A 56,749-nucleotide genomic window follows, 5' to 3' on the forward strand; every position below is an offset into this window, starting at 1 on the left:
AGGCCGACCGCGACATTGTGGGCGACATAGGCGGTGAGCTCGTGCTCCTTGCCTGTCACGACGACCCGGTGCCCGTCTTCGGCCAGCTCCCGGACCGCTTGCCGAGCCGTTCGGCAGGCCAGGTCCTGGCGGGTGCTGACGTCCCCGTGCGCACCACTACATATGCGCCTTCGCCGGCGCCTGTGCCGGTATCTATAGGGTTCCCGATAACGTGCCCGATATCCGGGAGGGGGCGCCGGACAGCGAGTTTTCCCTGATCATCGGGCGATAATTCGTACCCGGTCGCCCGCGTGGGCGCGAACATCCGTCCGCGCCGCGCCACCTACGGTCCAGAGCCTCGACCGGCGGGAGAAGGCTCATCTCGTTCCTCCCCTGGGCATAGAGAGGCTGGCTACCGAGAGAAGCGGCTCTCAAACCTGATTCAGCCCTCTGCACTGCGGCAACAGGCGGTCGGTTTTCGAAGTCGAGTGCACGGATACGCGAAGTGGTCCGCACGCCCGCGCGGGGCGGCGACGGTTCACGGCCCCACTCAGACCGACCGGAAGGACTGCGTCGGCTGAGGCCCGCCATCCACTCGGCGGTCAACCTCTGCGGCCCAGGACATGCGTGTACGCGACTTCGAAAACCGACACTCATCTCGTTCCTCCGCCTGGACGTAGAGGGCGGCTACCGAGAGAAGCGGCCCTCACACCTGATTCAGCCCCCTGCACTGCGGAAACAAGCCGAACGTCTGGTGGTTTGTCACGCTATGTAGTTGTTTGTGGAGAAGGTCCTCGGGTAGCTGAGGGGACAGCGCGACAGAGCTTTGTGACGGAGCTTTGCGACGGAGGTGAAGGGTGTTCGAACCACGACGTCCCGGAGCCGTGCTCTTCGACCGGGACGGGACCCTGATCAAGGACGTCCCCTACAACGGCGACCCGGCCAGGGTCGAGCCGATGCCGGGCGCGCTGGAGGCGCTGGCGCGGCTGCGCCGGGCCGACGTGCCGGTGGCGGTCGTCACCAACCAGTCCGGCGTGGCCAAAGGACTGCTCACGCCGGACGAGATGGATCAGGTGAACGCCAGGGTCGAGGAGCTCCTCGGCCCGTTCGACGCGTGGGCCATCTGCGTGCACGACGACTCCGACGGCTGCACCTGCCGCAAGCCCGCGCCGGGCCTGGTGATCAGGGCGGCGGCCGTCCTCGACGTCAGCCCGCGCGACTGCGTCGTGGTGGGTGACATCGGCAGGGTCATGGAGGCGGCCAGGGCGGCGGGGGCCAGGGGCATCCTGGTGCCGACCGGCGAGACCCGCACGGAGGAGATCCAGCAGGCCGCCGAGGTGGCCGAGGACCTGTCCGACGTGGCGGACCGGGTGCTGAGCGCCGTCGCCCAGGCCGGCCAGGCGGCTCGCGTGAGCACGAGCGCGGCGGTCTGGTCGCCGCTGGTGGGCTGGAGCCGTTGGTGAGGACCCGCACCGGAACGTGCGCGGCTCCTTCACATGTGACGTACGTGCTTGCGCGGTTCCTGGCCGGCTGGGATCGCTTTCTTGAGGATGTATGACCGGAAAAGTGGTGGGTAGGGCCATTTGGCATGATGCCAATAGATTGGTCGCACATGGCCGCCTGCCTGGTCGAAGACCCGGAATTGTTCTTCCCGATCTCGCCTGAGGGGCCGGGCCACGCGGAAGCCGAGCGCGCGAAAGTCATCTGCCGCGACTGCCCGGTACGTGAGCCCTGCCTCGACTACGCGCTCAGCACCGGACAGGCCTACGGCGTCTGGGGCGGCACCGACCCGTCGCAACGACGGGAGATCATCCTGGCATCACCTCGGCGAGAAAGCGTTGGCGCTCGCCGTCCTCGAGGTGGTCGCTGAACAGTACGCCGTCGAGGTGGTCGACCTCGTGCTGCAGCACTCTGGCCAGCACACCCAGCGCCCGCACGGTCACGCCCTTGCCGAAGGCGTCGCGGCCCCGAGCCGTCACCATGTACGAACGTTCCAGCGGCCACCACAGGCCCGGCGCCGACAGACACGCCTCGTCGGCCGTGACACGCCGCTCCGACAGCTCCAGCCGCGGATTGACCAGGCATCCCGACTTGTCGTCGTAGGAGTAGACGACCACGCGTAGCGGCACCCCGATCTGGGGCGCGGCCAGCCCGGCGCGGCCGGCTCCCGCGCGCATCGTCGCGGTCAGGGACTTCACCAGCCCCCGGAGCTCGCGGTCGAAGTCGTGAACCGGCGCCGCCACCGAGCGGAGCACCGGATCGCTGAACATGCGAATAGGGCGGACTGTCACCGCAACTCCCCGATAGGCCGCGTGGTCTGGGGTGGTGCTTCCCACGCGCCTTCGGGATCAACCTCCAGGGTTCTGGGTTGTAGCACCGCGGTAACGGTTCTGGGGTCCAGCTGAGCGGCGACGGTTCTGGGTTGCGGCAGAGCGGCAACCGTTCTGGGTTGCGGCAGAGCGGCAACCGTTCTGGGTTGTAGCACAGCGGTAACAAAGGAGACCCAGCGGCGAAACCGCCCGAAAGCACTATCTAATCTGTGATCTCACTTCCGGCTCATGGACCTGTGATGTTTGGCCGGGCGCTCGGGGCCCGGCCAAGCCCACCACCACGGGGGGTGTTCGCGTGAACGCGCTTCCCCTCGACGACCCGGCGCGTGAGCTGGAGACGGCGCCGGACGCGCTGTCCGGCTTCACCGTCGGCGTGACCGCCACCCGGCGGCGCGAAGAGTTCGGCGCGCTGCTCGAACGGCGCGGCGCACGGGTGGTGAGCGCGCCCGCCATCAGGCTGGTGCCGCTCTCCGAGGACTCCGACCTGCTGGCCGCCACCCGGCTCAGCCTGGCCGGCCCGGTGGACGACGTGGTGATCACCACCGGCGTCGGCTTCCGCGGCTGGATGGCGGCGGCCGAGGGCTGGGGCCTTTCGGCCGACCTGGCCGACCACCTGACCAGGGCCCGCCTGCTCACCCGCGGCCCCAAAGCCAGGGGAGCGGTGCGCGCCGCCGGGCTGAACGACCACTGGACCCCCGCCACCGAGTCCTGCGAGGAGGTCAAGCAGTACCTCCTGGCCCAGGATCTGCGTGGCCGCCGCATCGCGGTGCAGCAGCACGGCGAGCCGCTGACGGAGTTCGTCGAGGCGCTGCGGGAGGCCGGGGCCGAGGTGATCGAGATCCCGGTCTACCGGTGGCTGCCGTACCGCGATCCCTCGCCGCTGCGCCGCCTCATCACCCAGACGCTCTCCGGCGCCGTGGACGCGGTGGCGTTCACCAGCGCGCCCGCCGTACACGCCATGCTGGGCGCCGCCCGCGCCGAAGGGCTGGAGGATCAGTTGCTGGCGGCGTTCGGCGACCGCGTCGTGGCGGCCTGCGTCGGGCCGGTCACCGCCGGGCCGCTGGTCACACGTGGCGTACCGACCCTGCAGCCTGAAAGGTCCCGCCTCGGCGCCCTGGCCAGGGCACTGGCCAGGCACCTGCCCGAACACGGCGTCACCCGGCTGGTGGCGGGCGGGCACCGGCTGGAGATCCGCGGGCACGCGGTGGTCGTCGACGGCGAGCTCAGGCCGCTGCCGCCCGCGCCGATGGCCGTGCTCAAGCGCCTGGCCGACAAGCCCGGCAATGTGGTCTCCCGCACCGACCTGCGTATCGTGCTGCCGGGCAGCCTGTCACGCGACTCGGCGGAGCACGCGGTCGAGATGGCGATCACGCGGCTGCGGCGCGCCCTGGGGCCCGCCGGGATCGTCGAGACAGTGGTCAAACGGGGCTACCGGCTCGCCTGCAGCCACGAGACGGCGCCCCTGTGACGTCGTCGCCGCGGGCCACTCCCGCTTCTGGCACGCCGATTCCGGGCGTGTCCACATCGGGCGGTTCGGGCGCGTTGGTGCCGGCTGCGTCTGTGCGGGCTGGTTCGTTGGTGACGGTTGAGGTTGTGAGGGCTGGTTCAGGCGCTTCGGTGCCGGTTGAATGCGGGAAGGTTGGTTCGAGCGCTTTGGTGCCGGTCGTGTCCGGGCGGGCCGGTTCGGCCGCGCCCACGTTGGTTCTTGCCGCGCACGGGACACGGAGTGCGGCGGGGGAGCGGTCTCTGGCCGACCTGGCGGTGGCGGTCAGGCGGGCGCGGCCCCGGCAGCGCGTCGAGCTGAGTTACCTGGAGATCAGCTCGCCCTTGCTGGCAGACGTGCTGCCCGCCGTCCCCGGGCCCGTGGTCGTGGTCCCGCTGCTGCTCGCCGGCGGCTACCACGTGCACATCGACCTGCCGAACGTCGTCGCCGAGCACCGCCCTGACGCGCTCGTCGCGCCGCCGCTCGGCCCGCACCGGCTGCTCACCACCGCCCTCGCCCGCAAGCTGGCCCGCGCGGGACTGGGTCCCGCCGACACGGTCATCCTGGGCGCGGCGGGCTCCTCCGACCCGGCCGGACTCGCCGACGTCCGTGCCGCCGCCCATCTGCTGGCGGTACGGCTGGGCCGCCCGGTCACGGCCGCGTTCACCTCGGCGGGCAGCCCGTCGCTCGGCGAGGCCGTGGAACGTCTCAGGTCGGGTCCGTTGCCAGGCGAGGCTGTGGAACGTCTCAGGTCGGGTCCGTTGCCAGGCGAGGCTGTGGAACGCCTCAGATCGGGCCCGGCGTCGCGCCTGGCGGTCGCCTCGTACCTGCTGGCGCCCGGCTTTTTCCACGGCCGCCTGGCGGAGGCGGGCGCGGACCTGGTCAGCGAACCCCTGGGAGCCGATCCGGCCGTGGTGGAGCTGATCTGGCACCGCTTCGACCAGGCGACCACCCGGACCGCCGTACAGGCCGGTGTACGGACCGCTTAGCGCGTCGGTCATGTAACTCTGCTGGTGTCTGTGCGCCGCTCTAGCCGAATGGGTCGTGCCGTTCTGCACGTGGATGGTGAACGGCTGGACATCGATGCCGGCGGCGGGCGGATCGACTTCGGGTTCATGCGCTACACCGTGCGGCTGACCGGCCTGGACCCGCAGGCGCTGTACGAGCTGGAGGCGGACGGCTCCCGCTGGTACGGCGCCACGCTCATGGCCAGTGGCATCCGGCCCGCCGCGTGGGAGCCGATCGGCGCTGACCATCGCAGCGAGATGGTGGTGCTCAGGAAGGTCAAGATCGGTGGCGCGTGGCCTCCTCGACAGGGCCCGCAGCCGTCCAGGGTGCTCCTCGCCCTGGTCGGCGCGTCGCTACGTGTCGCGATCTTCGGGAGGTTAGCCTGCTGGCGAAGGGGGATCAAGCATGACTGAAGACTTCGCCCAGCTACCACAGGCCGCATCCGTGCGGCTGATCGACTTCGAGGAGGCGCGGGTCGTCCCGGGCATCGTGCCCATGACATTCATCCTGATCGTCAGCGGCACCAAGCCGTATCTCACCATGAAGGTCTCGCTCTCCCCGCTGGTCTACATCCGGCAGCCGGAATACTGGGGGATCGAGGTCGTCGGCTCGATGATCGGCATCGGGCTCCCGGCCACGGCTCATTACACGGTGTCGCTGCCGCTCGACGGCGTTCTCGGCACCAGGGGGATCGAGGTCATCGGGGCCACCAACCGCAAGACGTTCAACGTTCCGTAGGCGGGAGTCGCGCGTGACGCGGGCCGGGGAGCCGTCAGGTGGGCACGGGTTCCAGGCGGAGTTCGCGGACGATCTCCTGGGCGCCGGCGTCCCGGGACGGTCCCGCGTCGGCGCCCACGAACATCTCGATGTAGGCGTGATGGAAGCACCCCGCCAGCAGCAGCCGGGCGGTGCCCTCCGGGTCGATGCCGGCGGCCACCCGTCCCAGACGCTGCTCGCCCTCCAGGTAGGCGGCCAGCGGGAGGATCTCCGCCATCGGCCCGAGCCCGTGATCGCGTACGGCCTGCCGGAAGCGGACGGTGACGGACGGTGAGGTGAACGCGGGCAGCGCCACGGCCTGCACATCCGTGTAGTAGTCGATGCCCGCCCGCACGATGGGCAGCAGGTTGTCGGTGACGCTGCCCCTGCCGACGCGGTGGGACAGTCCGTGCAGGATGCTGAGCCAGAGCGGGAGCCGGTCCTGCAGCAGGGCGAGGAAATGGTCCACGGAGCCGCCGGGGCGGTCATCCCTGAGAGAGAGCGCCATCTCCAGGATGCGTCGCCGGGTGTCCTGACTCCTCTGGTGCGGGTCTACGTGGGAAGTCGCCATGGTTGGCCTAACGTGCGCAGTCACATGGATAGGTTCACGTGCGTAGGTTCAACGCGGCATCGCGGCCGGGGTCCTCGTGACGAGCCGGTCCTGGGGTTCCAACTTGGTGCAAAGTTGTATGGCTACCGATTATTACCTGAAACTTCCAGAAAGTTCGGTAAACAAAGGCTGCGAGTCAGCTGTCAGTGTCGCGGTCCCGGCGCCGCAGGTAGCGCTCGAACTCGGCGGCGATCGCGTCGCCGCTGGCCTCGGGCAGCTCGGCGGCGTCCTTGCGCTCCTCGAGCTCCTTGACGTATTCGGCCACCTCGCTGTCCTGGGAGGCGAGCTCGTCCACGCCGTTCTCCCAGGCGCGGGCCTCCTCGTCGAGATCGCCGAGCGGCATCGGGATCTCCAGCAGGTCTTCGAGGCGGCGCAGCAGCGCCAGCGTGGCCTTGGGGTTGGGCGGCTGGGCCACGTAGTGCGGCACCGACGCCCACAGCGAGACGGCGTCGAGACCGGCGTCGCCGAACGACTGCTGGAGCACGCCCACGATGCCCGTGGGGCCCTCATAGCGGCTCAGCTCCAGGTTGGTCGAGCGGGCCAGGTTTTCGTCCGTGGCGCCGCCCAGGATCGGCACGGGGCGGGTGTGCGGTGAGTCGTTGAGCAGCGCGCCGAGCATCACGGCCAGCTCGACGCCGAGCTCGCGGCAGACCTCGATGATGTCGGCGCAGAACGACCGCCACCGCATGTTGGGCTCGATGCCGCGCAGCAGCACCACGTCACGCTCGACGCCCGGCGGCCGGGCACGCAGCAGCCGCGTCGTCGGCCAGATGATGGAGCGGGTCAGGCCGTCGCCCATCTCCACGACGGGCCGGGTGACCTGGAAGTCGTAGTAGTCGTCGGGATCCAGCTCGACCAGCGGCTCCGCCTTCCAGGCGGACTCGAGGTGGGCGATCACACCACTGGATGCCTCGCCGGCGTCGTTCCACCCTTCGAACGCGGCTATGAGCACCGGGTCGACGAGCTCGGGGAGCCTTTCGAACTCGATCACGTGTCGCCTCCTCTCTCCGCTGTCCAGCTAAGCCTATGCGGTGAGGAGGCGGTCATGTCACGGAGTAACGATGATCAGTCATCGTCGCGGAGCGACCAGTCAGACGGCGCCACGCGGCGACGGCCCGGGCGCCCTCAGGTCAGGCGCTCTCACCCGGTACGGGGCGAGGGCCGGGCGCGGAGACGGCCGGACGCTCTCACCCGGTATGGGGAGCGGAGACGGCCGGACCCTCTCACTCAGTACGGGGTCAGGCGCGGCCGCCGGAGGTGGTGTGGACGATCAGCACGTCGCAGGAGGCGCGGTGGGCCACGTGCGACGGCACCGAGCCGAGCAGCCGCCCCGCCAGGCTGTTGAGCCCGCGGTTGCCGACGACCAGCAGATCCGCCTGGTGCGCGGCGGCCAGTGTGATGAGTACGTCGACCGCGTCGCCCTCCTCCGCCGCCAGGACGACCTCGGTCGCGCCCGCGGCGACGGCGTGCTCACGGGCGGCTCTCAGGGCGTCGTCGGCGGGGGTGGAGCCGCTCACCTTGTAGGCCAGGTCGCCGAGCCGGTCCGCGGCGGCGGCCCGCTCGCCGGCCCGCATGGGCAGGTACGCGCACGCCAGGACGAGGGTGGCGCCGGTCGCCCCGGCCAGGGACGCCGCCGCGGAGACGGCGCGGAAGGAAGAGGCGGAGCCGTCGGTGCCGGCCAGCACGGTGCGGTAGGCCATCGGGAACCCCTATTAGACATCTGGTCGAATTGTCTTCTTGGCAGAATAGCCGTCCGCTCAAGCCTTTCTGCACAGCCGATAAGCTCTAGCCCATGAGCAGCTCCCCGTCCTTCCGTGAAGTGTTGTCCCAGCGAGTGATCGTCGCCGACGGGGCGATGGGGACGATGTTGCAGGCCCAGGACCCCACCCTCGACGACTTCGAGGGTCATGAGGGCTGCAATGAGGTGCTGAACGTCACCCGTCCCGACATCGTGAGCGGCGTCCACGACGCCTACTTCGCCGTAGGCGTCGACTGCGTGGAGACCAACACTTTCGGCGCCAACCTGGCGGCCCTGGGCGAGTACGACATCCCTGAGCGGGTCTTCGAATACTCCGAGGCGGGCGCCAGGATCGCGCGCGAGCGGGCCGACCACTGGTCGACGCCCGAGCAGCCGCGCTTCGTGCTCGGCTCGATGGGCCCCGGCACCAAGCTGCCGACCCTGGGGCACCTGCCCTACCACAAGCTGCGCGAGTCCTACCGTGACAACGCGGCGGGCCTGATCGCGGGCGGCGCCGACGCGTTGATCATCGAGACCTGCCAGGACCTGCTCCAGGTCAAGGCCGCCGTGATCGGCGCCAAGCGGGCCGCCGAGGAGTCCGGGCGCGACGTGCCGATCATCGCCCAGGTGACGATCGAGACCAACGGCGCCATGCTGCTGGGCTCCGAGATCGGCGCCGCGCTGACCGCGATCGAGCCGCTCGGCGTCGACCTGATCGGCCTCAACTGCGCCACCGGCCCGGCCGAGATGAGCGAGCACCTGCGCTACCTGGCCAGGCACTCCCGGCTGAAGCTCTCCTGCATGCCCAACGCCGGCCTGCCGGTGCTGACCTCCGACGGCGCCTACTATCCGCTCGGCGCCGACGAGCTCGCCGACGCGCACGAGACCTTCACCCGCGACTACGGCCTGTCGCTGGTCGGCGGCTGCTGCGGCACCACCCCCGAGCACCTGCGCAAGGTCGTCGACCGCGTACGCGGCAGGCAGCCGGCCGCGCGCCGCCCGCACCCCGAGCCGGGCGCGTCCTCGCTCTACCAGACCGTGCCGTTCCGCCAGGACACCTCCTACCTGGCCATCGGCGAGCGGTGCAACACCAACGGCTCCAAGGCCTTCCGCGAGGCCATGCTCGAAGGCCGCTGGGACGACTGCGTGGAGATGGCCCGCGAGCAGGCCCGCGGCGGCGCCCACCTGCTCGACCTGTGCGTCGACTATGTGGGCCGCGACGGCGTGGCCGACATGAAGGAGCTGGCGTTCCGGCTGGCCACCGCCTCCACACTGCCGATCATGCTCGACTCGACCGAGTCGGAGGTGCTGCGGGCCGGGCTGGAGATGCTCGGCGGGCGCGCGGTGGTCAACTCGGTCAACTACGAGGACGGCCGCGGCCCCGACTCACGCTTCCACAAGACGATGACGGCCGTACGCGAGCACGGCGCCGCCGTCGTGGTCATGTGCATCGACGAGAACGGCCAGGCCCGCACGGCCGCCGAGAAGGTACGCATCGCGAGCGAGACCATCGACGACCTGGTCGCCAACTGGGGCATGCAGGTGTCCGACATCATCGTCGACTGCCTCACCTTCACCATCGCCACCGGCATGGAGGAGAGCCGCCGCGACGGCCTGGAGACCATCGAGGGCATCCGCGAGCTCAAGCGCCGCTACCCCGACGTGCAGACCACGCTGGGCCTGTCCAACATCTCCTTCGGCATCAACCCGGCCTCGCGCATGGTGCTCAACTCGGTGTTCCTCAACGAGTGCGTCAACGCCGGGCTCGACTCGGCCATCGTCCACGCCTCCAAGATCCTGCCGATGTCGCGCATCCCCGACGACCAGCGCCAGGTCGCGCTCGACATGGTCTACGACCGCCGCCGCGAGGGTTACGACCCGCTGCAGCGCTTCATCGACATGTTCGAGGGCGTCGACGCGACGGCGCTGCGTGAGGGCAAGGCCGAGGAGCTGGCCGCGCTGCCGCTGTGGGAGCGGCTCAAGCGGCGCATCATCGACGGCGAGAAGAAGGGGCTGGAGGCCGATCTCGACGCCGCCCTGGAGCAGCGGCCCGCCCTGGAGATCATCAACAACGTGCTGCTCGACGGCATGAAGACGGTCGGCGAGCTGTTCGGCTCCGGGCAGATGCAGCTGCCGTTCGTGCTGCAGTCGGCCGAGGTGATGAAGACCGCCGTCGCCTACCTCGAACCGCACATGGACCGCGTCGAGGGTGAGACCAAGGGCCGCATCGTGCTGGCCACGGTCAAGGGCGACGTGCACGACATCGGCAAGAACCTGGTCGACATCATCCTGTCCAACAACGGCTACCAGGTGGTCAACCTCGGCATCAAGCAGCCGGTCTCCGCGATCCTGGAGGCGGCCGACGAGCAGAAGGCCGACGTCATCGGCATGTCCGGCCTTCTGGTGAAGTCGACGGTCATCATGAAGGAGAACCTGGAGGAGATGAACTCCAGGGGCATCTCCGACCGCTACCCGGTGCTGCTCGGCGGCGCCGCCCTCACCCGAGCCTACGTCGAGCAGGACCTGGCCGAGCTGTTCGCCGGCGAGGTCCGCTACGCCCGCGACGCCTTCGAGGGGCTGCGGCTCATGGACTCCTTCATGGCCGTCAAGCGCGGCGTCGCCGGGGCCACGCTGCCGCCGCTGCGCGAGCGCCGGGTCAAGACCGGCGCCGTCCTGACCCGCACACCGGAGGAGGAGCTGCCCGCGCGCTCCGACGTGGCCGCCGACAACCGGGTGCCGGTGGCGCCCTTCCAGGGCGACCGCATCGTCAAGGGCATCTCGCTGAGCGACTACTCCGCCTTCCTCGACGAGCGGGCGCTCTTCCTCGGGCAGTGGGGCCTCAAGCCCACGCGCGGCGGCGACGGCCCCGGCTACGACGAACTCGTCGAGACCGAGGGACGGCCGCGGCTGCGCATGTGGCTCGACCGCATCCAGACCGAGGGGCTGCTGGAGGCGGCCGTCGTCTACGGCTACTTCCCGTGCGTCAGCGAGGGCGACTCGCTGATCATCCTCGACGAGGCCGGAAACGAGCGCACCCGCTTCGCCTTCCCGCGCCAGCGCCGTGACCGGCACCTGTGCCTGTCCGACTTCTTCCGCTCGCGCGAGTCGGGCGAGGTGGACATGGTCGGCTTCCAGGTCGCCACGATGGGCGGCAAGATCTCCGAGGCGACGGCCGAGCTGTTCGCCAAGGACGCCTACCGTGACTACCTGGAGCTGCACGGGCTGTCGGTGCAGCTCACCGAGGCGCTGGCCGAATACTGGCACGCCCGGGTCCGCGCCGAGTGGGGGATCGGCGGCGAGGAGTCGCTGGACGACATGCTCAAGGTCAACATCCAGGGCTGCCGCTACTCCTTCGGCTACCCGGCCTGCCCCAACCTCGAGGACCAGGTGCAGCTGTTCCAGCTCCTGGACCCGGAGCGGATCGGGGTCACGCTGTCGGAGGAGTTCCAGCTCCACCCGGAGCAGGCCACCTCCGCCCTGGTCGCCCACCACCCGGAGGCGAAATACTTCAACGTCTGAGTGCTTCAACGTCTGCGTGCTTGACCGTCTGACCCGGCCCGAGCCGTCGGGCGGAGCGCCTGCGAGCGCCGCTCAGCCGGGCGGCCTCGCGTCTTTGCGAGGGCGTTCCTCAGGGGTCGCCCGGCGATGTGGGACGTGCGCTCGCCTGCTCGGCCGTTACGGGATGTGCGCTCGGCTGCTCGCCTGGCGCTACGAGACGTTCACACGGGTGCTCGCCTGCGCTCGGGTGCTCGCCTGGCCGCTGCGGGACGCTCGTCCGGTCCTTGCCCGGCGGTGTGGGGCGCCCGTCCGGCCTCGCTCCAGGTCGCGCCGTGGGGCGCCCGTCCGGCCTCGCTCCCGGCCGCGCCGTGGGTGAGGCCCCGGCGCTCGCGATCTACTCGTCGGCGGTGAGAATGGCGGGACGGGGTGCCGTCGCGGCGCCGTACACGAACTGATCGGGGGATGCATGGAAGCCGTCTTCTTCGACATGGACGGGTTGCTGGTCGACAGCGAGAAGGTGTGGCTGGAGATCGAGACCGAGGTGATGGCGCGGCTCGGCGGCGAGTGGACGCTCGATCACCAGGCGCACCTCGTCGGCGGCTCCATGGAACGCACCGTCGCCTACATGCTCGCGGTCTCCGGCTCGTCCGTCTCCCCGGAGGACCTGCGCGAGTGGATGATCGACGGCATGGTGGCCCGTCTGGCGGACGGCGTGGCGCTCATGCCCGGCGCCTCCGAACTGCTCGACGCCGTACGCGAGGAAGGCATCCCGGTCGCCCTGGTGACCTCGTCGCTCAGGGAGATCGCCGACGCGGTGCTCAAGGGCGTCGGCCGTGACCGCTTCGACGCCATCGTGACGGCCGACGACGTGACTCGCACCAAGCCCGACCCCGAGCCCTACCTGACGGCGGCCGAGTTGCTGGGCGTCGACCCGGTGCGCTGCGTCGTCCTGGAGGACTCGCCCAACGGCGTGGCCGCCGCCACAGCCGCGGGTTGCGCGGTCGTAGGGGTCCCCAGCCTCCTGCCCATCGACCCGGCTCCCGGTCGCCTCGTGGTCCCGTCCCTGACGGACGTCACGATCCCCACCCTCCGCGCGTTGATCCCCTGACCCAGCTGATTCCTCTGTACGGGCCGATCCTCTGTACGGGCCGATTCCCTGCACGGGCCGATCCCCCTGAACAGGGCGGCGGTCCGAGCGGGCCGGTTCCCTGACCGCGCCTCCGGCTGACGATCCGTCGAAACCGAGGAGCGCGCGTAACGGCGGCCGGCCACCACCCGGTCAGCGGCCGTATTCCTGGAGGCCCTCCGCCCCGTGCGGCGGGTGGCGGGTTCCCCATGCTTGCCGTACAAAAAAGTAAAGCTTTCACCCCGGCAAAAGGGCGACCCCCAACCGCACGCAAGCCGATCCCCTAAGGGAGGGCCGGTACTTCGGGAGGAGGGACAGTGGGAGTGAGCGTGCCAGGATGGGAAGCACACCCACATAACAGAGGGGCGGCGGAATGACTTTCGAGCAGATTTACTGGTTGCCGCTGTGCGCCGGAGTGACCATCGCGGGACTGGTGCTCAGTTTCCTGGCCTTCCGGCGCAGAGGCGCGGCGGCCGGCATGAGGATGGCCGCGTGGGCGCTGCTCCCGCTGGCCGCCTACCTGACCAACGCGTTGCAGTCGTTGTGGACCATAGGCGCCACCATCGTGAGTTTCGTGACGAGCCTGATCTTCAACCCCCTTGTCTGGGCGGGCGTCGCCGTGACCGGGCTGTCCGTGGTGTTGTTCGTGGCCTCCGGGTTCATGCGCGGCCGGAAGCTGAAGCAGGCACGCGACGGCAAGCCGGGCAAGGCCGCGGAGGCCCCTGCCGCGCCGCAGCAACGCGCTGTCGGCCAACGGGCGGGGCAGCCGGCCGGACAGATGCCGGGGCAGGCGGCGGGACCGGTGGGCCAGCCTGCAGGAAAACCCGCCGCGGCGGCGGCGAAGAAGAACAACGACGATGACTTCTCCGACATCGAGGATATTCTCAAGCGCAGGGGCATCAGTTGATCCGGGGTGTGTCACAGTTCCGAGACGCAACCGGGACGAGGTGTAGACAATCTTCCCAAGATCGATACGAATGAGTTTCGCGTCAATCACAGTTGAGCCACATCCGGCCCTGAGGGGCTGGTCACACCAGCTCAGGCCATAGATTCTGCCTCCTGAGGACGCGACTAGCGACTTCACCAGCGCGGCGCATAACCTGATCGGGACCGCCGCCCATTCGGACGACGTCGTCTGGCATCCAGGGGGCTATTGGCATGACCGCACCGCTCGATGTTCCGGGCTCGGCTATCGAAGCCGGACCGGAAACCGTTCTGGAGGGCGCGGACTCCTCAGTCATCCGAGGGCGTTCCCTTGGCCAGATCGCATGGATGCGGCTGAAGCGCGACAAGATCGCGATGATCGGCGGGATCGTCATCGTCGTGCTGATCCTCGTCGCCATCTTCGCGCCGCTGCTGGTGTCGTGGCTGGGCCACCCGCCGGCGGAATGGCACCGGGAGAAGATCGACCCGGCCATCCAGGCGCCGATCGGCACGTTCGGCGGCATGAGCTGGGACTTCCTGTTCGGGGTCGAGCCCACCACGGGTCGCGACCTGTTCAGCCGGATCCTCTACGGCGCGCGCGTCTCGCTGCTCATCGCGTTCTTCGCGACGCTGCTCTGTGTCCTGCTCGGCACCGTGTTCGGCATGATCGCCGGTTTCTTCGGCGGCTGGATCGACACCGTCATCAGCCGGCTCATGGACATCTTCCTCGCCTTCCCGCTGCTGGTGTTCGCGCTGGCGCTCGGCGGGGTGATCCCCGACAAGGCGTTCGGGATGTCGGGTGACACGCTGCGGATCAGCCTGCTCGTGTTCATCATCGGCTTTTTCAACTGGCCCTATATCGGGCGTATTATTCGAGGTCAGACGCTGTCTCTGCGTGAACGGGAATTCGTCGACGCCTCCAGGAGCCTGGGCGCGCGCAACCACATCATCCTGTTCAAGGAGATCCTGCCGAACCTGCTGGCCCCGATCCTGGTCTACTCGACGCTGCTGATCCCGTCGAACATCCTGTTCGAGGCCGCGCTGTCCTTCCTCGGCGTGGGCGTACGGCCGCCGACCCCGACGTGGGGAGGCATGCTCGCCGAGGCGGTCCACAACTACGACGTGGCGCCCAACTTCATGCTCTTCCCCGGCCTCGCGATCTTCGTCACCGTGCTGGCGTTCAACCTGCTCGGCGACGGCCTGAGGGACGCCTTCGATCCCAAGGCTCGATGACCTCGTGAGTTATCCCGCAAATTTTGGACTCCTAGTTACAAGGGGTGTGTCAGGTCGATGAAGATAAAATCCATGGCGTCGGCGGTCGCGATCACCGCTGCTCTCGCCCTGGCCGTCTCCGCGTGTGGTGGCGGCGGCTCTGCCAAGAAGACCGGCGGTTCCACCGCCGAGGCACCCGCCAGCCAGTACAACGCTGGTGTGACGCAGGTCGTCAACCCGTCCGACAAAACGGGTGGCACGCTGCGCATGGGCATGCCGGGAGACTTCGACTCCGTTGACCCCGGCGACCAGTACTACGGCTACTCGTGGAACTTCTCCCGGCTCTACACGCGCGCGCTGACCATGTTCAAGCCGGTGCCGGGCGAGGAGGGCCTCAAGCTCGTCGGTGACCTGGCCGAGGACCTCGGCAAGCCCAGCGACGGCGGCAAGACCTGGACGTACAAGCTGCGCAAGGGCGTCAAGTTCGAGGACGGCACCCCGGTGACGTCCAAGGACGTGAAGTACGCCGTGGCCCGCTCGCTGGACAAGGAGATCCTGCCCAGCGGCCCGACCTACTTCAACGACTGGCTCGACAACGGCGACTACACCGGCCCGTACAAGATGAAGGACAAGCTCGACTCCTGGAAGGGCATCGACACGCCCGATGACCAGACGGTCGTCTTCCATCTGAAGAAGGCCTACGGCGGCTTCGACTACTTCGCCATGCTCCCGTCGACGGCCCCGGTGCCGGCGGCCAAGGACACCGGCACCAAGTACAAGGAGCACCCGGTCTCGACCGGCCCGTACATGTTCAAGGCCCACGAGCTCGGCAAGCGCATCGAGCTGGTCAAGAACACGAACTGGGACGCGGCGACCGACCCCAACCGCAAGCAGCTCAACGACTCGGTCGAGGTGCTGCTCGGCCAGAACGAGGACGACCTCGACCAGCGCCTGCTCTCGGGCAAGATCGACGTCAAGATCAACAGCACCGGCGTGGGCGCCAACGCCCGCAAGACCCTGCTGACGGACGACAAGGTCAAGCAGTACGCCGACTCCGCGCCGCTCGACCGCACCTGGTTCACCAACCTCAACGCGGACGTGCCGCCGCTGGACAACATCCACTGCCGCAAGGCCGTGCTGTACGCGGCCGACCGCTCCGCGATCCAGGGCGCCTACGGTGGTCCCGACGCCGGTGGCGAGGTCGCACTCAGCCTCATGCCGTCGAAGATGACCGGTTACGAGAAGAACGACCTCTACGGCGTCGAGGCCAACCCCGGCGGCGACGTGGCCAAGGCGAAGGAAGAGCTGAAGGCCTGTGGCAAGCCCGACGGCTTCGCCACCACCATCTCCTTCCGCGTCGAGCGCGCGGCGGAGAAGCAGACCGCCGAGGCGCTGCAGCAGTCGCTCGGCCGCGTGGGCATCAAGCTGGAGGTCAAGGGCTTCCCGCAGGGTGACTACTTCAAGCTGTACGCCGGCAAGCCCGACTTCGCCAAGAAGAACGGCCTGGGCCTCATGGTCTACGGCTGGGGCGCCGACTACCCCGAGGGTTTCGGCTTCTTCCAGCAGATCGTCGACAGCCGCGTCATCCGTGCCGCGGGCAACACCAACCTCGGCGTGAAGGACCCGGAGATCGACAAGCTGGTCGACCAGGCGGCGGCGGAGCAGGATGCCACCAAGCGCAACGCGATCTGGGCCTCGGTCGACAAGAAGGTCATGGACGACGCGTTCATCCTGCCCTACGTCTGGGCGCACGGCCTGTTCTACCGGCCGCCGACGCTGAAGAACGCCTTCGTCAGCCAGAACTTCGGGATGTACGAGTACCTGACGCTCAGCACCAAGTAACCCGGTCCGGGAAAACCTCCGGAACGTTCGTCGAAAGCAGGTGAAGGCTTCGGCGGCCGGGCCCACAAGGCCCGGCCGCCATAGCCGAGATCAGTGGCCACATACATCATCAGACGGTTGATAGCGGCCGTCATGCTGCTCTTCGTGGTGAGCATCGCGACGTTCGCCATCTTCTTTCTCGTCCCGCGGCTCGCCGGGATGTCCGCTGACGACCTCGCTTCCCGCTACGTGGGCAAGGCCGCCAACGACCAGATGATCCACGAGGCCGCCTTGAGGCTGGGCTTCAACGACCCGCTGGTCGTGCAGTACGGGCGGTTCGTGAAGGGCATCTTCGTCGGCGTCGACCGCAACTACGGTCCCGGCGTCGAGCACTGCCCCGCCCCGTGCCTCGGCTACTCCTACGTCACCCAGAACCCGGTGCTGCCCGACCTGCTCGACCGGCTGCCGATCACCCTGTCACTGGCGCTCGGCGCCGCCGTGGTGTGGGTGGTGTTCGGCGTCTCGACGGGTGTGGTGTCGGCGCTGCGGCGCGGCAGCTTCTTCGACCGCCTCTCGATGGGTGTGGCCCTGGCGGGCGTGTCGCTGCCCATCTTCTTCACCGGCATCGTGTCGCTGGCCATCTTCCGCGACCAGCTCGGCCTGGTCGGCGACGTCGCCGACTGGGTGCCGTTCTCGGAAGACCCGCTCACCTGGGCGAACAACCTCATCCTGCCGTGGGTGACGCTGGCCTTCCTGTACGCCGCCGGTTACGCCCGGCTCACCAGAGCGGGCATGCTGGAGACCATGTCGGAGGACTACATCCGCACGGCGCGGGCCAAGGGCCTGCCCGAACGCATGGTGGTGGTCAAACACGGCCTGCGTGCCACGCTCACGCCCGTGATGACCATGTTCGGCCTCGACCTGGGCCTGCTGCTCGGCGGCGCGGTGCTGACCGAGAGCACCTTCTCGCTGCCCGGCATCGGCAAGTACGCCGTCGACGCCATCAACAACAACGACCTCCCCCAGGTGATGGGCGTCACGCTGACCGCGGCGATCTTCATCATCCTGGCCAACCTGATCGTCGACCTGCTCTACGCGGTGGTTGACCCGAGAGTGAGGCTGACGTGAGCGAGAGCCCCTTTCTCGACGTCAAAGACCTGAAGATCCACTTCTCGACCGACGACGGCGTGGTCAAGTCCGTCGACGGGCTGTCCTTCAGCCTCGAACGCGGCAAGACCCTGGGCATCGTCGGCGAGTCCGGATCGGGCAAGTCGGTCACCAGCCTGGGCATCCTCGGCCTGCACCGCGGCAAGACCGCCAACGTCTCAGGCGAGATCTGGCTCGACGGCGAAGACCTCATCACCGCCTCGCAGGAGCACGTACGCCGGCTGCGCGGCCGCAAGATGGCGATGATCTTCCAGGACCCGCTGTCGTCGATGCACCCCTTCTACACGGTGGGCGACCAGATCATCGAGGCCTATCGCCTCCACCACAAGGTCTCCAAGAGCGTGGCCCGCAAGCACGCCATCGACATGCTGGGCCGGGTCGGCATCCCCGAGCCCAAGCGCCGGGTCGACTCCTACCCGCACGAGTTCTCCGGCGGCATGCGCCAGCGCGCCATGATCGCTATGGCGCTGTCGTGCGACCCCGAGCTGCTCATCGCCGACGAGCCGACCACCGCGCTCGACGTGACCGTGCAGGCGCAGATTCTCGACCTGATGCGTGACCTGCAGCGTGAGTTCAACTCCGCGCTGATCATCATCACCCATGACCTGGGCGTGGTGGCCGAGCTGTCCAACGACATCCTGGTCATGTACGCGGGCAAGTGCATCGAGTACGGCTCGGCCGAGGACATCTTCTACCGGCCCGAGCACCCCTACACCTGGGGACTGCTGGGCTCGATGCCCCGGCTCGACCGGGAGCCCACCGAACGGCTCCTGCCCGTCAAGGGCACCCCGCCGTCGCTGATCAACGTGCCGTCGGGCTGCGCCTTCCACCCCCGCTGCCCCTACTCCGACCAGACCGACGGTCAGTCCAAGGCGGAGATCCCCGCCTTGATCAACACCGACCCCGGCCACCTGGTGCGCTGCCACCTGAGCAGGACGCAGCGGCGGACGCTGTGGGAGAACGAAGTCAAGCCAGTGCTGGAGACGCAGTGACCACCTCGAACGAGCCGCTTCTTTCCGTCCAGGACCTGGAGAAGCACTTCCCGGTGACCAAGGGCCTGCTCAAGCGGCAGGTCGGGGCCGTCAAGGCGGTCGACGGGATCAGCTTCGACGTGTTCAAGGGTGAGACGCTCGGCCTGGTGGGGGAGTCGGGCTGCGGCAAGTCCACCACCGGCCGGCTGGTGACCAGGCTGATAGAGCCGACCGGGGGCAAGGTCGTCTTCGAGGGCCGCGACATCACCCACATGAGTCAGGGCAAGCTCCGGCCGCTCCGCCGCGACATGCAGATGATCTTCCAGGACCCCTTCTCCTCGCTCAACCCCCGCCACACGGTCGGCACCATCGTCGGCGCCCCGTTCCGCATCCAGGGCGTACAGACCGAGCACGGGGTCAAGAAGGCCGTCCAGGACATCCTCCAGCTGGTCGGGCTCAACCCGGAGCACTACAACCGCTATCCCCACGAGTTCTCGGGCGGCCAGCGCCAGCGCATCGGCATCGCCCGCACACTCGCGCTGAAGCCCAAGCTGATCATCGCCGACGAGCCGGTCTCGGCGCTGGACGTCTCGATCCAGGCCCAGGTGGTCAACCTCCTGGAGGACCTGCAGAACGAGCTGGACCTCACCTACGTGGTCATCGCCCACGACCTGTCGGTGGTCCGCCACATCAGCGACCGGGTCGCGGTGATGTACCTCGGCAAGATCGTGGAGATCGCCGACCGCAAGCGCCTCTACAGCAGCCCCATGCACCCCTACACCAACGCGCTGCTGTCGGCGGTCCCGATCCCGGATCCCAAGGCCCGCGCCGACAGCGACCGCATCAGGCTGACGGGCGACGTCCCGAGCCCGCTCAACCCGCCGCCGGCCTGCCGCTTCCACACCCGGTGCTGGAAGGCCCAGGAGATCTGCAAGACGGTGGAGCCGCCACTGGAGGAGCTGGCCAGCGGCCACCGGGTGGCCTGCCACTTCCCGGAGAACGCCCCGGCCCAGGCGCCGGAGACGGCCGCCACGACCTCCTGACGCCGGTCGGCGGATGGGGCTCCCACCGCCCGCCGACCGTTTAGATTGTCCTCGCCGCCACGGTGAAGATCAGGAAGCCGCACCCGGTGTCGCGAGGCCGGTCTCATAGGCGAGCACGACCGCCTGCACGCGGTCGCGCAGGCCCAGCTTGGTGAGCACATTGCCGACGTGCGTCTTGACCGTCGTCTCGCTGACCACCAGCTTGCGGGCGATCTCCGCGTTGGACATCCCCTTGGCGATCAGCCGCAGCACCTCCAGCTCCCGCTCGGTCAGCCGGTCGAGCCGCGCCGGGGTCGCCTGCTCGTACGCCGACGGCAGCCGCTTGGAGAAGCGGTCCAGCAGCCGGCGGGTCACACTCGGCGCCACGATCGCGTCGCCCGCCGCCACCACCCGGATCGCCTGCACCAGCTCGTCCGGCGGCACGTCCTTCAGCAGGAACCCGGAGGCGCCCGCCCGCAGCGCCTCCACGATGTACTCGTCCAGGTCGAACGTCGTCAGCACCAGCACCTTCGGCACGTGCGCCGCCGGCGCCGCCTCCCGTACGATCCTGCGCGTCGCCTCGATGCCGTCGACCCCGGGCATCCGGATGTCCATCAGCACGACGTCGGGCAGCAACGCCCGCGTCTGCTCCTGCGCGTCCTTGCCGTCACCGGCCTGCCCCACCACCGTGATGTCGGGCTCGGCCTCGAGTATCAGCCGGAAACCGGTGCGCAGCAGCGGCTGGTCGTCCACCAGCAGCACCCTGATCGTCATGGTGAGTCCTTCAACGGGAACCTCGCGCGCACCTCGAAACCGCCCCCCGGTCGCGGACCGATGCTGAGGATTCCACCATAGAGGGCAACTCGCTCGCGAATGCCCACCAAACCATGCCCTGGCGGCCCGGAGAGGCTCGCCGGCCCCCGCCCGTCGTCCTCCACCCGCACGTCCAGCTCACGCGGACCATGGCGTACGGTCACCACCGCCTTGGCGCCCGCGCCCGCGTGCCGCAGGCTGTTGGTCAGACCCTCCTGGATCAGCCGGTAGGCGGCCAGATCCACCCCGGCGGGGATCGGCCGGGCATCGCCCTCGACCGACAGCCGCGTGGCCAGCCCCGCCTCCCGCATCTGCTCCACCAGCGCCGGCAGGTCGTCCATCCCCGGCTGCGGCCCCAGCTCGGCCCGGGCGTCGGTACGCAGCACGCCCACGATGTTGCGCATCTCGCTCATCGCCATCCGGCCCGTGTGCTCGATGGCCGACAACGCCTCACGCGCCATGTCGGGATCGGCGGCCAGCACCCGGCGCGCGGCCGCCGCCTGCACCGTCATCACGCTCACATGATGGGCCACGACGTCGTGCAGCTCGCGGGCTATCCTCGACCGCTCCTCGGCCCGCGCGGCCCGCGTGTCGGCCGCGTAGGCGCGCTCCAGCCGGGCCGCGCGGTCCTTCAGCTCCTCCAGGTACGCGCGGCGCAGCCGCAGGCTCCGCCCGGCCCCCCAGACCGCGACAAGCACGATGAACGCCACCAGGTGCTCACTCCAGCCGGCGCCGGTGACCGGGCTCAGCGCCCCGGCGAACGCGTAGGCCAGGAACGACAGCAGCAGCGCGCACAGCGCCACGGCCAGCCCCCGGAGGGAGGCCACCGAGTAGAGCAGCACCAGCACCGGCGCCGCCGCCGCGCCGGAACCGTAACCCAGCCCGGTCAGCAGCGTCTCGGGCAGCAGCCCCGCGCACAACGTCGCCAGCGGCCAGCGCCTGCGCACGGCGACCGGCGCGCACGCCAGCAGCACCAGCACGGCGCCGAACGGGTCGGCGCCCCGCGTCTCGCCGACCGTCTGCCCACCGCCCGGCTCCAGCAACGCCGAATCGGCGGACAGGAAGAGCCAGACCGAGCCCGCGGCCAGCGCCACGGCGAACAGGGTGTCGTGGAGCCTGGCCCGATCGATGCGCACCGCTTCACTGTAGGTCCAGGTGAAAGCCCGGAACCTCCTCCCTTGGGAGGAGAGCCGGACTCCTACGGGCTGTCCATGGCCGTCCGGCGGTCGCTCCGGAGCGGGTGGCCTACAGCTCGTCCGTGGCCGCCCGCCGGTTGCTCCGTACGGTGTCGCCCGGCTGCCGGTCCGGCACCGGCGGCGGAGTGCCGCCGAACTCCGGGCAGATCGCCTGGTGGTCGCACCAGTCGCACAGACGGCTGCGCCGCGCCCGCCACTCGCCCGTCTCCAGCGACCGCTCGATCGCCGTCCACAGCGCCCGCACCTTGCGCTCGGTGGCCAGCAGATCGGCCTCGTCCGGCGCGTAACGCAGCACCTCGCCGCCGCCGCCCAGATAGACCAGTTGCAGCAGCCTGGGCACCTGGCCGCGCAGCCGCCACAGCACCAGCGCGTAGAACTTCATCTGGAACAGCGCCTTGGCCTCGAAGTCGGGGCCCGGCGCGCTGCCGGTCTTGTAGTCGACGACCCGCACCTCGCCGGTCGGCGCCACGTCGAGCCGGTCGACGTAGCCGCGCAGCATGAGGCCGCCGTCGAGGACCGCCTCCACATAGAGCTCCCGCTCGGCGGGCTCCAGCCGCGTCGGGTCCTCCAGCGTGAAATAGCGCTCCAGCATCGCCCGCGCCTGCGCCAGCCACGTCGCCTGCTCCTCGTCGTCGGCGAACATCTCGGCGTAGTGCGGATCGTCGGCCAGCAACCGCTCCCACTGCGGCTCCAGCAGCTCCAGCGCCGCCTCCACCGAACGACGCGGCGCGGGCAGGTCGTACAGGCGCTCCAGGACCGCGTGGATCACCGTGCCGCGCACGGCGGCCGCCGAGGGCTTCTCCGGCAACTGGTCGATCACGCGGAAGCGATAGAGCAACGGACAGGTCATGAAGTCGCCCGCCCGGGAGGGGGAGAGGGCTCCGATGATCACCGGTTCGGTCAACGTCATGCACCGCACTCTAGGTCAAGAGCCCGACAGAATAGGGCCCGCGAAGCCGGGAGCACCTCGTCCGGCGCGTAGCATCAAGGCAGCGGAAGCACGTAATGAACGGCAAGGAGCGCGGTGAGCGAGCAGAGCCCGCAGCAGGAATTTTCCGGTCTTCGGATGGGAAAGCCGTTCGGCATCCCGGTCTATGTGTCGTGGACGTGGTTCATCGTCGCGGCCTTCATCACCTGGATGTTCGGCGATCGGGTGCGGGCCATGCTGCCCGAACTCGACGCCACAGCGGCCTACGCCGTCGCCTTCGTCTTCGCCGTGCTGCTCTACGTCTCGGTCCTGCTGCACGAGCTGGCCCACAGCGTGCTGGCCAAGTCCTACGGCCTGCCGGTCCGCCGGATCACCCTCTACCTGCTCGGCGGCGTGTCGGAGATCGAGAAGGAGCCGCCGACGCCCGGCAAGGAGTTCATGGTCGCCGCCGCCGGCCCGGTGCTGTCGCTGGGCCTGGCCGGGATCGGCCTGGCCGCCGACGTCTTCCTGGTCAACGGCGGCGGCATCCCCGAGGTGCTGATCTGGCAGCTCTGGGTGGCCAACCTCATCGTCGGCGTGTTCAATCTGCTGCCCGGGCTGCCGCTCGACGGCGGCCGGATGCTGCGCGCCGGCGTCTGGAAGCTGACCAGCAACGCCGGCTCCGGCACGATCGCCGCCGCCTGGGGCGGCAGGGTGCTGGCCGTGCTGCTGGTGGTCTCGCCGATCGCCATGTCGCTGATGAGCGGGCAGGAAGTGGACCCCCGCGACCTGCTGTGGCCGCTGGTGCTGGCCTCCTTCATCTGGCTCGGCGCCACCCAGTCGCTGCGCGTGGCCCGCATCCGCGCCAGGATCCCGCAGGTCAACGCCCGTACCCTGGCCCGCAGGGCGATCCCGGTCGTCGCCGAGACCCCGCTGTCGGAGGCGCTGCGCCAGGCCGCCGAGAAGCGGGCCGGCGCCCTCGTCGTCGTCGATCATGAGGGCCGCCCCGTCGCGATCGTGCACGAGGCGTCCGTACAGGCCACTCCCGAGCACCGCCGCCCCTGGGTGAACACCGGCTCCATGGCCAAGTCGCTGGAGCCGTCCATGGTGCTGGCCGCCGATCTGACGGGGGAGGCGCTCATCGACGCCATGCGCGAGGCCCCGGCCGGCGAATACCTGCTCGTGGAGCGCGGCGGCGAGATCTACGGAGTGCTCGCCACGGCCGACGTCAACCGCGTCTTCAGCGGCGTCTGATATGTCCCACTCGTATAACCGGCAGCCCCCGGCTAGTGTCGTGTCCAGTGATCAGGTGATTCCGGATCGCACCCGGCGGTTCGAGGATGAGACGGCTGGCCGATAGTGTTCTGTTCGGCCAGGTTTATTGCGGTCCACCGGTCCACCGGTTCACCGAATCGAGACGGGGGCGGCCGCGACGCCGCCTCGCCGTATGGGTATGCGTATGGCTGGTGGCCGGCACGGCAGTGCGGGTGCCGTGAGATCGCCGGCTTCCGGGGAGGAGAATTGAGTGACCGAGCGCAGCGAGGGCACCGATGAGCGCAGCGCGGTCGTCATGAAGGAGGAGTCATGACGGGCCAGGGCTTCGGGGCGGTACGTCCGCTTCCCGGAGATGGGCTGGTCGCCTATCTGGGCGGGCTGTTGCTGGTGTGCGACGCGGCCGAGGCCGCGACCGATGAACTGCTCAAGGCACTACGCGAGACGGCCGCCGCCGGGGGCGACGGCAGAGCACTCGCCAGGCGCGCCGCCCAGGTGCTCGCGGCCAACATGACCGGCGACCCCGCCACCTGCGCGGTCGCGGGGCCGGTCGACGGCGGCGTGGCCGTCCTGGTCAGCGGCTCCGCCTCGGCCACGGTCACCACGGCCTCCGGCGAGACCCGGCTGGCCGGCAGCGACTCGCTGACCTGGGCCGACCGGCTCATCAACGGGCCGGTCCAACGCGTATCACTGAGCCTGCCCGGCGGGGGTGAGCCGCATCCCGCGGTCAGCTTCGACGGCGGCGTGGTGCACGGCGGCGGTCTGACGGGCGACTTCGGTGAGGTCGCCGAGCGGCCCGCGGCGCAGTCCAGGCCGCTGACCAGCGAACTGCCCAACACCGCCCTGCACTTCGAGCCCGACCTGGTCGTGCCGCCTCCAGTGCAGATGGCCCCCTATCCGCTGTCGGGCAACGACCAGCCCGCCACCCCCTCGGCCGCCGGCCCCTCGGGCCCGCAGCCGTTCTCGGGCCCTCAGCCTTTGTCAGGCCCGCAGCCGTTGCCGGGCGCCCAGTCCACCTCAGGGCCGCCGCCTCCCGCGCTGGAGCAGCCGCCGCCGTTCCTGTCGGCGGTCCCGGACCCGCCGCCCCCGGCCGAGCAGCCGAGCGGCTTCCCCACCTTCGACGAGCCCGCGCCCGCGCACTCAGGCAACGGCACGATGCCCGAGTACGAGCAGCCCTCTTCCCCCTACGACCAGCCGCGTGAGCAGTACGACCAGCCACGCGAACATTTCGAGCAGCCCTCTTCCCCCTACGACCAGCCACGGGAGCACTTCGAACAGCCCCGAGAGCTGTTCGAGCAGCCGCCGCCTCCGCCCGCCCAGGAGGAGCACGGCGACCGGCAGCTCGTCTACGGCGTCGACTGCAAGAACGACCACTTCAACGACCCACGCGTGCCCTACTGCGCGGTCTGCGGCATCGCGCTCGTCCAGCGCACCCTCGTGCCGTACAAGGGGCCGCGGCCCCCGCTGGGCGTCCTCATCCTCGACGACGGCACCGCGCTGCCGCTGGAGAGCGACTACCTGCTGGGACGCGACCCCGAGCGCGCGCCGGAGGTGGCGGGCGGCACGGCCAGGCCCGCCAAGGTGACCAGCCCCGACGGGTCGGTCTCCCGCAGGCATCTGCGGGTGGCGCTCGACGGCTGGGACGTCAACCTGGTCGACCTGGGGTCGGTCAACGGCACCCAGATCCAGCCGCCCGGCGACCCCAACTTCTACGACATCCCGCCCAACGAGCCCGTCACCATCGTCCCGGGCACCACGGTCCGCGTCGGCGTCTCCCGCACGATGCGCTTCGAGGCCCACCGGGGATGAGCCCTTCGTCCTGAACCTTCCCGAACCTTGCTTGAACGCCCGTGCTCCTGGTGGGAGTGCGGGCGTTCTGCTGTGACCCGCGATCGTGCGCTGCCCGGGACCGTGCGCTGGCCGCGACCGTGTACTGGCCGCCGACGCGCCAGCCGCCTCCGTGCATCAGCCGCCACCGGCCGCCGACGGAGCCGCCACCGGCCGCCGCCATGCGCCAGGCCCGCGTGCGCCAGGCCCGCGTGCGCCAATGGGCCCCGTGCGCTGTGCGCCTCCGTGCGCCACCCGCTGGCCGCCCAGGGCTGAGGGCCTTCAGGAGGGCCTTCAGGAACGCGGCGTCGGTCCTCTCGCCTTGGGGCTTCTCGATCCTGAGCCCTCGCGTCTCTGGGGCTTCTCGCTCCTGGGCCTCTCAGTTCGGGGCTTCTCGCTCCTGGGGACCTCTGGGTCGGCGGCTTCTCGTCCCTGGGCCCTCGCGTCCTCAGCCCTGTCCGCTTCGGCCGTGCCGTCTCGCTTTGGTCGCGGATCTGGCTCATTCCGGGCGGCCGACGCCGGTCGGCCAGGAGCGTGCCGGACGTCGCGCGGGGAGCGGTCAGGAGGTCGTCCGTGCGAGGCACGTTTGGAGGTCGTACGGCTGAGGTGCGCGCTCAGGTGGCGTGCGGCTGAGGTGCGCGCTCAGGTGGCGTGCGGCTGAGGTGCGCGCTCAGGTGGCGTGCGGCTGAGGTGCGCGCTCAGGTCCTACGGCTGAGGTGCGCGTTCAAGAGGCCGTACGGCCGAGAGCGGGCGTTCATGAGGTCGTACGGGCGAGATAGGCGTTCACGAGGTCGTCGACCGGCAGTGACAGGTCGAGGGCGACGCCGCGTTCGTCGGGGCCGAGGGGTTCGAGGGCCGCGAACTGCGAGGCCACCAGCGACTCGGGCATGAAGTGCCCGGGCCGGTGCGCCACCCGCTTCCTGATCATGTCGACGTCGCCGTCGAGGTGCAGGAAGCTCACCTCGGGGGCGGTCTCCCGCAGCAGGTCGCGGTAGTGGCGCTTCAGCGCGGAGCAGGCCATCACGGCCCCGGTGCCGGCGTGCTCGGCGAGCCAGGCGCCCACCGCGCGCAGCCACGGCAGCCGGTCGGCGTCGTCGAGCGGCATTCCGGCGGTCATCTTGGCGACGTTCGCGGGGCTGTGGAAGTCGTCGGCGTCGGCGAACGGCACCCCGAGGCGTTCGGCGAGCGCGGCGCCGACGGTGGACTTGCCGCATCCCGTCACCCCCATCACGACGATGAGCTGCGGGCGGGGTGAGTCGTCCATGCGGGGTGACCTCTCGGGCTCGGATGCGCGTCAGACTGGACAGCTTGCGTCATATCAATCAAGCTGAGAAGCCGAATAAATCATACCTTTGACGACGAAGCATGTGAGGCATGTGAGCAGGGGCTTCACGGACGAGAGTCTGCACGGCAGCGTGCTCGACGAGCTGGGCGGCCTCGTGGTCGCGGGCGGCTACGCCGCCGGTCAGGTGCTCAGGATCGAGCAGCTGGAGGCCAGGTTCGGGGTGTCCCGTACGGTCGTGCGCGAGGCCGTACGAGTCCTGGAGTCGATGGGCCTGGTCAGCAGCCGCCGGCGCGTCGGCATCACGGTGTCCCCCCGGACCTCCTGGAATTTGTTCGACCCCCGCGTCATCCGCTGGCGGCTCGACAGCGGCGAACGCGCCTCGCTGCTCCGCTCCCTCGGCGAGCTCCGCCGCGGCGTCGAACCCCTCGCCGCCGCGCTCGCCGCCACCCACGCCACCCCCGAGCAGTGCGGCCGGTTGACGGAGGCGGTCATGCGGATGGCCGTCCACGGCAGGTCCGGCGACCTGGAGTCCTACCTGGCCGCCGACATCCTGTTCCACCGGACGCTGCTCGAAGCCTCGGGCAACGACATGCTCGGCGCGCTCACCACGGTGGTCACGGAGGTGCTGGCGGCTCGTACGCACCATCACCTGATGCCGGCCTTCCCGGAGCCGGCGGCGATCCGCCGGCACGCGGAGGTGGCCCAGGCGATCCAGGCCGGAGACCCCGCGGCGGCGCGAAGCGCGATGGGTGACATCGTCGATGAGGCGACAAGCGCCATGCTCGGGCAAGACGTCTGACGCGCGGTGGTCGCGGAGCGACGGCTGAAACACGTCGGTCGCGGAGCGACATCTCACACGCGCCGGTCGCGAGCGACAGCTGACGCGAGGTTGCCGGGGTGGTGCCGCTGATGCGTGATCGCGCAGGCGATGCGCCATTGGTGCGGGCACACTCGTCGTTCCCTGGGTCGGCCAGATGCGAAATATGCCGACGATTACCGCGGTGCCCGGCGGCCGCGGCGGGTGTACGAACTAGGCGGTCCGCAAAGCCGCTTCCGCGGCAAGCAGGCCGGCCACTCGCGCCAGGCCCCGCCGGTCAGGGCCTCCGGGCCACTGATCGCCGGGGAGCCCCTGAGCAGCGGGGCCGCGCGAGCCGCGACCCCGCCGCGGGCGTCCGGAAGGCCGCTTTCCCCCATTCTGTGGAAATCCCGTAATTTCCAAGTTTGGGCATAGAAAAGCGGCGAAGAATCTCCTGGAACCGCAGCACGGAAACGGCCGCCGCACCCATCGGACTCACCCGTAGGTCATCCGTATTCTCGCGATCCGGCCCGTACCGAACCCGGCCCGGCGGCACCCGTCACCCGCGGGAGAACGCCTGCACGCCGCGTAACAGCCGGATGGCCGCCTCCAGCCCGCTGGCGGCCTCCAGAGCCCGGCCCGAGGCGGTGGCGAAGCGGCTCAGCAGGTGCTCCTCCGGCTCCCCGAACCGGCGCCCCGCCACCCACAGGAACACGTGCTCCCTCGTGGCGAGCGGCACCGGCATGGCCAGGAACCCGGGCTCGCCCATCGACGCGTCCGGCACGATCAGCAGCCGGACGGACCGCGTGGCGAGCGTCTTGAGCACCCCGGACTCCTCCAGCCACGGGCGTACCCGCAGCGGATCGACCGGGGGCGCGTGCACATTGACGGCCTGGGCGACCTCCCGTAGCGCGTCCACCCGTACGAAACCCGCGTAGGCCGTTCCGGTGACCGCCGCGGCGGTCCCGCTCAGCCTGTCGATCAGTCCCGCGGGGTCCAGGCAGGAGAACGAGGCGATGAGTTCGCGCATGGCGACGTCGACACGGTTGTAAGTCATCGCTGTATCCCTCGGGGGAGGGGAAAGTGAGATCGCGCAGTGTGATCACGCGTATCTCAGGGGCGGTGACCCCGAGTCTCGCCGTGGCCGTGTCACTTGACCACCCCCAAACCGGAAACCGGGATTTCCGGTCAGCTGGGACGCAGGCGCAGCCACTCCACCTCGTCCGCCCGGCTCCCGTCCTCCTTGGGGAACAGCTCCCGGTGGAGCGACTCCCGGACGAACCCGGACCGCTCCAGCACCCGGTGCGAGGCCGTGTTGCCCACGTCGGTGCCGGCCACGATCCGGTGCAGCGGAGTGTGGGTGAACGCCCAGTCCACCAGCAGGCGTACGGCCCGCGTCATGAACCCCCTGCCCCGGAACTCCGGCTGCAGCGAATATCCGATCATGCCCTGCCCGATCATCGGCACCACCTGTACCAGTTGCAGGTGCCCCGCGAACTCCCCGGACACGGCGTCCCTGATCGCCAGCTCGATCCGTTGCCCGGACACCCACCAATAGCCGGTGTTGCGGAAGCGCCGTTCGTTGTCCTCCACCGTGGTGGGCGGCCCGAAGCCGTAGGCGGCCACGCTCGGCTCCCGCATCATCCGGTGGAATTCGGGGGCGTCGGCCACCTCTATCGGCGTCAGCCGTACCACTCCGTCACTCAGCTCACCGCCGTCGAAGAACGGCAGGTACGGCTCGGCCGCCACGCCTGAGTCGCGCCGGATCCTGGCCAGCGTGATGATGTCGGTGCGGCGCCCGTCACGTCCCACCTTGGCCTCACGCCTGCGCCCCTCCTCCTGGAAGCCGGCCTTGTAGGCGACCCGCAGGCTGGCGATGTTCTCCACCTCGGCGTGCAGTTCGACGCGTTCGACGCCATGGTCGAACACCCACTCGGTCACCGCCCGCGCCGCCTTGGTCACCACGCCCTTGCCGCGCGCCCACGGCGCGGCCAGGTAGCCGATCTCCGCGACCCCCCACGGATCGGGCGGCCGGACGCCGATGGCGCCGACGTAATGGCCGTTCTCGGTGATCGTGAACTCCGCGCCGCCGTCCGCCCACTTGCGCTCCGCCGCCCGCAGGTAGTCATGCGCGTCCCGCAACGTGTACGGCGACGGCAGCACATGCAGGAAGCGCGCCGTCACCGGGTCGTCGCAGGCGCGCGCGATCGCCTCGGCGTCGGAGCCGGAGGGGGAACGCAACACCAGGGAACCGGTAGAGATCACTTCACGCGGAAACATCCCTCATAGATATCGCGCGTCAAGGCGTGCTCGAAAGCCCTATAACCTTGCCGACATGGGTTTCCGCAGGCATGGGCCGTTCCAGGCGGGGGATCAGGTGCAGCTCACCGACCCCAAGAACAAGCGCCACACGATCACGCTCAAAGAGGACGGCGTCTTCCATACGCACAAGGGCGCCATCCCCCACAGCGACCTGATCGGGCAGCCCGAAGGCTCCGTGGTGCGCTCCTCCGGCGGCACCCAATACCTCGCCTTCCGCCACCTGCTGCAGGACTACACTCTGGCCATGCCGCGCGGCGCCGCCGTGATCTACCCCAAGGACGCCGCGCAGATCGTCGGCATGGCCGACGTCTTCCCCGGCGCCCGGGTGATCGAGGCGGGGGTCGGCTCCGGCGCGCTGACCTGCTTCCTGCTGCGCGCGGTGGGCCCCGAGGGTCATGTCACCTCCTATGAGCGGCGCGAGGAGTTCGCCGACGTCGCGCGCAAGAACGTGGAGAAGTTCTACGGCGGCCCCATGGACGACACCTGGCGGCTCGTCGTCGGCGACCTGGTCGCCTCGATCGACGAGGTGGACGTCGACCGCGTCATCCTCGACATGCTCGCCCCCTGGGAGTGCGTCGACGCCGCCGCCAAGGCCCTCACGCCGGGCGGCGTCATCTGCTGCTACGTGGCCACGACGACCCAGATGTCCAAGACTGTCGAGGTCATTCGCGATCACGGGAGTTTCACCGAGCCCCATGCGTGGGAGACCCTGGTTCGCGACTGGCATGTCGAAGGGCTCGCGGTAAGACCGGATCATCGGATGATCGGCCACACCGGTTTCCTCGTCAGCGCCCGTCGCATGGCGGACGGTGTGGCGCCGCCACCACGCCGCCGACGACCGAAGGGGACCACTGAGGAACTATGACAATTTGGCCACGAGGGTGCGTTGGTGCGTGACACGGGAACAGATCGCCGTGTTCCTATGCTGCCAGTATTAAACGCACTATTAGGGATTATTCGCCGAACACTGAATGTCACACGACGAACACTGCCCGGCCAGGTTACGGAGGGGCCCGAGATAGGTAAGGTCCTTAGTAGTCGCCCTCGACTGGGAAGGAGGTGACGGGGCGTGGCAGCTCGCGATGATGCTGAGGCTCGAGCCGCGCAGCGCGAACGGGAGGTCGCTGATCTTTCAACACAGGTCTCCTTCCTCCAAGAGGAGATCACCGCGCTGAGGCGGAAGCTGGCCGAGTCACCCCGTCAGGCCAGAGTCCTTGAAGAGCGTCTCCACGAGGCGCAGGCGAACCTCGCGGCCGTCACCGGCCAGAACGAGCGCCTGGTCGCCACACTCAAGGAGGCCAGGGATCAGATCGTTGCCCTCAAGGAAGAAGTCGACCGGCTGGCACAGCCGCCATCCGGGTTCGGCACCTTCCTGGAGGCCAGAGAAGACGGCACGATCGAGGTGTTCACCGGCGGCCGCAAGCTGCGGGTGAACGTCAGCCCCGCCGTCGACGTCGACTCGCTCCGGCGTGGCCAGGAGGTCATGCTGAACGAGGCGCTCAACGTGGTCGAAGCCCTCGGCTACGAAGAGGTCGGCGAGATCGTGATGCTCAAAGAGCTCCTCGACCAGGGGCAGCGCGCACTGGTCATCTCGCACGCGGACGAGGAGCGCGTCGTGCGTCTCGCCGAGTCACTGGTCGGGCAGCCGATCAGGGCGGGCGACTCGCTGTTGCTCGAACCCCGCTCGGGCTACGTCTACGAGCGGATTCCCAAGTCCGAAGTCGAAGAACTCGTGCTCGAAGAGGTCCCCGACATCTCCTACGAGGAGATCGGTGGCCTGATGAGGCAGATCGAGCAGATCAGGGACGCCATCGAGCTGCCCTACCTGCACGCCGACCTGTTCCGCGAGCACAAGCTGCGCCCACCCAAGGGCGTTCTGCTCTACGGCCCGCCCGGCTGCGGCAAGACGCTCATCGCCAAGGCCGTCGCCAACTCCCTGGCCAAGCAGGTCGCGGAGCGCACCGGCCAGGAAGGCAAGAGCTTCTTCCTCAACATCAAGGGCCCCGAGCTGCTCAACAAGTACGTCGGCGAGACCGAGCGGCACATCCGCCTGGTCTTCCAGCGGGCTCGCGAGAAGGCCTCAGAGGGCACCCCGGTGATCGTGTTCTTCGACGAGATGGACTCGATCTTCCGCACCCGAGGCTCCGGCGTCTCCTCGGACGTCGAGAACACCATCGTTCCCCAGCTCCTTTCGGAGATCGACGGTGTCGAGGGCCTGGAAAACGTCATCGTCATAGGCGCCTCCAACCGCGAGGACATGATCGACCCGGCGATCCTGCGGCCTGGCCGCCTGGACGTCAAGATCAAGATCGAGCGGCCCGACGCCGAAGCGGCGAAGGACATCTTCTCCAAGTACCTCATCTCCGAACTGCCGCTGCACCCCGACGACCTCGCGGAGCACAGCGGTTCCCGCGAGGGCACCATTCACGGCATGATCCAGAGCGTCGTGGAGCGCATGTACACCGAGAGCGAAGAGAACCGCTTCCTCGAGGTGACCTACGCCAACGGCGACAAGGAAGTCCTCTACTTCAAGGACTTCAACTCCGGCGCGATGATCCAGAACATCGTCGACCGGGGCAAGAAGATGGCCATCAAGCAGTTCCTCGAGAGCGGCCAGAAGGGCCTGCGGGTGCAGCACCTGCTCACGGCCTGCGTGGACGAGTTCTCCGAGAACGAGGACCTGCCCAACACCACCAACCCGGACGACTGGGCCCGCATCTCCGGCAAGAAGGGCGAGCGCATCGTCTACATCCGCACGCTCGTGTCGGGCAAGCAGGGCGCTGAGGCGGGTCGCTCCATCGACACCGTCGCCAACACCGGCCAATACCTGTAAGAGGCTGCTGAGAAGGGCCGCGCGGTCTCCGCGCGGCCCCTTCTCATGCCGCCCCATCTTCTCCGCGTCGCCGAGAGGCCCGTGTGAAAATTGGGACCAACGGAACCAAAGTGATCGTTGTGCCGTCCAACAGGGCGTGCAACCACCCAACCGGCCGAGGCGCTCACCCGGAGAAGGCCGGCTGGCCGAACTCGATCTGCTCAGGTTCGTCGCCGCCCTGGCGGTGCTGGCCTTCCACTACCTGATCGCGTTCGCCTCCGTCTGGGGAGACCGGCCCGCCGAGCTCTTCCCCGCCGTCGCCCCGTTCGCCGGGCTCGGCATCCTGGGCGTGGAGTTATTCTTCGTCATCAGCGGCTTCGTCATCCTCATGAGCGCGTGGGGGAGGGGGCTCGGCGCGTTCGCCCGGAGCAGGTTCGTCCGCCTCTACCCGGCCTACTGGCTCAGCCTCGCCGCCGTCGCCGCTCTCTACGGCCTCACCGGCGCCAAGGTGCTCGACCCCAAGCTTTCGCCTGGCGAGTATCTGGTGAACGCCAGTATGTTCCAGCGGCTGTTCAAGGTCCTGGACGCCAGCGGCGTCTACTGGTCCCTCTGGGCCGAACTCCGCTTCTATCTCCTCATGGCCATCCTCGTGATCATCGGTGTCACCTACGGCCGCGTCATGATCTTCGCCGGTGTCTGGCTGGCCGCCGCCCTCGGCGCCGAACTGCTCGGCAACGAGGTGCTCAACGAGATCGTCATGCCCCGCTACGCCCCCTACTTCGCCGCCGGCATGGCCCTCTATCTCATCCACAAACACCGCAACGCCGTGCTGCCCTGGCTCTACGTCGCCTGCGGCTACGTCCTGGCGGTGCACTCCGCGCTCGAACGCGTCCACGGCCGGATCAAGGTCGCCGGATTCAAGAGCATGCCCGTCAGCGACCTCAGCGTGATCATCACCATCACGGTCATCTTCGCCGCGATGTCGTTCGTCGCCCTCGGCGTGTTCCGGCTACGACCGTCCAGAACGCTCACTGCGCTCGGCGCGACGACCTACCCGCTCTACCTGTTCCACTCGGTCGTCGCCGTGGCTCTCATCCCCATCCTGGCCACCAGAATGGCCCCCTGGGCCACCGCCCTCACCACCACGCTCGCGGCCGTGCTCCTGTCCTACCTTGTCTACTCCCTAGCCGAACGCCCCATCCAGCGTCTTCTTAAGCCCCGCGCACGTCCACAAACCCCCCCAGTTCCCGCCGTAAAGGTGGAAAAGACTGCGGTGCCATAACTCTGTGACCCTGGGGCACTGTGAAGGGCATAGGCTCGGGCATATAAACGGCGGATAGGCAGATCCGGACGAACAGAGGGTGTTGCATGACGGTGCGTCGGGTGATGGGCATCGAGACCGAGTACGGCATCTCCGTACCAGGTCAGCCAGGCGCCAACGCGATGGTCACCTCCTCGCAGGTGGTGAACGCCTACCTGGCGGCTTCCGCCGCCAGGGCGCGCAGGGCGAGGTGGGACTTCGAAGAGGAGAACCCGCTGCGCGACGCTCGCGGCTTCGACCTGGCCAGAGAGGTCGCCGACCCCAGCCAGCTCACCGACGAGGACCTCGGCCTCGCCAACGTCATTCTCACCAACGGCGCCAGGCTCTACGTCGACCACGCCCACCCCGAATACTCCACCCCCGAGTGCACCAACCCGCGCGCCGCCGTCCTCTGGGACAAGGCCGGCGAACGCGTCATGTACGACGCCGCCCAGCGGGCCTCCGCGATCCCGTCCAACGCGCCCATCCAGCTCTACAAGAACAACACCGACGCCAAGGGCGCCAGCTACGGCTGTCACGAGAACTACCTCATGCGGCGCGCCACCCCCTTCGCCGACATCGTCCGTCACCTCACCCCGTTCTTCGTCTCCCGCCAGGTCGTCGTGGGCGCGGGCAAGGTCGGCATCGGACAGGACTCGCGCGGCGAAGGCTTCCAGATCAGCCAGCGGGCCGACTTCTTCGAGGTCGAGGTGGGCCTGGAGACCACGCTCAAGCGGCCGATCATCAACACCAGGGACGAGCCGCACGCCGACCCGGAGAAGTACCGGCGGCTGCACGTGATCATCGGCGACGCCAACATGTCGGAAATTTCGACATACCTGAAGTTGGGCTCCACCGCCCTCGTCCTCGCCATGATCGAAGACGGCTTCCTCAGCCGCGACCTCGCCGTCGAGAACCCCGTACAAGCCCTGCGCGCGGTCTCCCACGACCCCACCTGCCGCTACGAGATCCCCCTGCGCGACGGCCGCAAGCTCACCGCCATCCAACTGCAGATGGAATATCTCGAGCAGGCCCGCAAGTACGTCGAGGAACGCGGCACCGCCCAGGAAGAGATGAACAAGGACATCCTCGACCGCTGGGAATCCGTCCTCACCCGCCTGGCCGAAGACCCCATGCAGCTCTCCCGCGAACTCGACTGGGTCGCCAAACTCGAACTCCTCGAGGGCTACCGCACCCGCGACTCGCTCACCTGGTCCCACCCCCGGCTGCAACTCGTCGACCTGCAATACTCCGACATCCGCCCCGACCGCGGCCTCTACAACCGCCTCGTCGCCCGCGGACGCATGCAGCGCCTGGTCACCGAGGACGACGTCCAGCGCGCCGTCGAGAACCCACCCACCGACACCCGCGCCTACTTCCGCGGCCGCTGCCTGCGTCAATACAGCGAGTCCGTCGCGGCCGCCTCGTGGGACTCGGTCATCTTCGACATCCCGGGCCGCGAATCCCTCCAGCGCGTGCCGACCCTCGAACCACTGCGCGGCACGAAGGCCCACGTGGGCGAACTCTTCGACCGCTGCCGCACCGCCGCCGACCTGGTCGCCGCCCTCACCGGCGGAGACTAGCCGCCGTACGCCTCCATCCGGGGGCTGACTCCGTACAAGCCGATTTTTTACGGCAAGCACGGGAAGGCGCCAGCGCGCGCACATGGCCGGGCCCCGTCCAGGGGAACGCTTCTCCGGCGATACACGGCCGGGCGCCGTCACGTCGCGCTCCCGGCCATGGGCGTTCTTCCCGCACCCGGAGGCGTCTCCTCAGAGCAGGCCGATGCCCAGCGTCAGCGTGCCTGCCGCCAGCGCCGCGCCCCCTACCACCGTCAGCCCGATGAGCTTGCTCGGCTTGGTGTCGCTGGGACGGACCACCGACAGGAAGAAGCCGAGCGGCATGAGGATCGGGGCGGCCACGATGAGGATGCGGACCAGGCTCTTCAGGCCGTCCGAAAGGTCCGCCTGATCCACGTAGAGCATCGCCACGAGGCTGAACAACACCAGCACGCCCGCGTGAGCGTGGCCGGCCCGCCAGAGGCTGCGGCGCACCGGGTTGTCGTTGTAGCCGGGCACGTTCCGCATGAGGAACGTCAGCAGCGAGACGCCGCCGAAGGCCACCGCCGGGACTGTGATGAGAAGCACACCTGCGGTGCTCAGGGACGAGGGGGACATCGAAACCTCCTGTGGGACAGGGGCCTCATTATTGGATAGGGGGACTATCTAGTCAAGTCGGCAAGATCGCGGGGCCTTGGGCGCGAAATGTCGCCCGGTTCGGGGAAGATATGCCTAGAGAGCAGTCCCCCAAGCGGAGGTAGGTAGGACATGGCAAGCAAGGACACGGGTGGCCAGAAGCAGGCCGGTCGGCGCGAGAGCGAGGTCGAGGAGACCGAGGCTTCGGCGGCGCCGGATGTGCAGGAGCGCCAGGAGAAGCTGACCGACGATGTCGACGCAATTCTGGACGAAATCGACGAAGTTCTCGAAGAGAACGCAGAGGAATTCGTGCGCTCTTATGTCCAAAAGGGCGGAGAGTAGGGCAAAACGGACATCGAAATCGGGAGGAATGGGGTGGAAACGCCTGAGGGGATGAAGTGGTGCCCGGACTGTAAGGAGGTGAAGGGGGTCTCTGAGTTCGGGCTGAACAAGCGACTGAGCGATGGGCTTGCGCGGTACTGCAAGGGCTGCTTCCGTGTGCGGTCCACGCAGAGCTATCGCAAGCGTCGTGGCGAGCAGGGTAAGACTGTCCGCGAGGCGATCGAAGTGGCTCCAGGGCACAAGTACTGTCCGCGTTGTAAGGAGGCGAAAGCCTTTGCGGAGTTCGGGCGCAATCGTGCCAGCAATGATGGGCGGACCAATTATTGCAAGCCGTGTCACGCTCGGGTGATGCAGGAAAACAAGATCAAGAATCACGGGAGTGAGCGGAACTACCTGCTCAAACTCCGCTACGGCATCACCCAGGACGACTTCGAGCGCATGCTTGCCCAGCAGAATGGGCTATGCGCCATCTGTCAGGTGGTCCCCGGCACGTTCGTCGACCACTGCCACCAGAGCGGCCTGGTGCGGGGTGTTCTCTGTTTCAACTGCAACAACGGGCTGGGGCATTTCGGTGACAACACCGTGTTGCTCGAACTCGCCGCCCTCTATCTGGACGGGGAGATCCTCTGGCCCGAGTTCGTGATCCCGCCGCAGCGGCGTCCGGAGTCGGTGGCGCCGACGAGGACTTACCACCTGACCCAGCGTTACGGCATGCGGCATGAGGATGTCGAGCGCATGGTGGTCGATCAGTACGGGTTGTGCGTGGTCTGCTGGGACCGTTCGCCCGAGCATGTCGATCACTGTCACCGTACGGGCGATGTGCGCTACGCGCTCTGCTTGCCGTGCAACACCGGTATCGGCCAGTTCAGGGACGATCCGGGGGTGGCGTGGCGGGCGTTGGCCTACATCGAGGCGACGGTCGAGTGGCAGGACATCGAGGATGTGTCTGAGGAGGAGATCCAGGAGTTCATCCGCGCCGACGAGGAGATGCGGTCCGAGTTCTATGAGCGAGCGGTCCGGGTCTGATCCGGTGGGGCGTATTCGACGGCCACGCCGAGGAGGCGGACCGGCCGGTTGAGGTCGAAGCGGTCGAGCACGGTGAGGGCGGCGCGGGACAGCTCGGCCGCGTCGGTGGTGGGTGAGGGGAGCTTCGACTGGCGGGTGCGGGTGAGGAAGGGCGCGAATCGCACCTTCACCGAGACGCGGACGATCACTCGTCCCGCGGCGGTCGCGTCTGAGGCGACCCGTCGGGCCAGTGTGGCTATGTGGGTGGATATTTCGGTTCTGTCGGTGAGGTCGTGCGGGAAGGTGATCTCGCGGCTGTGGCCGCGGGCGACCCAGGGAGTGGTGACGACCTCGGCTTCGCCCTTGCCGAGGGCGAGATAGCGATACCAGGGGCCGTTGGTGGGGCCGAAGCGGCGGGCCAGGTCGGCGGGGTCGGTGGCGGCGAGCTGGGCGACCGTGTCGAGTCCCAGGTCGGCCAGCTTTTTGGCGATCTTGGCGCCGATGCCCCAGAGCGCGTCGGTGGGCCGGTCGTTCATGACCTCGGCCCAGTTGTCGCCGGTGAGACGGTAGATCCCGGCGGGTTTGGCGAACGCGGAGGCGAGTTTGGCCTGGTGCTTGTTGTCGCCGATGCCGACGGAGCAGGACAGGGCGGTTTCGGCCAGGACGGCCTGCTGGAGGGCGGTGGCCAGTGCCTCGGGGTCGTCGGTCCGGGCGCCGATGAACGCCTCGTCCCAGCCCCAGATCTCCACCAGGACGGGAAACCCGCGCAGCGTGGCCATGACGCGCTCGGACGCGGCCTCGTAGGCGGGCGGGTCGCTGGGCAGGAAGACGGCGTCGGGGCACCGTCTGAGCGCGGTGCGGAGCGGCATGCCGGAGTGGACGCCGTGTTCGCGGGCTTCGTAGGTGGCGGTGGCGGCGACGGTGCGCGGCTGGGTGGGGTCGCCGGAGCCGCCGACCACGACGGGTCTGCCGCGGAGCTCGGGGTGGCGCAGGATCTCGACGGCGGCGATGAACTGGTCGAGGTCGACGTGCAGGACCCAGTCCCTGGTGGACACGTCTCTCAGAGTAGGACGTGCGGGACCCGGACCATGGTGGACACCTCTGTCAGAGTAGGCGGTCGTCGCGGTAGAGGAGGGAGCGGCGGGGGAGTGGCCAGGCGGGGGTGCCGATGGGGGGTTCGTCGCCTTCGGGGACGACGGCCTGGATGAGGGTGTCGTCCGTCTCGAGGGTGACCAGGGTGCTGGTACGGAGGTTCTCCAGGACGGAGACGGGCGTCGGGGCGGGCTCGGAGCAGGAGTTCCAGGTATTCGAGACGACCTGGGGTCGGCGGGGGTCAGGCCGGTGAGGCGATGGTCGGTGAGCCCGAGGTAGATCGTCCAGAGGGCGGGGAAGACGAGGAAGACGCCGATGAGGACGACGGCGGGCAGGACGAACCCGGCCGCTCTCGCCCTGCGCAGCCCCGCCGTGTCAGTATTGATGGCGATCCTTCGGATCGCGGTTCAGACAGCGGCGCTCCCTCACCCGGTGACGTGGTCCGCGCCGCCCACCAGGCCCTCCAGTTTGGTCTGGTAGGCGGCGGCCGCCTCGTCGGCGGTCTTGCCGCTGACGATCGCCGCGGTGGCCTCCTGGAGGGCGACGGAGACCTGTGGGTAGACGGCGAGGCCGGGGCGGTAGGCGGTGATGGGCAGCACCTTGTCGGCGATGTACTTCAGCATCGGGTCGGCGGTGAGGACCTCGCTGTTGACGTCGCCGCGGGAGCTGATCCGGGCTTGTCCGGCCAGTTGCGCCTTGGTGGCCGCCGCGGAGTGCATGAAGGCGAGCAGTTCCCAGGCCAGCTTGGGGTTCTTGGAGAACGGGTTCAGCACTCGTATGGCGCCGCCCGACATGCTGGCGAAGTCCTGGCCGCGGATGGCGCCGCCGGGGTTCTTGGCGGGGATCTCGGCGTAGCCGACGGCCGAGTCGCGGTCGGCCATGGGGGCGACCCCGGCCTTCGGCTCGATGACGGAGCGCCAGAAGTAGTCGCTCTCGGCCAGGATGCCGATCTTGCCGGCGGCGAACTGGGCGAAGGACTTGTCGCGGCCCTTGGCCTCCTGCTGCAGTTTGGGGTCGCTGAGCCCGGAGGCGTAGAGCCGCTGGTAGAAGCCGAGGACGTCCTTCATGGCCCGGGTGGCGCCGGTCCACTTGCCGTCGGTGTAGATCTCGGACCCGGCGGCGGCGAGGAGGGGGAGTACGCCCTGCATGGTGGTGGCCTCGCCCATCGCGGTGCCGGCGTTGATCTGGATGGGGGTGGGCACGCCCGCGGTCTTCAGCCTGCCGCCGGCCATCAGGATGTCCTCCCAGCTCGTGGGCTGCCATGGGTCGGGCAGTCCGGCTTTCTTGAACAGGGTCTTGTTGTAGAACAGGACGCGGCCGTCGGTGCCCTGGGGCAGGCCGTACTTCTTGCCGTCGAAGACGCCGAGCCCCTGTACGGCCTGCGGGATCTGCGACCAGCCCTCCCAGGAGTCGACGGCGGGCCCGCCCACCTCGGCGAGCGGCTTGATGTAGCCGGCCTGGGCGAACTCGCCGACCCAGATGCCGTCGAGGTCGATGACGTCGGCTCCGGCCTTGGCCTTGAGGTCGAGCGCGATCTTGGTCTTGTACTGCTCGTCGTCGACGCCGCTGGGCCGGAAGAGCACCTTGACGTTGTGGTGGGTCTGCTCGAAGCCGGGGATCACCCATCGCTTGATCCAGTCGGCGGACTCGGAGTTCTTGCCGCCGGAGATGGAGTTGGCGGCGATGACGAGGGTGACGCCCTCCCCTCCGGAGGGCGCGCCGGTCCCGCAGGAGCAGAGGGCCACGATGGCGAGAGCCACGATCACCGCAGGTCGGCTGGGGAGTGGCATGTCGGCCTCCTGTTCAGGACGTGCAGACATACCGACAATCGCACGGCCTCTACTGGGCGTAAAGAAACGATCTGGTGACCGGTTCGCCGTGGGCTGATCGTGGGAAGTGCAGACAGCGACGCAACATGAGTAGGGTCCCCTTTAGGGACAGTGACGTTTGGGAGGGAGTCGCGTGGCATCGCACAGGGATCTGCCCGTCGGCTTGATGGACCAGCTTTTCCACAACACCGGAAGTTCCTCGTTCACCGAGTTCGTCGGTTCGCGCGCGCCAGGGCTGCTTCCGGTGCGTGGTGAGATTCTGGCCACGCCGATCGGCGACCAGGTTCCGCACGCGACCACGATCGTCGCCGCCACGTTCGCGGGGGGCGTGGTCATGGCGGGCGACCGGCGGGCGACGTCCGGCAACATCATTTCTCAGCGTGACGTGGAGAAGGTGTTCAGGACCGACGATTATTCGTGCATGGGCATCGCCGGCACGGCCAGCACGGGCATCGAGATGGCCAGGCTCTACCGGGTCGAGCTGGAGCACTACGAGAAGCTGGAGGGCCGCACGCTATCGGTCAACGGCAAGGCCAACCGGCTGGCCGCGATGATCCGCGGCAATCTCGGCATGGCGATGCAGGGGCTGGTGGTGGTGCCGCTGTTCGCCGCCTATGACGCGGAGCGCGACGGCGGGCGGATCTTCAGCTACGACGTGGCGGGCGGCCCCTACGAGCGTGACCGGTTCGACGCGATCGGTTCCGGTTCGATCTTCGCGCGGGGGGCGCTGAAGAAGCTCTACCGCGATGGGATGTCGGCGGACGACACGGTGACGGCGTTGATCCAGGCGCTGTACGACGCGGCGGACGACGATTCGGCCACCGGCGGGCCCGATGTGACGCGGAAGATCTGGCCGATCGTCTCGGTGATCGACGCCGACGGCTTCCGCCGGTTGTCGGACGACGAGGTGGCCGGTTACGTCGAGCAGATGCTCGAACTCCGCCTCATCTCCCCTGACGGCCCCATCGCCCCGCTGCGCTAGAAAGGACCCCATCCGTGTCCATGCCTTTTGGATATGCGTCCCCTGAGCAGATCATGCGGGACAAGGCCGACTACGCGCGCAAAGGCATCGCGCGGGGTCGCAGCGTCGTCGTGCTGCAGTACGAGGACGGCATTCTCTTCGTCGCGCCCAACCCGTCGCGGGCGCTGCACAAGGTCAGTGAGATCTACGACCGCATCGGGTTCGCGGCGGTGGGTCGTTACAACGAGTTCGAGGAGCTCCGGCTGGGCGGCATCCGCTACGCCGACATCAACGGCTACACCTACGACCGCTCCGATGTGACGGGTCGTGGGCTGGCCAACCTCTACGCCTCCAACCTGGGCCGCATCTTCACCGAGTCGATCAAGTCGCTCGAGGTGGAGGTCGTGGTGGCCGAGGTGGGTGACACGCCGGAGGGTGACGCGATCTACCGGTTGACGTTCGACGGGTCGGTCTTCGACGAGCACGGCTTCGCGGCGATGGGCGGTCAGGCGGAGGCGGTGGCGACGCGGCTGAAGGAGGGCTACCGGGAGGGCATGCCGCTGGCCGCCGCGCTGGAGGTGGCGCTGACGGCGCTCACGGAGCCCGGTGGGGAGCGCCCGCCGGTGGGGCAGCTGGAGGTGGCGGTGCTGGACCGCAACCGCGAGCACCGCAAGTTCCAGCGGCTCGCTGGGCCGCGCCTGGAGCGTCTCCTCGCCGCCACCCCGCCCGCTGCCACTCCGCCCGCCGCCGGCGGCTCTCCGCTCGAATCCGACGCCGGCTCCGACACCCCGCCTCCGACCGGTCCTGAGGGCGACGTCGACGACGGCTCGCCGCCGCTCTAGGCCCACCGCCTCCGGGAGTGCGCGATGAGCCGATGGCCAACGCTCCGGGAGTGCGCGGCCGGTTATGGTCAACGAGCCGTCCGCTGGCCAACGCTCCGGCGGTGCGTGGCTCGGGTGCTCTGATCTCGTCCTGCTCGGGCGGGCGATCTTCGCCCGCCCGAGCTTTTTGCCGTACAGGCCCGGCTGGACGGGGGGTCGCGGGCCGTCACGAGGCGGTCCGCGAGCCCCTGGGGGAGTGTGACCTGGTTCACACGTATTTGGGCGAACCGTCGAGCGGGAACGAGGATCTCAGAAGGCGTGAAGAACCCAATGCGTACCCTCCTCGCGGGCGCCGCCGCCGCGACCGTCGTCCTTACGGCCGCCACCGCCGCGAACGCCGCCACCACGGGCTTCCCGAAGTTCAAGGCGCCCAAGACCTTCGGCACGACCTTCCAGGCCGACCCGAAGCACGACTTCACCAAGCACATCTCCCCCCGCCACGACGGCATCCTGCGTGGCCAGATCACGCACCTCAGCGGCGACACCGCCGAGTACACGCCGGTCAAGTGGAAGAAGGGCACCGTGACGGAGGGGCAGTTCGTCACCCCGCCCCAGGGGCAGGTGATGGCCTACTCCTCGCGGATCGCCAAGAACGTGGTGTTCCTGTCGGCGTTCGGCTGCAAGGTGGCCGAAGGCGACCTCACGGTCGGCAAGAAGGACGCTCTCGGCAGCAAGCGCTGCTCGCGGTCGGTCCTGATCAAGCGGCACAAGAACAACGCCCACCCGTCGCTGATCACGGTCTACAAGGGCGAGATCGTCCAGGTCCAGGAGATCTACACCCCCTGACGCCCCAAGCGGCCGTACGAGCGGCGAATGACGCCGCCATGACCATCGGGTGGGGCCGCCTCGCGAGACGGACGAGAGCGCGTGAGGGAAACACGGGGAAGATCCCTCCCGCTTGACGATCCGTGGGCATAGTGTGAGGTGATGGATCGTCGCATCTTCGGGCTGGAGAACGAGTACGGCGTGACCTGCACGTTCAGGGGACAGCGCAGGCTGTCCCCCGACGAGGTCGCGCGCTACCTGTTCCGGCGGGTCGTGTCCTGGGGCCGATCGAGCAACGTCTTCCTCCGCAACGGCGCACGTCTTTACCTCGACGTGGGCAGCCATCCTGAATACGCAACACCCGAGTGTGACAACGTCATCGAACTCGTCACCCACGACAAGGCCGGCGAGCGCATCCTCGAGGGACTCCTCGTCGACGCCGAGAAGCGGCTGCGCGAAGAGGGCATCGCCGGTGACATCTACCTCTTCAAGAACAACACCGACTCCGCGGGAAACTCCTACGGCTGTCACGAGAACTATCTGGTCGGCAGGCATGGCGAGTTCGGCCGGCTGGCCGACGTGCTGATCCCGTTCCTGGTCACCCGGCAGATCATCTGCGGCGCGGGCAAGGTGCTGCAGACGCCGCGCGGCGCGGTCTACTGCGTGTCGCAGCGGGCCGAGCACATCTGGGAGGGCGTCTCCTCGGCGACGACCCGGTCCAGGCCGATCATCAACACGCGCGACGAGCCGCACGCCGACGCCGAGCGGTTCCGCCGCCTGCACGTCATCGTCGGCGACTCGAACATGAGCGAGGCCACCATGCTGCTCAAGGTCGGCGCCACCGACCTGGTGCTGCGCATGATCGAGGCGGGCACGGTGATGCGCGACCTGTCGCTGGAGAACCCGATCAGGGCCATCCGCGAGGTCTCGCACGACATGACCGGGCGGCGGCGGGTGCGGCTGGCCAACGGCCGTGAGGCGTCGAGCCTGGAGATCCAGCAGGAATACCTGTCGAAGGCCAAGGACTTCGTCGACCGGCGGGGCGGCGACCCGATCGCGCGCCGGGTGCTGGAGCTGTGGGAGCGGACGCTGCACGCGGTCGAGACCGGCAACCTCGACCTGGTGGCGCGCGAGATCGACTGGGTGACGAAATACCAGCTCATCGAGCGTTACCGCAAGAAGTACGACCTGCCGCTGTCGTCGCCGAGGGTGGCGCAGCTCGACCTGGCCTACCACGACGTGCACCGCAAGCGCGGCCTGTTCTACCTGCTGCAGAAGCGCGGCTCGGTGGAGCGGGTGGCGTCCGACCTGAAGATTTTCGAGGCCAAGTCGGTGCCGCCGCAGACGACCAGGGCGCGGTTGCGGGGTGAGTTCATCCGGAAGGCGCAGGAGAAGCGGCGCGACTTCACCGTCGACTGGGTGCATCTCAAGCTGAACGATCAGGCGCAGCGCACGGTGCTGTGCAAGGACCCGTTCCGCAGCGTCGACGAGCGGGTGGACAAGCTCATCGCCGGAATGTAGCGACTGGTTTACCACGGCCCTACTTCGTTGTCGGATAGGGTGACGCGAATCTGACGTCTTTCCGAGGGAAATCCATGCGCCGCGCTCTGGCCGCTCTGGCCGCCGTGCCTTTGATCTTCTTCGCCGCCGCGTGCGGCGGCTCCGACTCGGGTGCCAACGGAGCCGCCGCCAGCGCGAGCAGCGCTCCGGGTAAGGTGCAGGTCACCGGCAATGTGGGCGCCAAGCCCACGGTGACCTTCCCCGCCGGTTCGCCCGCCACCAAGTCCTCCTACGAGGTGCTGACCCCTGGCACGGGCCCGCAGGTGAAGAGCGGCGACAAGATCATCATCAACTTGACCGTCTACAACTGGGACGGCAAGCAGAACGCCTTCCAAGGCTCCTCCTACGACTCCAAGGCGCCGGAGACCATCGCGGTCGACCAGCAGCTGCCGCAGGTGCTGCAGGACGGCTTCTCCAAGGTCAAGCACGGCGGCCGGGTGCTGGCCGTGCTGGCCGCCGACGCCGCTCAGCAGCAGCAGGGCCAGCAGCCGCAGCCGACGAAGGTGTTCGTCGTGGACGTGGTCGGGGCGCCGCCCGAGGCGCTGAAGGCGGCCACCGGCAAGGAGGTCGGCGAGAGCATCAAGGGTGTCAAGGTCGTCAACCCGGGCGGTGACAAGGCGCCCGAGCTGACCACCAAGACCAAGGACAAGCCGTCCAAGGACCTCGTGGTCAAGACCGTGATCCAGGGCACCGGGGCGAAGGTCAAGCAGGGCCAGACCGTGGTCGCCCACTACACGGGCAAGATCTGGGGCACCGACAAGGTCTTCGACTCCAGCTGGACCAAGGGTGAGCCGGCCTCGTTCCCGCTCGCGAACGTGATCCAGGGCTGGCAGAAGGGCCTGGCCGGGGTTCCGGTCGGCAGCCGGGTCGTGATGAGCATCCCGCCGGACCTCGGTTACGGCAAGCAGGAGCAGAACGGCATCCCGGCCAACAGCACGCTGGTGTTCGTGGTGGACGTGCTGTCGGCTTACTGACGGGTGATCTGATAACGCGGTAGCATCTCCGGGCCCGGCGACGACACCGTCGCCGGGCCGCCCGCTCGGGAGGGGTCCGATGCGCCGCCGTACCGCCGTGCTGCTGTTACCGCTGGCCCTGCTGACGGCCTGCACCGGCACCGAGACGGGCGACCCCGAGCTGAAGGTGGGCGGCCGGTTCGGCGCCAAGCCCACGATCGTCTTCCCGGCCGGCAAGCCGGCGGCGGGACTGCAGGTGGACCAGCTCACCGAGGGAAAGGGCGCGCAGCTGGGCAAGGACGACGTGGCGATCGTCCAGTACACCGCGCATGTCTGGGACGGCGGGGAGAACCGGCTCGTCGACTCCAGCTTCAACCGCGGCGCCCCCGCCGCCTTCCCGGTCGGCCGGCTGATGCCCGGCCTGGACCTGGCGTTGCGGGGCCGCAAAGTGGGCAGCAGGGTGATCGCCGCCATCCCGCCGGCCGACGGCTTCGGCGCGAACCCGCCGCAGGGGGTCGGCTCGGGCGACGACCTGTTCTACGTGATCGACATCCTCGGCGCGCACCCGAAGAACGCCTCGGTCAAGGGGCGGGCCGGGTCGATGGCGGGCGTGCGGGTGAGCGGCGGCGCCCGGCCGGGGCTGTCGGTGCCCGCGACCGCGCCGCCCCGCCGGTTCGCCGCCAAGGTGCTGGCCAAGGGGACGGGCCGCCGTACGCGGGCGGGGCAACTGCTGGTCACCCAGTACGAGGGGGCCATCTGGGGGCAGCGGCGGATCTTCGACGCCACCTGGAGCACCGGGCAGCCGAAGGCGTTCACGATCGGCGACGGCAGTGTGATCAAGGGCTGGGACCGGGCGTTGGTGGGCGTCCCGGTCGGCAGCCGTGTGCTGATGATCGTCCCGCCCGCCTACGGGTACGGGCCCACGGGGCAGCCCGGCTTCGGCATCCGCGCCGCCGACACGCTGGTCTTCGTGGTGGACGTCCTGGCCGCCTACTGAGACGGCCTGGGAAGCGGGCGGCTCAGGGCGTCCAGACGTACGGCGTGGTCGTGGTCACCGTGTGGAAGCCCAGGCGTCCCAGGATCGGCCGGCTGTCGTCCGAGGCGTCCACCTGGAGATGGTCCACCCCGGCCGCCACGGCGAGCTGGGCGCGCCGGGCGACCAGCGCGCGGTAGATGCCGCGGCCCCGCCACTCCGGCAGCGTGGAGCCGCCCCAGAGCCCGGCGAAGCCGGTGCCGGGCATGTGCACCAGCCAGGCGGCCGAGACCACCCGGCCGTCCGCCTCGGCCACCAGTACGGCGATGCCGCCGGGATCGGTCGTGACCCGCTGGATGAGGTCCTCGCCCAGCCAGCTCCAGTCCTCGCCCCAGACGGCCGACTCCATGGCGGCGATGGCCCGCAGGTCGGCGTCGGCGGTCACCTGGCGGATGGTCACACCCGCGGTCAGGGGCGGCGCGTCCAGCATCTCCTTGGCGACGCCGACCAGCACCGTCTCCCGCTCCTCCGGCGTGAAGCCCGCGCGGACGAGCCGGTCCGGCAGGTCGGCGGGCAGGTCGTGGGCGCGGGTCTTCCACTCCACGGCCTCGCCGCGGGCGGCGAAGTGGTCGCGCTGGCGGGCGATGAGCGCGTCCAGCGGGGCGCCTTCGACGCCGAGCACGGGTGGGCCCTCGACGAAGCCGCGGAATCTGCCGGTGACGCGCAGCAGTGGGCCGTCCATTTCGTACACGAGCCCGTCGGCGGGGCGCTCGGGGACGCGCAGCCTGGTGCGGTCGTAGGCGGCGAGGAGGGGGGAGGGTTCGCTCACGGGAAAAGCCTAGGGGGTGCGGCCTCCGGCGGAGGATGGCGGTGCGGTCGCCGGTGGAGACGGCGGTGCGGTTCGCGGTGGAGAGGGGCGCCTAGACTCCCGCTGTGAGCGATGACGACCTCGAGGCCCTGGCGCTGCTGCACGATCCGGTGCGGCGCAGCCTGTACGAGGCCGTGGCGGGCAGCGGCGGGGATCTGGGCCGGGGGGAGGCGGCCGAGCTCACCGGGGTGTCCAGGACGCTGGCCGGGCACCACCTGGACAAGCTCGTCGACGCCGGGCTGCTGGAGAGCGCCTTCAGGCAGCAGGAGAAGAAGGGGCCAGGCAGTGGGCGGCCCGCGAAGGTCTACCGTAGGGCCGGGGGAGAGCGGTCGGTGAGTCTGCCGCCGCGTGACTACGTGGCGCTCGCCTCGGTGCTGGCCGAGGTCGTCGACTCCCTCGGCGCCGAGGAGGCGGCCGAGAAGGCGGCGCGCGCGGCCGGGGAGCGGCTGGGCCGGGGACGAAGTGAGCCCGTCGAGGCGGTGCTGCGCGAGCGTGGCTACGAGCCCTACGCCGACGGCGGCACGCTGCGGATGCGCAACTGCCCCTTCCACGTGCTGAGTCACGAGCAGCCGCTGCTCGTGTGCTCCATGAACCTGGCCCTGTGCCAGGGGGTGCTCGAAGGGCTCGGCGACGATCCCGGGCGGGCCCGGCTGGATCCGCGGCCGGGCGAGTGCTGCGTGGCGCTTTCTAAAACAAAAGAAGATTGACATAGAAGAGCGAAGGGTGGTGTGCTGGGCGTCATGCATCTAGCCGAGCTGAACATCGCCCACATGCGCGCCCCGATCGACAGCCCCGAGCTGGCCGAGTTCGTCGCCGCGCTGGAGCCCATCAACACCCTCGCCGACGGCTATCCCGGATTCGTGTGGCGGATGAAGGAGAGCGACGAGGATCCGACCGCGACCCTCACGCACGACTACGGCGACCACCTGCTGCTCAACTTCTCGGTGTGGGAGTCGCTCGACTCACTGTGGAACTACGTCTACCGCAGCGCCCATCTGGACGTGCTGCGCCGCCGCAGGGAGTGGTTCCTGCGGATGGCCGAGCCGTACATGGTGATGTGGTGGATCCCCGAGGGTCACATCCCGACCCTCGCCGAGGGCATGGCGCGCCTGGAACGCCTCAAGGCCGAGGGACCCAGCCCCGAGGCGTTCACGTACAAGGACTCCTACGACAGCAGCGAGGCCGCGCACCTGCCCGCCGCGGCCGAGGCCAGGAAGTAGGCCAGGTCCTCCTCCAGGGGCCGGCCCATCGTCGAGAGCCTGACCGGCGAGTCGCGCAGCGCCTCGTGCAGGCCGCCGACCGGCACGGGCACCAGCTCGTGCCGGACGGCCAGCAGCTCGGCCTGGTCCCTGACCCGCTCCCCGAACTCCCCGGGCAGCAGCGGCACCGCCACCCGCGCCGGAGCCAGCGCCACGCGGCCGTAGGCGGTGAGCGAGTGGTGCGAGACGCCGAGATGGCGCTCGCGCAGGTCGCCCTCGCTCACCCGCAGCGCCGCCACCGGGCGCCCGCGCAGCACCGCGGCGGCGTTGACCGCCTCGCCCGCCGAGACGCCCGAGAAGCCCCACCGCGTGCCCGTGCCGAGGTTGCCGGGCCCCTGCGTGACGATCGCCACGTCGGCCTCCAGCACGTGCCTGGCGGCCAGCAGGCCGGTATGGACGGTCACCGCCTCGACGTCGCCGCCGAACGCCTGTCCCACCGTCACCACCCCGGCCAGCCAGTCGATCTCCCGCAACTTCGCGCAGGCCATCGAGAACCAGGCGGGCAGCGCGCCGCCGTCCTGCATCACGTAGGCCACGCGTACGCCCGGGCGCGCCTCGTACAGGCCGCACAGGATCGGCGCCAGGGCCGAGTGCAGGTCGGCGACCACCACCGGCATGCCGTCGACCGAGTCGGCCTCGCGCAGGATCTCGTGGAAGGGCGAGTCCTGCTCGTCGGCGCCGAGCACGGTGGCCTGCAACGGGGTGTAGCGGGCCTTCACCAGGTGCCCGGGTCCCTGCGGATCTTCCGGTAAACGGTTCGGGACTGCCACCACCATGGCGTAACCTCCCGTACCGAGACCCATCGCGAGTGCCGTCGTGTTGAGCAGGACCTCGTCGCCGGGTTCCGGACGGCCCACCAGGAGCGGATAGGCCAGTGCCCGGTACGTCCCGCCGGGTTCGAGGCCCGGCTGGTGGTCCCCTCCGGAGACGGCGACGTCCAGTTCCATGGCTCCCGGCCACTCGCGCCGGATCCGCACGACCTCGCCCTTGCGCCATCTGATCACTCGGGCAGGGTAGCGTCGTTGAAGGAGGAGTGAGGCAGGATGTCGCGCCGCAAGACCGAGCGATTGCTGAACCTGGTGATCTGCCTGCTCGCCACCCGCCGCCCTTTGTCGGCCGAGCAGATCCGCCAGGCCGTCCCCGGCTATGACCGCGACGGCGACGAGGCGTTCCAGCGGATGTTCGAGCGCGACAAGAACGAGCTGCGCGAGATCGGCATCCCCATCGACGTGGTGCGCGACCCGTGGGAGGACGAGCCCGGCTACCGCATCGAGCGCCAGTCCTACGAGCTGCCGGAGATCACCCTGGAGGCCGATGAGGCCGCCGTGCTCGGCCTGGCCGCGCAGGTGTGGCAGCGCGCCAGCCTCGCCGAGGCCGCCTCCGGGGCGCTGCTCAAGCTGCGCGCGGGCGGCGTGGCCACCGACGAGACCATCGGGGCAGGGGCGCTGGAGCTGCGCCTCGACACCCGCGACCCGGCCTTCCCCGCGCTGTGGGACGCGGTGCGTGACCGGCGCCTGGTGCGCTTCGACTACCGCAGCGCCGGCAGCGAGAGCGTGCGCAGCCGCACGGTCGAGCCGTGGGGCGTGGTCAGCCGCCGGGGCCGCTGGTACCTCGCCGGGTTCGACCGCGGCCGCGACGCGCCGCGCGCCTTCCGGCTCAGCCGCATCACCGGGCAGGTCGCCACTGTCGGCCGGCCTGGCTCGGTCGAGGTGCCGCCCGGCGTCGACCTGCGGGCCATGGTCGGCTTCCCCGAGGAGCCGGTCGAGGGGCGCACGGCCGTCATCCGCGTACGGGAAGGCGCCTGCGAGGGGCTGCGGCAGCTGTCCACGGCCGTGCGCGCGGGCGGCGACGGGTGGGACGAGGTCGAGCTGGGCTTCACCGACCCCGAACGGCTGGCCGGCTGGATGGCCAGCCTGGGTGCCGACGTCGAGGTGGTCGGCCCGCCCGACGCCCGCGAGGCCGTCATCCGCCGACTGAAGGGAGCGCTGGCGTGAGTGGATCCGCCGACCGGCTGCCGAGACTGCTCGCGCTGGTGCCCTACCTGATGTCGCACCCGGGCGCGCAGCTCGGCGAGGTGGCCGAAGTGTTCGGGCTGAGCGAGAAGCAGCTCATCGACGACCTGCAGCTGGTGTGGATGTGCGGGCTGCCGGGGCACACGCCCGGCGACCTGATCGACGTGTCGTGGGACGGCGGCGAGATCCTCATCGACAACGCCGACACCATCGCCCGGCCGCTGCGGCTGGGCATCGACGAGGCCAGCGCGCTGCTGGTCGCGCTGCGCATCCTCGCCGCCATGCCGGAGCTGGCCGAGGTGCCCGGTGACGCGCTGCCCCGGGTGGTCGCCAAGCTGGAGCGGGCCGCCGGGGAGGGCGCGGCGGCCGTCAGCAGCCAGGTCGCGGTCGACGTCGACGCCACCCCCGACGCGCTGCTGCGCGTGCGCGAGGGGCTGACCAGGCGGCGCCGCCTGTCGCTGCGCTACTACGTGCCGGGCCGCGACGAGGTGACGCCGCGCGAGGTCGACCCCATGCGGCTGGTCGTCGTCGACGGCCGTACCTACCTGGAGTGCTGGTGCTACCGGGCCGAGGCGATGCGGCTGTTCCGGCTGGACCGGATGCTCGGCGTCGAGGTGCTCGAGGTGGCCGCCGACCCGCCCGCCGAGGCCGAGCCGATCGACGTGGCGCAGGGCGTGTTCCGGCCCTCGCCCACCGACGAGCTGGTCGAGCTGGAGGTGACCGCCGCCGGGCGCTGGGTGGCCGAGTACTACCCGTGCGAGGAGGTCACCGAGCTGGGGGAGGGGCGCCTGCGGGTGGCGCTGCGGGCCCGCGACGAGGACTGGCTGCTCAAGCTGGCGCTGCGCCTCGGCGACACCGGCAGAGTGCTCTCGCCGCCCGCGATGGCCGAGCGGGTGCGGGAAGAGGCCGAGCGGGCCCTGAGCCGCTACGCTCACCGGACATGACCTGGATCTTCGTGGCGGCCGGGCTCGGCGTCGCCGGGCTGGCCGCGCTTGGGGTCGCGGGTGTACGACTCCTGTCCGCCGCGCGTAGTCTGAGCAGTGAAGTCGCCGAGGCGCGGGCCCAGCTCGAGCCGCGGCGGGCCAGATTGAGGCACCGGGGGGATGAGACCAACCCTCCGGCAGCGTACGATCGTGGCTGAAACAGCAATCGCTCAAAAAGGACGTTTCATGGGTAACCTCGGACCTACTGAGCTTCTGATCATTGCCGGTGTGCTCGTCCTGCTGTTCGGCGCCAAGAAGCTGCCGGAGATGGCCAGGGGCCTCGGCAGGTCGATGCGCATCTTCAAGTCGGAGACGGCCAAGCTGCGCGAAGACGACTACGACGACCGGCCGGCCACGGTCGAGACGGCGACGCAGACGACCGCCCAGCCGCAGCCCGCGCCTCCGCAGCCCATCCACGCCGCGCCCGCGCTGTCGGTGGAGGAGCAGGCTCGCCAGTTGGAGGAGCAGGCCGCCAAGCTGCGTGCCAGCGCCGAGAAGAAAGCCTGACCCTGCCCCTCCTCGCACTCCTGGGACTGCTAGATGGCGCTGCTCAAGAAGTCGAGCGGAGAAGGTTCGGCCCGCGATCCCGAGGGCCGCATGCCGCTCATGGATCACCTGCGGGAGTTGCGTAACCGGCTGCTCATCGCGACGATCGCGGTGGTCGTCGGCATCGTCATCGGGTGGATCTTCTTCGACCCCGTGTGGGCGATCCTGAAGGCCCCCTACTGCGACACTTTCCAGTCGAAGCAGCTCACCGGCCATTGCAGCCTGACCTACAACGGCATCTTCCAGTCCTTCTTCATCACGCTGAAGGTGTCCGCGATGATCGGCCTGGTGCTGGCGTCGCCGGTCTGGCTCTACCAGATCTGGGCGTTCGTCACACCGGCGCTCTACCGCAACGAGAAGCGCCACACGGTGGTGTTCCTGGCCCTGGCGATCCCGCTGTTCGCCCTGGGCGCGGTGCTGGCCTACATCATCATGCACACCAGCCTCGGCTTCCTGCTGGGCTTCTCGCTCGACGACACCGTCGCCACCATCGCGATCGACGACTATCTCGACTACGTCCTGATCATGATCGCCATCTTCGGGGTGTCCTTCGAGCTGCCGCTCTTCCTGGTGTTCCTCAACGTCATCGGGGCGCTGTCGCACGCGACGGTGGCCAAGCACCGGCGCATGGTCATCTTCATCATGTTCGTGTTCGGCGCCGTGATCACACCGGGTGGCGATCCCTTCGCGATGATGGCCCTGGCCGCACCCATGATCGTGCTGTTCGCGGCGGCCGAGTTGTTCATGTACCTGCGCGAGCGGCGACTGCCCGCCGGCGAGAACTTCTCCCACCTGTCCGACGACGAGGCGTCACCACTGGAACAGCAGGATTCCGATGCGGACCGATAGGCGATAAATTCCGGGGCGTGGCCCCTCAACTCGTCCTGCTCGTCAACCCCGCCGCCCGAGGCGGCCGGACGGTGCGCCTGCTCGGACCCGTGGCCCGGCGCCTGCGCGCGGGCGGCGCCGAGGTGTCGGTGATCGTCGGTGACAGCGCGGCCGACGCGCTGGAGCGCGCCTGCGCCGCCGTGGCCGAGCGCCCCGACGCCCTGGTGGCCTTCGGCGGCGACGGCCTGGTCCATCTGGCCGTGCAGGCCGTCGCCGGGACGGACGTGCCGCTCGGCATCATCCCCGCGGGCACCGGCAACGACATCGCCACCGCCCTGGGCGTGCTGCGCAAGGACCCGATCGCGGCGGCCCGTACGGTGCTGCGCGGCCGCTCCCGCCTGGTCGACGCCGCCCGCGTCCGGGCGGGCCGGGCCGATGAGTTGTTCGCCGGGGTGGTGTGCTGCGGGTTCGACTCCCGGGTGAACGAGCGGGCCAACGGGCTCACCTGGCCGCCGGGGATGGCCAGATACCTGCTGGCCACCGTCCAGGAGCTGCGGCGCTTCCGGCCCATACCCTTCCGCGTCACCTTCGACGACGGCGAGCCGATCGAGCGGGAGGCCATGCTGGTCGCGGTGGGCAACACCTCCTCCTACGGCGCCGGGATGCGGGTCTGCCCCGACGCCCGGCCGGACGACGGGCTGCTCGACGTGATGATCCTGGAGGCGGTGTCGACGGCCGAGTTCGTCCGGGTCTTCCCGAGCGTCTACCGGGGCTCGCACGTCTCTCATCGGGCCGTGTCCGTCAGGCGGGTGCGGAGCGTCCGGCTGGAGGCGCCCGACGTGGTGGCCTACGCCGACGGGGAGCGGATCGGGCCGAGCCCCATCACGTGTGAGATCCAGCCGGGAGCGCTGCGGGTCATCACCTGAGATCTACAACGTAAAGGCGCGTGGGCCGTACCGGAGATCAGACCCCGACCCGTTGCGGGGCGGGCGGATCGGCGGGCAGCGCGGGGCTGGTCCTGAGGAACACGGCGAGCAGTACGGCGAGGGCCATCACGCCCGCCGCCGACAGGAACACCACGTGCACACCTGACAGCAACGCGTCCACCACCCGCTCCCGCGCCTCCGGCGGCATCGCCCTGGCCAGGCTCCCGGCCCGGGTTCCTGGCGGCAGGTGCGACTCGGTGGCCCGGTTCAGCACGATGCCGAAGACGGCCGCGCCCAGCGCCGAGCCGAGCACCTGGACGAAGCGGATCGACGTGGTGGCCACGCCGAGCTGGGAGCGTGGTGCCGAGTTCTGCACGAGCATGACGACGATGCCCAGCACCATGCCGAACCCGACGCCCATCACGAACAGGTCCAAGCGCAGCGTCCAGGCCGACGTGGCCGTCTCCAGGCGGCTCAGCAGCACCATCGCGGCCGTCACGCAGGCCATGCCCGCGACCAGGAACGGCTTGGTGTCGCGGCCGCGCCCGATGAGCACGCCGGAGATCGTGCCCGATATGACCATGCCGATCGCCATCGGGATGAGGTACAGCCCCGACTCGGTGGCTTTGACGCCCGCTACCACCTGCAGGTAGATGACCGTGTAGAAGATGCCGCCCGCCATGCCGAGGCCGGTCAGGAGCTGCAGCGGCAGGGCGATCCTGAGCGTCGGGTGGCGGAACATGGAGAAGGGCAGGATCGGCTCGGCCGCGGTGAGCTGGCGCCAGGCGAACGCGGCGAACAGCACCACGTCCAGGCAGGTGAGCGACAGGATCGTGGCCGAGTCCCAGGCGTAGGTCTTGCCGCCCCACTCGACGACCAGCAGCAGCAGGCAGGCCGCCGCCGCGATCAGCGCCGCTCCCGGATAGTCGATGCGGTGGCGCAGCCCGCCGTCGCCGAGCCTGATCGCGATGGCGGCCGAGATCAGGACGAACAGGCCGATGGGCAGGTTGAGATAGAAGATCCAGCGCCAGGTGGCGTGGTCGGTGAACACGCCGCCCAGCAGCGGGCCCGTCACCAGGCCGAGTCCGGCGATGAGGCCGCCCGCGCCGCCCGCCGAGGCCCGCTGCTGGGGTGGGGTGAGGTGAGCGGCGACGATCATGGTGACGCTCATCAGGCCGCCGCCGCCGAGTCCCTGCACCGCGCGGAAGGCGATCAGCTGCCCCATGTCCTGAGCCAGCGCGCACAGCGCGGACCCGGCCAGGAACAGGCCCACGGCGCCCAGATAGACGTGCTTGGCGCCGTAGACATCGCACAGCTTGCCGTACAGGGGCAGGGCGGCGGTGGCGGCCAGGGAGTAGGCGGTCACCAGCCAGGGCAGCCGCTCCAGACCGTGGACGGGGTCGAGGTCGCGGACGATCGACCAGGACGCGGTCGCGACGATGTTCTGGTCCAGCACGGCCAGGATGAGCGTGAGGAGCACGCCGACCATGGCGATCCGTTTCTGCGCTTGGGTCATATCTTTAGACTGGGTCAAAATTTAGACCTAGTCAACTCCGTTAGGATGGGCGCTGTGGAAGAGGGGTTGCGCGAGCGCAAGAAACGGGAGACCCGGCAGAAGATCCACAACGTCGCGATGGAGCTGTTCACCCAGCGTGGATTCGCCGAGGTGTCGGTCCTGGAGATCGCCGAGCGCGCCGGAGTCTCCAAGATGACCGTCTTCAACTACTTCCCCACGAAAGAGGACATCGTCCTCGACGTGATGGGGGAAGGCTTCAACGACATCGCCCAGATGGTGAGCGGCCGGCGGCCGGGTGAGTCGCTGGTCGAGGGGGCCCGCCGCGAGTTCCTGGAGCGGCTGGCCCGCCACGCCCCCGAGACCGGGCTCGACGACAGCCCGGCCTACACGGCACAGCTGCGGCTGTTCAGGAAGACGCCCTCGCTGGCGGCCAGGCTGCTGCTGTTCCACATCGCGGCCGAGGGGGCGATGACCGAGGCCATCGAGCGGGAGCGGCCCGGCGATCCGCGCGCGCCGTTCGCCGCCGGGCAGCTCTACGCGCTGCTGCGCACCCTGCAGGTGCAGAACAGCCGGCGCATCCACCTCGGGCAGAGCGCCGCGGAGGCATACCCCGACGCGGTGGCCGCGGCCACCGCCGGTTTCGACCTGCTGCGCGGGGGCCTGGGCGACTATCTGGCGGGCTAGCCGGGACGGACCGGAATAGCGATTTCGGTAGGGTGACGGGTATGACGAGTCCAGCGGAGCGGTACGCGGCCTTCCGCGAGAAATACGGGGACGACGGAGCCGCTCTCGGATCGTTCCGGGGCCTCTACGACTTCGAGCTCGACGACTTCCAGGTCGACGGCTGCCGCGCTCTGGAAGCGGGCGACGGGGTGCTGGTCGCCGCGCCCACCGGCTCCGGCAAGACGGTGGTCGGCGAGTTCGCCGTCCACCTGGCCCTGGAGCAGGGACGCAAGTGCTTCTACACCACTCCGATCAAGGCGCTGTCCAACCAGAAGTACAACGACCTGGTCAAGCGCTACGGCACGGCCAAGGTCGGGCTGCTGACCGGCGACAACAGCGTCAACGGCGAGGCCCCGA

General features: G+C 69.3%; 55 protein-coding genes (1 of these 55 only partly in view). 39 read left to right on the forward strand and 16 right to left on the reverse strand.

The features are described from left to right. Positions 1-836: 836 nt before the first annotated feature. Both ACQP2T_RS24955 and ACQP2T_RS24960 read left to right on the forward strand, forming a co-directional pair. Positions 837-1,442: a D-glycero-alpha-D-manno-heptose-1,7-bisphosphate 7-phosphatase gene (locus ACQP2T_RS24955; RefSeq protein WP_433518458.1), complete on the forward strand. Its 606-nt coding sequence runs from the start codon at positions 837-839 to the stop codon at positions 1,440-1,442. Positions 1,443-1,591: 149 nt separating this feature from the next. Beyond that, entirely contained in the window at positions 1,592-1,849 is a 258-nt protein-coding gene (locus ACQP2T_RS24960) for a WhiB family transcriptional regulator (RefSeq protein WP_433518459.1), read from the forward strand. Here the strand turns inward: ACQP2T_RS24960 and def are convergent. Continuing rightward, a complete protein-coding gene (def, locus tag ACQP2T_RS24965) occupies positions 1,788-2,270 on the reverse strand; it encodes a peptide deformylase (protein WP_433518460.1) in 483 nt (160 codons plus the stop codon). The genes ACQP2T_RS24960 and def overlap by 62 nt on opposite strands. 334 nt (positions 2,271-2,604) lie before the next feature. On the opposite strand from def, the gene ACQP2T_RS24970 reads away from it, so the two are divergent. The 4 genes from ACQP2T_RS24970 to ACQP2T_RS24985 all read left to right on the forward strand — a co-directional run bounded on the left by ACQP2T_RS24970 (position 2,605) and on the right by ACQP2T_RS24985 (position 5,538). Beyond that, positions 2,605-3,777: a uroporphyrinogen-III synthase gene (locus ACQP2T_RS24970; RefSeq protein WP_433518461.1), complete on the forward strand. Its 1,173-nt coding sequence runs from the start codon at positions 2,605-2,607 to the stop codon at positions 3,775-3,777. Between the two features lie 197 nt (positions 3,778-3,974). Next, positions 3,975-4,781, forward strand: coding sequence for a sirohydrochlorin chelatase (locus tag ACQP2T_RS24975; protein WP_433518462.1), 807 nt, complete (start codon positions 3,975-3,977; stop codon positions 4,779-4,781). A gap of 69 nt (positions 4,782-4,850) precedes the next feature. After that, on the forward strand, positions 4,851-5,213 hold the full coding sequence (locus ACQP2T_RS24980; RefSeq protein WP_433518463.1) for a GH36 C-terminal domain-containing protein: 363 nt from the start codon (positions 4,851-4,853) through the stop codon (positions 5,211-5,213). Continuing rightward, on the forward strand, positions 5,206-5,538 hold the full coding sequence (locus ACQP2T_RS24985; RefSeq protein WP_433518464.1) for a hypothetical protein: 333 nt from the start codon (positions 5,206-5,208) through the stop codon (positions 5,536-5,538). Before ACQP2T_RS24980 ends, ACQP2T_RS24985 begins: the two co-directional genes overlap by 8 nt. 34 nt (positions 5,539-5,572) lie before the next feature. On the opposite strand, the gene ACQP2T_RS24990 is transcribed toward ACQP2T_RS24985, so the two are convergent. From ACQP2T_RS24990 to ACQP2T_RS25000, 3 genes are all read right to left on the reverse strand, one after another. Beyond that, a complete protein-coding gene (locus ACQP2T_RS24990) occupies positions 5,573-6,064 on the reverse strand; it encodes a hypothetical protein (RefSeq protein ID WP_433518465.1) in 492 nt (163 codons plus the stop codon). A gap of 238 nt (positions 6,065-6,302) precedes the next feature. Next, positions 6,303-7,157: a PAC2 family protein gene (locus ACQP2T_RS24995; RefSeq protein ID WP_357951663.1), complete on the reverse strand. Its 855-nt coding sequence runs from the start codon at positions 7,155-7,157 to the stop codon at positions 6,303-6,305. Between the two features lie 247 nt (positions 7,158-7,404). Next, positions 7,405-7,866, reverse strand: coding sequence for a universal stress protein (locus tag ACQP2T_RS25000; protein ID WP_433518466.1), 462 nt, complete (start codon positions 7,864-7,866; stop codon positions 7,405-7,407). Positions 7,867-7,958: 92 nt separating this feature from the next. On the opposite strand from ACQP2T_RS25000, the gene metH reads away from it, so the two are divergent. From metH to ACQP2T_RS25040, 8 genes are all read left to right on the forward strand, one after another. Beyond that, entirely contained in the window at positions 7,959-11,423 is a 3,465-nt protein-coding gene (gene metH, locus ACQP2T_RS25005; protein ID WP_433518467.1) for a methionine synthase, read from the forward strand. Between the two features lie 445 nt (positions 11,424-11,868). After that, entirely contained in the window at positions 11,869-12,510 is a 642-nt protein-coding gene (locus ACQP2T_RS25010; protein ID WP_433518468.1) for an HAD family hydrolase, read from the forward strand. Positions 12,511-12,901: 391 nt separating this feature from the next. Next, complete coding sequence (locus ACQP2T_RS25015) at positions 12,902-13,435, forward strand: cellulose synthase (RefSeq protein WP_433518469.1); 534 nt, start codon at positions 12,902-12,904, stop codon at positions 13,433-13,435. Between the two features lie 251 nt (positions 13,436-13,686). Further along, positions 13,687-14,685: an ABC transporter permease gene (locus ACQP2T_RS25020; protein ID WP_433518470.1), complete on the forward strand. Its 999-nt coding sequence runs from the start codon at positions 13,687-13,689 to the stop codon at positions 14,683-14,685. A 72-nt stretch (positions 14,686-14,757) separates the two neighbouring features. Then, positions 14,758-16,506 (forward strand): ABC transporter substrate-binding protein, encoded by a 1,749-nt coding sequence (locus ACQP2T_RS25025; protein ID WP_433518471.1) that lies wholly within the window; start codon positions 14,758-14,760, stop codon positions 16,504-16,506. A gap of 93 nt (positions 16,507-16,599) precedes the next feature. Beyond that, positions 16,600-17,613 carry an ABC transporter permease gene (locus tag ACQP2T_RS25030; protein WP_433518472.1) on the forward strand — a complete coding sequence of 338 codons (1,014 nt, stop codon included), beginning with the start codon at positions 16,600-16,602 and terminating at the stop codon, positions 17,611-17,613. Then, positions 17,610-18,644, forward strand: coding sequence for an ABC transporter ATP-binding protein (locus tag ACQP2T_RS25035; RefSeq protein ID WP_433518473.1), 1,035 nt, complete (start codon positions 17,610-17,612; stop codon positions 18,642-18,644). The genes ACQP2T_RS25030 and ACQP2T_RS25035 overlap by 4 nt, the downstream gene beginning before the upstream one ends. Continuing rightward, complete coding sequence (locus tag ACQP2T_RS25040) at positions 18,641-19,666, forward strand: ABC transporter ATP-binding protein (RefSeq protein WP_433518474.1); 1,026 nt, start codon at positions 18,641-18,643, stop codon at positions 19,664-19,666. The genes ACQP2T_RS25035 and ACQP2T_RS25040 overlap by 4 nt, the downstream gene beginning before the upstream one ends. A 69-nt stretch (positions 19,667-19,735) precedes the next feature. On the opposite strand, the gene ACQP2T_RS25045 is transcribed toward ACQP2T_RS25040, so the two are convergent. From ACQP2T_RS25045 to ACQP2T_RS25055, 3 genes are all read right to left on the reverse strand, one after another. Then, positions 19,736-20,419, reverse strand: coding sequence for a response regulator (locus ACQP2T_RS25045; RefSeq protein ID WP_433518475.1), 684 nt, complete (start codon positions 20,417-20,419; stop codon positions 19,736-19,738). Then, complete coding sequence (locus ACQP2T_RS25050; RefSeq protein ID WP_433518476.1) at positions 20,416-21,594, reverse strand: sensor histidine kinase; 1,179 nt, start codon at positions 21,592-21,594, stop codon at positions 20,416-20,418. Before ACQP2T_RS25050 ends, ACQP2T_RS25045 begins: the two co-directional genes overlap by 4 nt. 109 nt (positions 21,595-21,703) lie before the next feature. Continuing rightward, entirely contained in the window at positions 21,704-22,564 is an 861-nt protein-coding gene (locus ACQP2T_RS25055; RefSeq protein ID WP_433518477.1) for a RecB family exonuclease, read from the reverse strand. A gap of 114 nt (positions 22,565-22,678) precedes the next feature. On the opposite strand from ACQP2T_RS25055, the gene ACQP2T_RS25060 reads away from it, so the two are divergent. After that, positions 22,679-23,815, forward strand: a complete 1,137-nt coding sequence (locus ACQP2T_RS25060) for a site-2 protease family protein (protein WP_433518478.1) — start codon at positions 22,679-22,681, stop codon at positions 23,813-23,815. 330 nt (positions 23,816-24,145) lie between these two features. Beyond that, positions 24,146-25,642, forward strand: coding sequence for an FHA domain-containing protein (locus ACQP2T_RS25065; protein ID WP_433518479.1), 1,497 nt, complete (start codon positions 24,146-24,148; stop codon positions 25,640-25,642). Positions 25,643-26,414: 772 nt separating this feature from the next. Here the strand turns inward: ACQP2T_RS25065 and ACQP2T_RS25070 are convergent. After that, positions 26,415-26,924, reverse strand: a complete 510-nt coding sequence (locus ACQP2T_RS25070) for a gluconokinase (RefSeq protein WP_433518480.1) — start codon at positions 26,922-26,924, stop codon at positions 26,415-26,417. Positions 26,925-27,036: 112 nt separating this feature from the next. Between ACQP2T_RS25070 and ACQP2T_RS25075 the strand changes: the two genes are divergently transcribed. Beyond that, positions 27,037-27,744 carry a FadR/GntR family transcriptional regulator gene (locus ACQP2T_RS25075; protein ID WP_433518481.1) on the forward strand — a complete coding sequence of 236 codons (708 nt, stop codon included), beginning with the start codon at positions 27,037-27,039 and terminating at the stop codon, positions 27,742-27,744. Positions 27,745-28,300: 556 nt separating this feature from the next. On the opposite strand, the gene ACQP2T_RS25080 is transcribed toward ACQP2T_RS25075, so the two are convergent. Together ACQP2T_RS25080 and ACQP2T_RS25085 are read right to left on the reverse strand one after the other, a co-directional pair. Then, the gene (locus tag ACQP2T_RS25080; RefSeq protein ID WP_433518482.1) at positions 28,301-28,798 is read right to left on the reverse strand and encodes a hypothetical protein; all 498 of its coding nucleotides are present in this window, start codon (positions 28,796-28,798) and stop codon (positions 28,301-28,303) included. Between the two features lie 131 nt (positions 28,799-28,929). Then, positions 28,930-29,985 (reverse strand): GNAT family N-acetyltransferase, encoded by a 1,056-nt coding sequence (locus ACQP2T_RS25085; protein WP_433518483.1) that lies wholly within the window; start codon positions 29,983-29,985, stop codon positions 28,930-28,932. A gap of 91 nt (positions 29,986-30,076) precedes the next feature. Between ACQP2T_RS25085 and ACQP2T_RS25090 the strand changes: the two genes are divergently transcribed. The 4 genes from ACQP2T_RS25090 (at position 30,077) to dop (ending at position 35,758) form a co-directional block, all read left to right on the forward strand. Then, positions 30,077-30,928: a tRNA (adenine-N1)-methyltransferase gene (locus tag ACQP2T_RS25090; RefSeq protein ID WP_433518484.1), complete on the forward strand. Its 852-nt coding sequence runs from the start codon at positions 30,077-30,079 to the stop codon at positions 30,926-30,928. A 204-nt stretch (positions 30,929-31,132) separates the two neighbouring features. Then, a complete protein-coding gene (arc, locus tag ACQP2T_RS25095; protein WP_225291277.1) occupies positions 31,133-32,896 on the forward strand; it encodes a proteasome ATPase in 1,764 nt (587 codons plus the stop codon). A gap of 136 nt (positions 32,897-33,032) precedes the next feature. After that, positions 33,033-34,157, forward strand: coding sequence for an acyltransferase family protein (locus ACQP2T_RS25100; RefSeq protein WP_433518485.1), 1,125 nt, complete (start codon positions 33,033-33,035; stop codon positions 34,155-34,157). An 86-nt stretch (positions 34,158-34,243) separates the two neighbouring features. After that, the gene (gene dop / locus ACQP2T_RS25105) at positions 34,244-35,758 is read left to right on the forward strand and encodes a depupylase/deamidase Dop (RefSeq protein ID WP_433518486.1); all 1,515 of its coding nucleotides are present in this window, start codon (positions 34,244-34,246) and stop codon (positions 35,756-35,758) included. Positions 35,759-35,947: 189 nt separating this feature from the next. Here the strand turns inward: dop and ACQP2T_RS25110 are convergent, their stop codons facing one another. Further along, on the reverse strand, positions 35,948-36,352 hold the full coding sequence (locus ACQP2T_RS25110) for a hypothetical protein (protein ID WP_433518487.1): 405 nt from the start codon (positions 36,350-36,352) through the stop codon (positions 35,948-35,950). Positions 36,353-36,502: 150 nt separating this feature from the next. Here ACQP2T_RS25110 and ACQP2T_RS25115 point away from each other — a divergent pair, with 150 nt between their 5' ends. Together ACQP2T_RS25115 and ACQP2T_RS25120 are read left to right on the forward strand one after the other, a co-directional pair. Beyond that, the gene (locus tag ACQP2T_RS25115) at positions 36,503-36,712 is read left to right on the forward strand and encodes a ubiquitin-like protein Pup (protein ID WP_225291274.1); all 210 of its coding nucleotides are present in this window, start codon (positions 36,503-36,505) and stop codon (positions 36,710-36,712) included. A gap of 33 nt (positions 36,713-36,745) precedes the next feature. Continuing rightward, complete coding sequence (locus ACQP2T_RS25120; protein WP_433518488.1) at positions 36,746-37,738, forward strand: endonuclease domain-containing protein; 993 nt, start codon at positions 36,746-36,748, stop codon at positions 37,736-37,738. Here ACQP2T_RS25120 and ACQP2T_RS25125 read toward each other — a convergent pair. Beyond that, positions 37,714-38,772: a DNA polymerase IV gene (locus ACQP2T_RS25125; RefSeq protein WP_433518489.1), complete on the reverse strand. Its 1,059-nt coding sequence runs from the start codon at positions 38,770-38,772 to the stop codon at positions 37,714-37,716. The genes ACQP2T_RS25120 and ACQP2T_RS25125 overlap by 25 nt on opposite strands. A 462-nt stretch (positions 38,773-39,234) precedes the next feature. Continuing rightward, entirely contained in the window at positions 39,235-40,599 is a 1,365-nt protein-coding gene (locus ACQP2T_RS25130) for an extracellular solute-binding protein (protein WP_433518490.1), read from the reverse strand. Between the two features lie 172 nt (positions 40,600-40,771). Between ACQP2T_RS25130 and prcB the strand changes: the two genes are divergently transcribed. From prcB to ACQP2T_RS25160, 6 genes are all read left to right on the forward strand, one after another. Next, the gene (prcB, locus tag ACQP2T_RS25135) at positions 40,772-41,620 is read left to right on the forward strand and encodes a proteasome subunit beta (RefSeq protein ID WP_433518491.1); all 849 of its coding nucleotides are present in this window, start codon (positions 40,772-40,774) and stop codon (positions 41,618-41,620) included. A gap of 20 nt (positions 41,621-41,640) precedes the next feature. Beyond that, the gene (gene prcA / locus ACQP2T_RS25140) at positions 41,641-42,441 is read left to right on the forward strand and encodes a proteasome subunit alpha (RefSeq protein ID WP_433519828.1); all 801 of its coding nucleotides are present in this window, start codon (positions 41,641-41,643) and stop codon (positions 42,439-42,441) included. A gap of 309 nt (positions 42,442-42,750) precedes the next feature. After that, the gene (locus ACQP2T_RS25145; protein ID WP_433518492.1) at positions 42,751-43,266 is read left to right on the forward strand and encodes a hypothetical protein; all 516 of its coding nucleotides are present in this window, start codon (positions 42,751-42,753) and stop codon (positions 43,264-43,266) included. A gap of 141 nt (positions 43,267-43,407) precedes the next feature. Then, on the forward strand, positions 43,408-44,766 hold the full coding sequence (gene pafA, locus ACQP2T_RS25150) for a Pup--protein ligase (protein WP_357649547.1): 1,359 nt from the start codon (positions 43,408-43,410) through the stop codon (positions 44,764-44,766). Between the two features lie 74 nt (positions 44,767-44,840). Further along, on the forward strand, positions 44,841-45,779 hold the full coding sequence (locus ACQP2T_RS25155) for an FKBP-type peptidyl-prolyl cis-trans isomerase (protein WP_433518493.1): 939 nt from the start codon (positions 44,841-44,843) through the stop codon (positions 45,777-45,779). Between the two features lie 79 nt (positions 45,780-45,858). Then, on the forward strand, positions 45,859-46,755 hold the full coding sequence (locus tag ACQP2T_RS25160; protein WP_433518494.1) for an FKBP-type peptidyl-prolyl cis-trans isomerase: 897 nt from the start codon (positions 45,859-45,861) through the stop codon (positions 46,753-46,755). Between the two features lie 22 nt (positions 46,756-46,777). On the opposite strand, the gene ACQP2T_RS25165 is transcribed toward ACQP2T_RS25160, so the two are convergent. Next, positions 46,778-47,560, reverse strand: coding sequence for a GNAT family N-acetyltransferase (locus ACQP2T_RS25165; protein ID WP_433518495.1), 783 nt, complete (start codon positions 47,558-47,560; stop codon positions 46,778-46,780). A 104-nt stretch (positions 47,561-47,664) separates the two neighbouring features. On the opposite strand from ACQP2T_RS25165, the gene ACQP2T_RS25170 reads away from it, so the two are divergent. Next, a complete protein-coding gene (locus tag ACQP2T_RS25170) occupies positions 47,665-48,306 on the forward strand; it encodes a helix-turn-helix transcriptional regulator (RefSeq protein WP_433518496.1) in 642 nt (213 codons plus the stop codon). 33 nt (positions 48,307-48,339) lie between these two features. Continuing rightward, positions 48,340-48,819 (forward strand): DUF3291 domain-containing protein, encoded by a 480-nt coding sequence (locus tag ACQP2T_RS25175; protein WP_433518497.1) that lies wholly within the window; start codon positions 48,340-48,342, stop codon positions 48,817-48,819. Here ACQP2T_RS25175 and ACQP2T_RS25180 read toward each other — a convergent pair. Next, positions 48,765-49,805: a DUF3866 family protein gene (locus ACQP2T_RS25180; protein ID WP_433519829.1), complete on the reverse strand. Its 1,041-nt coding sequence runs from the start codon at positions 49,803-49,805 to the stop codon at positions 48,765-48,767. The genes ACQP2T_RS25175 and ACQP2T_RS25180 overlap by 55 nt on opposite strands. A gap of 96 nt (positions 49,806-49,901) precedes the next feature. Here ACQP2T_RS25180 and ACQP2T_RS25185 point away from each other — a divergent pair, with 96 nt between their 5' ends. Genes ACQP2T_RS25185 through ACQP2T_RS25210 form a run of 6 tightly spaced genes read left to right on the forward strand, consistent with a single transcriptional unit; the run spans position 49,902 to position 54,153 of the window. Beyond that, positions 49,902-50,852 carry a helix-turn-helix transcriptional regulator gene (locus ACQP2T_RS25185; protein WP_433518498.1) on the forward strand — a complete coding sequence of 317 codons (951 nt, stop codon included), beginning with the start codon at positions 49,902-49,904 and terminating at the stop codon, positions 50,850-50,852. Further along, complete coding sequence (locus ACQP2T_RS25190; RefSeq protein ID WP_433518499.1) at positions 50,849-51,814, forward strand: helix-turn-helix transcriptional regulator; 966 nt, start codon at positions 50,849-50,851, stop codon at positions 51,812-51,814. The genes ACQP2T_RS25185 and ACQP2T_RS25190 overlap by 4 nt, the downstream gene beginning before the upstream one ends. After that, on the forward strand, positions 51,811-52,011 hold the full coding sequence (locus ACQP2T_RS25195; RefSeq protein WP_433518500.1) for a hypothetical protein: 201 nt from the start codon (positions 51,811-51,813) through the stop codon (positions 52,009-52,011). Before ACQP2T_RS25190 ends, ACQP2T_RS25195 begins: the two co-directional genes overlap by 4 nt. A gap of 28 nt (positions 52,012-52,039) precedes the next feature. Then, on the forward strand, positions 52,040-52,360 hold the full coding sequence (gene tatA, locus ACQP2T_RS25200) for a Sec-independent protein translocase subunit TatA (RefSeq protein ID WP_433518501.1): 321 nt from the start codon (positions 52,040-52,042) through the stop codon (positions 52,358-52,360). Positions 52,361-52,393: 33 nt separating this feature from the next. Then, the gene (tatC, locus tag ACQP2T_RS25205) at positions 52,394-53,248 is read left to right on the forward strand and encodes a twin-arginine translocase subunit TatC (RefSeq protein ID WP_433518502.1); all 855 of its coding nucleotides are present in this window, start codon (positions 52,394-52,396) and stop codon (positions 53,246-53,248) included. Positions 53,249-53,265: 17 nt separating this feature from the next. Beyond that, positions 53,266-54,153, forward strand: a complete 888-nt coding sequence (locus tag ACQP2T_RS25210; RefSeq protein ID WP_433518503.1) for a diacylglycerol/lipid kinase family protein — start codon at positions 53,266-53,268, stop codon at positions 54,151-54,153. Between the two features lie 37 nt (positions 54,154-54,190). On the opposite strand, the gene ACQP2T_RS25215 is transcribed toward ACQP2T_RS25210, so the two are convergent. Further along, positions 54,191-55,669, reverse strand: coding sequence for an MDR family MFS transporter (locus ACQP2T_RS25215; protein WP_433518504.1), 1,479 nt, complete (start codon positions 55,667-55,669; stop codon positions 54,191-54,193). Between the two features lie 54 nt (positions 55,670-55,723). Between ACQP2T_RS25215 and ACQP2T_RS25220 the strand changes: the two genes are divergently transcribed. Next, positions 55,724-56,353, forward strand: a complete 630-nt coding sequence (locus ACQP2T_RS25220; RefSeq protein WP_433518505.1) for a TetR/AcrR family transcriptional regulator — start codon at positions 55,724-55,726, stop codon at positions 56,351-56,353. 41 nt (positions 56,354-56,394) lie between these two features. After that, positions 56,395-56,749: the 5' end (the start) of a DEAD/DEAH box helicase gene (locus ACQP2T_RS25225; protein ID WP_433518506.1), read on the forward strand. It continues 2,369 nt past the right edge of the window; only the first 355 of its 2,724 coding nucleotides appear in the window; the start codon lies at positions 56,395-56,397; its stop codon lies beyond the right edge, outside the window.

It is taken from the genome of Nonomuraea sp. CA-143628, from assembly GCF_050942315.1.
In the GTDB taxonomy this organism is placed as follows: Bacteria; Actinomycetota; Actinomycetes; order Streptosporangiales; family Streptosporangiaceae; genus Nonomuraea.

Bases quoted from the DNA above. Each gene is read 5' to 3' on its own strand.
- ACQP2T_RS25155 (WP_433518493.1), top strand. From the start codon at position 44,841: ATGCGCCGCGCTCTGGCCGCTCTGGCCGCCGTGCCTTTGATCTTCTTC.
- ACQP2T_RS25045 (WP_433518475.1), bottom strand. From the start codon at position 20,419: ATGACGATCAGGGTGCTGCTGGTGGACGACCAGCCGCTGCTGCGCACC.
- ACQP2T_RS25110 (WP_433518487.1), bottom strand. From the start codon at position 36,352: ATGTCCCCCTCGTCCCTGAGCACCGCAGGTGTGCTTCTCATCACAGTC.
- ACQP2T_RS25180 (WP_433519829.1), bottom strand. From the start codon at position 49,805: ATGGAACTGGACGTCGCCGTCTCCGGAGGGGACCACCAGCCGGGCCTC.
- ACQP2T_RS25185 (WP_433518498.1), top strand. From the start codon at position 49,902: ATGTCGCGCCGCAAGACCGAGCGATTGCTGAACCTGGTGATCTGCCTG.
- ACQP2T_RS25000 (WP_433518466.1), bottom strand. From the start codon at position 7,866: ATGGCCTACCGCACCGTGCTGGCCGGCACCGACGGCTCCGCCTCTTCC.
- ACQP2T_RS24990 (WP_433518465.1), bottom strand. From the start codon at position 6,064: ATGGCGCTCTCTCTCAGGGATGACCGCCCCGGCGGCTCCGTGGACCAT.
- ACQP2T_RS25020 (WP_433518470.1), top strand. From the start codon at position 13,687: ATGACCGCACCGCTCGATGTTCCGGGCTCGGCTATCGAAGCCGGACCG.
- ACQP2T_RS25055 (WP_433518477.1), bottom strand. From the start codon at position 22,564: ATGACGTTGACCGAACCGGTGATCATCGGAGCCCTCTCCCCCTCCCGG.
- ACQP2T_RS25195 (WP_433518500.1), top strand. From the start codon at position 51,811: ATGACCTGGATCTTCGTGGCGGCCGGGCTCGGCGTCGCCGGGCTGGCC.
- ACQP2T_RS25025 (WP_433518471.1), top strand. From the start codon at position 14,758: ATGGCGTCGGCGGTCGCGATCACCGCTGCTCTCGCCCTGGCCGTCTCC.
- ACQP2T_RS25145 (WP_433518492.1), top strand. From the start codon at position 42,751: ATGCGTACCCTCCTCGCGGGCGCCGCCGCCGCGACCGTCGTCCTTACG.
- ACQP2T_RS25015 (WP_433518469.1), top strand. From the start codon at position 12,902: ATGACTTTCGAGCAGATTTACTGGTTGCCGCTGTGCGCCGGAGTGACC.
- ACQP2T_RS25070 (WP_433518480.1), bottom strand. From the start codon at position 26,924: ATGGACGACTCACCCCGCCCGCAGCTCATCGTCGTGATGGGGGTGACG.
- ACQP2T_RS25065 (WP_433518479.1), top strand. From the start codon at position 24,146: ATGACGGGCCAGGGCTTCGGGGCGGTACGTCCGCTTCCCGGAGATGGG.
- ACQP2T_RS25160 (WP_433518494.1), top strand. From the start codon at position 45,859: ATGCGCCGCCGTACCGCCGTGCTGCTGTTACCGCTGGCCCTGCTGACG.
- dop (WP_433518486.1), top strand. From the start codon at position 34,244: ATGACGGTGCGTCGGGTGATGGGCATCGAGACCGAGTACGGCATCTCC.
- ACQP2T_RS25215 (WP_433518504.1), bottom strand. From the start codon at position 55,669: ATGACCCAAGCGCAGAAACGGATCGCCATGGTCGGCGTGCTCCTCACG.
- ACQP2T_RS24960 (WP_433518459.1), top strand. From the start codon at position 1,592: ATGGCCGCCTGCCTGGTCGAAGACCCGGAATTGTTCTTCCCGATCTCG.
- ACQP2T_RS25115 (WP_225291274.1), top strand. From the start codon at position 36,503: ATGGCAAGCAAGGACACGGGTGGCCAGAAGCAGGCCGGTCGGCGCGAG.
- prcA (WP_433519828.1), top strand. From the start codon at position 41,641: ATGCCTTTTGGATATGCGTCCCCTGAGCAGATCATGCGGGACAAGGCC.
- tatC (WP_433518502.1), top strand. From the start codon at position 52,394: ATGGCGCTGCTCAAGAAGTCGAGCGGAGAAGGTTCGGCCCGCGATCCC.
- tatA (WP_433518501.1), top strand. From the start codon at position 52,040: ATGGGTAACCTCGGACCTACTGAGCTTCTGATCATTGCCGGTGTGCTC.
- ACQP2T_RS25175 (WP_433518497.1), top strand. From the start codon at position 48,340: ATGCATCTAGCCGAGCTGAACATCGCCCACATGCGCGCCCCGATCGAC.
- ACQP2T_RS25080 (WP_433518482.1), bottom strand. From the start codon at position 28,798: ATGACTTACAACCGTGTCGACGTCGCCATGCGCGAACTCATCGCCTCG.
- ACQP2T_RS25010 (WP_433518468.1), top strand. From the start codon at position 11,869: ATGGAAGCCGTCTTCTTCGACATGGACGGGTTGCTGGTCGACAGCGAG.
- ACQP2T_RS25090 (WP_433518484.1), top strand. From the start codon at position 30,077: ATGGGTTTCCGCAGGCATGGGCCGTTCCAGGCGGGGGATCAGGTGCAG.
- metH (WP_433518467.1), top strand. From the start codon at position 7,959: ATGAGCAGCTCCCCGTCCTTCCGTGAAGTGTTGTCCCAGCGAGTGATC.
- ACQP2T_RS25130 (WP_433518490.1), bottom strand. From the start codon at position 40,599: ATGCCACTCCCCAGCCGACCTGCGGTGATCGTGGCTCTCGCCATCGTG.
- ACQP2T_RS24985 (WP_433518464.1), top strand. From the start codon at position 5,206: ATGACTGAAGACTTCGCCCAGCTACCACAGGCCGCATCCGTGCGGCTG.
- pafA (WP_357649547.1), top strand. From the start codon at position 43,408: ATGGATCGTCGCATCTTCGGGCTGGAGAACGAGTACGGCGTGACCTGC.